General features: G+C 71.4%; 47 protein-coding genes and 1 tRNA gene (2 of these 48 cut by a window edge). 28 read left to right on the forward strand and 20 right to left on the reverse strand.

The window, feature by feature from the left end; translation table 11 throughout:
* The 5 genes from ROJ8625_RS08505 to glgB form a co-directional block, all read left to right on the forward strand.
* Positions 1–458, forward strand: partial view of a substrate-binding domain-containing protein gene (locus ROJ8625_RS08505; protein WP_085791466.1) — the 3' portion only. 574 nt of this gene lie to the left of the window's left edge; 458 of the gene's 1,032 nt are visible here — the last part of the coding sequence; its start codon lies beyond the left edge, outside the window; its stop codon occupies positions 456–458.
* A gap of 10 nt (positions 459–468) precedes the next feature.
* The gene (locus tag ROJ8625_RS08510; RefSeq protein ID WP_085791467.1) at positions 469–1,800 is read left to right on the forward strand and encodes a GH1 family beta-glucosidase; all 1,332 of its coding nucleotides are present in this window, start codon (positions 469–471) and stop codon (positions 1,798–1,800) included.
* The gene (locus tag ROJ8625_RS08515; protein WP_085791468.1) at positions 1,793–2,764 is read left to right on the forward strand and encodes a glucokinase; all 972 of its coding nucleotides are present in this window, start codon (positions 1,793–1,795) and stop codon (positions 2,762–2,764) included. The genes ROJ8625_RS08510 and ROJ8625_RS08515 overlap by 8 nt, the downstream gene beginning before the upstream one ends.
* Positions 2,765–3,080: 316 nt before the next feature.
* Entirely contained in the window at positions 3,081–5,474 is a 2,394-nt protein-coding gene (locus ROJ8625_RS08525) for a glycogen/starch/alpha-glucan phosphorylase (protein WP_085791470.1), read from the forward strand.
* A gap of 203 nt (positions 5,475–5,677) precedes the next feature.
* Positions 5,678–7,861 (forward strand): 1,4-alpha-glucan branching protein GlgB, encoded by a 2,184-nt coding sequence (glgB, locus tag ROJ8625_RS08530; RefSeq protein WP_085791471.1) that lies wholly within the window; start codon positions 5,678–5,680, stop codon positions 7,859–7,861.
* Between the two features lie 86 nt (positions 7,862–7,947).
* On the opposite strand, the gene ROJ8625_RS08535 is transcribed toward glgB, so the two are convergent.
* Positions 7,948–8,445, reverse strand: coding sequence for a serine acetyltransferase (locus tag ROJ8625_RS08535; protein ID WP_085791472.1), 498 nt, complete (start codon positions 8,443–8,445; stop codon positions 7,948–7,950).
* A gap of 154 nt (positions 8,446–8,599) precedes the next feature.
* Here ROJ8625_RS08535 and glgC point away from each other — a divergent pair, with 154 nt between their 5' ends.
* Genes glgC through ROJ8625_RS08560 form a run of 5 tightly spaced genes read left to right on the forward strand, consistent with a single transcriptional unit; the run spans position 8,600 to position 16,865 of the window.
* Positions 8,600–9,862, forward strand: coding sequence for a glucose-1-phosphate adenylyltransferase (glgC, locus tag ROJ8625_RS08540; protein WP_085791473.1), 1,263 nt, complete (start codon positions 8,600–8,602; stop codon positions 9,860–9,862).
* A complete protein-coding gene (gene glgA / locus ROJ8625_RS08545) occupies positions 9,859–11,265 on the forward strand; it encodes a glycogen synthase GlgA (RefSeq protein ID WP_085791892.1) in 1,407 nt (468 codons plus the stop codon). The genes glgC and glgA overlap by 4 nt, the downstream gene beginning before the upstream one ends.
* The gene (gene glgX / locus ROJ8625_RS08550; protein WP_085791474.1) at positions 11,262–13,352 is read left to right on the forward strand and encodes a glycogen debranching protein GlgX; all 2,091 of its coding nucleotides are present in this window, start codon (positions 11,262–11,264) and stop codon (positions 13,350–13,352) included. The genes glgA and glgX overlap by 4 nt, the downstream gene beginning before the upstream one ends.
* Entirely contained in the window at positions 13,345–15,225 is a 1,881-nt protein-coding gene (gene malQ / locus ROJ8625_RS08555) for a 4-alpha-glucanotransferase (RefSeq protein WP_085791475.1), read from the forward strand. The genes glgX and malQ overlap by 8 nt, the downstream gene beginning before the upstream one ends.
* Before the next feature lie 8 nt (positions 15,226–15,233).
* The gene (locus ROJ8625_RS08560; protein WP_085791476.1) at positions 15,234–16,865 is read left to right on the forward strand and encodes an alpha-D-glucose phosphate-specific phosphoglucomutase; all 1,632 of its coding nucleotides are present in this window, start codon (positions 15,234–15,236) and stop codon (positions 16,863–16,865) included.
* On the opposite strand, the gene ROJ8625_RS08565 is transcribed toward ROJ8625_RS08560, so the two are convergent.
* Complete coding sequence (locus tag ROJ8625_RS08565; protein WP_085791477.1) at positions 16,858–17,460, reverse strand: GNAT family N-acetyltransferase; 603 nt, start codon at positions 17,458–17,460, stop codon at positions 16,858–16,860. The two genes, ROJ8625_RS08560 and ROJ8625_RS08565, sit on opposite strands and share 8 nt — an antisense overlap.
* A 214-nt stretch (positions 17,461–17,674) precedes the next feature.
* Between ROJ8625_RS08565 and gghA the strand changes: the two genes are divergently transcribed.
* Positions 17,675–20,047 (forward strand): glucosylglycerol hydrolase, encoded by a 2,373-nt coding sequence (gene gghA / locus ROJ8625_RS08570; protein WP_085791478.1) that lies wholly within the window; start codon positions 17,675–17,677, stop codon positions 20,045–20,047.
* A 68-nt stretch (positions 20,048–20,115) separates the two neighbouring features.
* Here gghA and ROJ8625_RS08575 read toward each other — a convergent pair whose 3' ends face one another.
* The 6 genes from ROJ8625_RS08575 to ROJ8625_RS20990 form a co-directional block, all read right to left on the reverse strand.
* The gene (locus tag ROJ8625_RS08575) at positions 20,116–21,222 is read right to left on the reverse strand and encodes an NAD(P)/FAD-dependent oxidoreductase (RefSeq protein ID WP_085791479.1); all 1,107 of its coding nucleotides are present in this window, start codon (positions 21,220–21,222) and stop codon (positions 20,116–20,118) included.
* Positions 21,219–22,067, reverse strand: coding sequence for an SMP-30/gluconolactonase/LRE family protein (locus ROJ8625_RS08580; RefSeq protein ID WP_085791480.1), 849 nt, complete (start codon positions 22,065–22,067; stop codon positions 21,219–21,221). The genes ROJ8625_RS08575 and ROJ8625_RS08580 overlap by 4 nt, the downstream gene beginning before the upstream one ends.
* A 78-nt stretch (positions 22,068–22,145) precedes the next feature.
* Positions 22,146–23,027 carry a transglutaminase family protein gene (locus ROJ8625_RS08585; protein WP_085791481.1) on the reverse strand — a complete coding sequence of 294 codons (882 nt, stop codon included), beginning with the start codon at positions 23,025–23,027 and terminating at the stop codon, positions 22,146–22,148.
* A gap of 4 nt (positions 23,028–23,031) precedes the next feature.
* On the reverse strand, positions 23,032–25,428 hold the full coding sequence (locus ROJ8625_RS08590) for a circularly permuted type 2 ATP-grasp protein (RefSeq protein ID WP_085791482.1): 2,397 nt from the start codon (positions 25,426–25,428) through the stop codon (positions 23,032–23,034).
* Between the two features lie 60 nt (positions 25,429–25,488).
* Positions 25,489–28,830, reverse strand: a complete 3,342-nt coding sequence (locus ROJ8625_RS08595; RefSeq protein WP_085791483.1) for a transglutaminase family protein — start codon at positions 28,828–28,830, stop codon at positions 25,489–25,491.
* A gap of 166 nt (positions 28,831–28,996) precedes the next feature.
* Positions 28,997–29,167, reverse strand: a complete 171-nt coding sequence (locus ROJ8625_RS20990; protein WP_159456744.1) for a hypothetical protein — start codon at positions 29,165–29,167, stop codon at positions 28,997–28,999.
* Between the two features lie 160 nt (positions 29,168–29,327).
* Between ROJ8625_RS20990 and ROJ8625_RS08600 the strand changes: the two genes are divergently transcribed.
* A tRNA-Gly gene (locus ROJ8625_RS08600) sits at positions 29,328–29,401 on the forward strand.
* Positions 29,402–29,467: 66 nt separating this feature from the next.
* On the opposite strand, the gene ROJ8625_RS08605 is transcribed toward ROJ8625_RS08600, so the two are convergent.
* From ROJ8625_RS08605 to ROJ8625_RS08620, 4 genes are all read right to left on the reverse strand, one after another.
* Positions 29,468–30,583, reverse strand: a complete 1,116-nt coding sequence (locus ROJ8625_RS08605) for an acetoin utilization protein AcuC (protein ID WP_085791484.1) — start codon at positions 30,581–30,583, stop codon at positions 29,468–29,470.
* Positions 30,584–30,698: 115 nt separating this feature from the next.
* The gene (lipA, locus tag ROJ8625_RS08610) at positions 30,699–31,649 is read right to left on the reverse strand and encodes a lipoyl synthase (RefSeq protein ID WP_085791485.1); all 951 of its coding nucleotides are present in this window, start codon (positions 31,647–31,649) and stop codon (positions 30,699–30,701) included.
* Positions 31,650–32,007: 358 nt separating this feature from the next.
* Complete coding sequence (locus ROJ8625_RS08615; RefSeq protein ID WP_085791486.1) at positions 32,008–32,937, reverse strand: hydrogen peroxide-inducible genes activator; 930 nt, start codon at positions 32,935–32,937, stop codon at positions 32,008–32,010.
* A 58-nt stretch (positions 32,938–32,995) separates the two neighbouring features.
* Positions 32,996–34,096, reverse strand: a complete 1,101-nt coding sequence (locus tag ROJ8625_RS08620) for a DUF6456 domain-containing protein (protein WP_085791487.1) — start codon at positions 34,094–34,096, stop codon at positions 32,996–32,998.
* Positions 34,097–34,321: 225 nt separating this feature from the next.
* Between ROJ8625_RS08620 and ROJ8625_RS21185 the strand changes: the two genes are divergently transcribed.
* The gene (locus ROJ8625_RS21185) at positions 34,322–34,834 is read left to right on the forward strand and encodes a DUF6477 family protein (RefSeq protein WP_200813301.1); all 513 of its coding nucleotides are present in this window, start codon (positions 34,322–34,324) and stop codon (positions 34,832–34,834) included.
* Here ROJ8625_RS21185 and ROJ8625_RS08630 read toward each other — a convergent pair.
* Positions 34,741–36,285, reverse strand: a complete 1,545-nt coding sequence (locus ROJ8625_RS08630) for a trimethylamine methyltransferase family protein (protein WP_085791488.1) — start codon at positions 36,283–36,285, stop codon at positions 34,741–34,743. The genes ROJ8625_RS21185 and ROJ8625_RS08630 overlap by 94 nt on opposite strands.
* 284 nt (positions 36,286–36,569) lie before the next feature.
* Between ROJ8625_RS08630 and guaA the strand changes: the two genes are divergently transcribed.
* The 6 genes from guaA (at position 36,570) to ROJ8625_RS08660 (ending at position 43,316) form a co-directional block, all read left to right on the forward strand.
* Positions 36,570–38,138 (forward strand): glutamine-hydrolyzing GMP synthase, encoded by a 1,569-nt coding sequence (guaA, locus tag ROJ8625_RS08635; protein ID WP_085791489.1) that lies wholly within the window; start codon positions 36,570–36,572, stop codon positions 38,136–38,138.
* Between the two features lie 268 nt (positions 38,139–38,406).
* Positions 38,407–38,757 (forward strand): hypothetical protein, encoded by a 351-nt coding sequence (locus tag ROJ8625_RS08640; protein WP_143535083.1) that lies wholly within the window; start codon positions 38,407–38,409, stop codon positions 38,755–38,757.
* A gap of 86 nt (positions 38,758–38,843) precedes the next feature.
* On the forward strand, positions 38,844–39,758 hold the full coding sequence (locus tag ROJ8625_RS08645; RefSeq protein ID WP_085791491.1) for a DMT family transporter: 915 nt from the start codon (positions 38,844–38,846) through the stop codon (positions 39,756–39,758).
* Positions 39,759–39,868: 110 nt separating this feature from the next.
* Positions 39,869–41,173, forward strand: a complete 1,305-nt coding sequence (locus ROJ8625_RS08650) for an outer membrane protein transport protein (protein WP_159456745.1) — start codon at positions 39,869–39,871, stop codon at positions 41,171–41,173.
* 153 nt (positions 41,174–41,326) lie between these two features.
* Positions 41,327–42,244 (forward strand): DMT family transporter, encoded by a 918-nt coding sequence (locus ROJ8625_RS08655; RefSeq protein WP_085791893.1) that lies wholly within the window; start codon positions 41,327–41,329, stop codon positions 42,242–42,244.
* Between the two features lie 199 nt (positions 42,245–42,443).
* On the forward strand, positions 42,444–43,316 hold the full coding sequence (locus tag ROJ8625_RS08660; RefSeq protein WP_085791493.1) for an ATPase: 873 nt from the start codon (positions 42,444–42,446) through the stop codon (positions 43,314–43,316).
* On the opposite strand, the gene ROJ8625_RS08665 is transcribed toward ROJ8625_RS08660, so the two are convergent.
* Positions 43,288–43,863, reverse strand: coding sequence for a hypothetical protein (locus tag ROJ8625_RS08665; RefSeq protein ID WP_085791494.1), 576 nt, complete (start codon positions 43,861–43,863; stop codon positions 43,288–43,290). The genes ROJ8625_RS08660 and ROJ8625_RS08665 overlap by 29 nt on opposite strands.
* Before the next feature lie 233 nt (positions 43,864–44,096).
* On the opposite strand from ROJ8625_RS08665, the gene ROJ8625_RS08670 reads away from it, so the two are divergent.
* From ROJ8625_RS08670 to ROJ8625_RS08695, 6 genes are all read left to right on the forward strand, one after another.
* Complete coding sequence (locus ROJ8625_RS08670) at positions 44,097–45,050, forward strand: homoserine O-succinyltransferase (protein WP_085791495.1); 954 nt, start codon at positions 44,097–44,099, stop codon at positions 45,048–45,050.
* Positions 45,047–46,024, forward strand: a complete 978-nt coding sequence (locus tag ROJ8625_RS08675) for an alpha/beta fold hydrolase (RefSeq protein WP_085791496.1) — start codon at positions 45,047–45,049, stop codon at positions 46,022–46,024. The genes ROJ8625_RS08670 and ROJ8625_RS08675 overlap by 4 nt, the downstream gene beginning before the upstream one ends.
* Positions 46,025–46,099: 75 nt before the next feature.
* Positions 46,100–46,966 carry a polyphosphate kinase 2 gene (ppk2, locus tag ROJ8625_RS08680; protein WP_085791497.1) on the forward strand — a complete coding sequence of 289 codons (867 nt, stop codon included), beginning with the start codon at positions 46,100–46,102 and terminating at the stop codon, positions 46,964–46,966.
* A gap of 38 nt (positions 46,967–47,004) precedes the next feature.
* Positions 47,005–47,625 carry a TetR/AcrR family transcriptional regulator gene (locus tag ROJ8625_RS08685; RefSeq protein ID WP_085791498.1) on the forward strand — a complete coding sequence of 207 codons (621 nt, stop codon included), beginning with the start codon at positions 47,005–47,007 and terminating at the stop codon, positions 47,623–47,625.
* A 5-nt stretch (positions 47,626–47,630) separates the two neighbouring features.
* On the forward strand, positions 47,631–48,359 hold the full coding sequence (locus ROJ8625_RS08690) for a sulfotransferase family 2 domain-containing protein (protein ID WP_085791499.1): 729 nt from the start codon (positions 47,631–47,633) through the stop codon (positions 48,357–48,359).
* Positions 48,356–49,507, forward strand: a complete 1,152-nt coding sequence (locus ROJ8625_RS08695) for a glycosyltransferase family 4 protein (protein WP_085791500.1) — start codon at positions 48,356–48,358, stop codon at positions 49,505–49,507. Before ROJ8625_RS08690 ends, ROJ8625_RS08695 begins: the two co-directional genes overlap by 4 nt.
* Here the strand turns inward: ROJ8625_RS08695 and ROJ8625_RS08700 are convergent.
* The 5 genes from ROJ8625_RS08700 to ROJ8625_RS08720 all read right to left on the reverse strand — a co-directional run bounded on the left by ROJ8625_RS08700 (position 49,462) and on the right by ROJ8625_RS08720 (position 53,484).
* Positions 49,462–50,139 (reverse strand): sulfotransferase family 2 domain-containing protein, encoded by a 678-nt coding sequence (locus ROJ8625_RS08700; RefSeq protein ID WP_085791501.1) that lies wholly within the window; start codon positions 50,137–50,139, stop codon positions 49,462–49,464. The genes ROJ8625_RS08695 and ROJ8625_RS08700 overlap by 46 nt on opposite strands.
* Position 50,140: 1 nt before the next feature.
* The gene (locus ROJ8625_RS08705; RefSeq protein WP_085791502.1) at positions 50,141–50,839 is read right to left on the reverse strand and encodes a glycosyltransferase family protein; all 699 of its coding nucleotides are present in this window, start codon (positions 50,837–50,839) and stop codon (positions 50,141–50,143) included.
* Positions 50,840–50,915: 76 nt separating this feature from the next.
* A complete protein-coding gene (gene rpsI / locus ROJ8625_RS08710; RefSeq protein ID WP_085791503.1) occupies positions 50,916–51,404 on the reverse strand; it encodes a 30S ribosomal protein S9 in 489 nt (162 codons plus the stop codon).
* A 3-nt stretch (positions 51,405–51,407) separates the two neighbouring features.
* A complete protein-coding gene (gene rplM, locus ROJ8625_RS08715) occupies positions 51,408–51,872 on the reverse strand; it encodes a 50S ribosomal protein L13 (protein WP_085791504.1) in 465 nt (154 codons plus the stop codon).
* 202 nt (positions 51,873–52,074) lie between these two features.
* Complete coding sequence (locus tag ROJ8625_RS08720; RefSeq protein WP_085791505.1) at positions 52,075–53,484, reverse strand: aminotransferase-like domain-containing protein; 1,410 nt, start codon at positions 53,482–53,484, stop codon at positions 52,075–52,077.
* A 98-nt stretch (positions 53,485–53,582) separates the two neighbouring features.
* Between ROJ8625_RS08720 and ROJ8625_RS08725 the strand changes: the two genes are divergently transcribed.
* The 3 genes from ROJ8625_RS08725 to purL all read left to right on the forward strand — a co-directional run bounded on the left by ROJ8625_RS08725 (position 53,583) and on the right by purL (position 56,819).
* Complete coding sequence (locus ROJ8625_RS08725; protein ID WP_085791506.1) at positions 53,583–53,810, forward strand: YjiS-like domain-containing protein; 228 nt, start codon at positions 53,583–53,585, stop codon at positions 53,808–53,810.
* Between the two features lie 129 nt (positions 53,811–53,939).
* Positions 53,940–54,560 carry a YdeI/OmpD-associated family protein gene (locus tag ROJ8625_RS08730; protein WP_085791507.1) on the forward strand — a complete coding sequence of 207 codons (621 nt, stop codon included), beginning with the start codon at positions 53,940–53,942 and terminating at the stop codon, positions 54,558–54,560.
* A 96-nt stretch (positions 54,561–54,656) separates the two neighbouring features.
* Complete coding sequence (purL, locus tag ROJ8625_RS08735) at positions 54,657–56,819, forward strand: phosphoribosylformylglycinamidine synthase subunit PurL (RefSeq protein ID WP_085791508.1); 2,163 nt, start codon at positions 54,657–54,659, stop codon at positions 56,817–56,819.
* Positions 56,820–57,067: 248 nt separating this feature from the next.
* On the opposite strand, the gene ROJ8625_RS08740 is transcribed toward purL, so the two are convergent.
* On the reverse strand, positions 57,068–57,151 hold the 3' end of the coding sequence (locus ROJ8625_RS08740; protein ID WP_085791509.1) for an MFS transporter. 1,251 nt of this gene lie beyond the right edge of the window; the window shows 84 of its 1,335 coding nt (coding positions 1,252–1,335); its start codon lies beyond the right edge, outside the window — the gene reads right to left on this strand; its stop codon occupies positions 57,068–57,070.

A 57,151-nucleotide genomic window follows, 5' to 3' on the forward strand; every position in this document is an offset into this window, starting at 1 on the left:
TGGACTTCGCCCATCGCCGGCGCGACGGCTTTCTCGCCGCGCTCGAGCGCGGCGGCATCGACGCCGACCCCGCGCTCATGCGCGCGGGCGAAATGACCGAGGGGCTGGGCTTCCGCGCGGCCTCCGACATGCTCGCCCGACCCTATCCGCCGACGGCCTTCCTCGCCTCTTCGATGGTCACCGCGATGGGGATCTGGCGCGCGCTGGCCGCCCGCGGACTGACGATGGGGCGCGACGTGTCGGTCATCACCCACGACGACGATCTGGGCTATCTGCGCAACGGCGAGGACGTGCCGATCTTCACCGCGACGCGCTCGTCGGTCCGCGCCGCCGGCCGCACGGCGGCCGAGATGCTGCTGCGGATGATCGGCGATCCGGGTTGCGCGCCGCTGCAAACCCTGATGGAAGCTGAACTGATCCTCGGACAATCGACCGGCCCCGCGCCGCGCCCCCGGTAGAGGCCCGCCCATGCGCCATTCCAGACAGGACTTTCCCGCCGACTTCGTGTTCGGTACCGCCACCTCGGCCTACCAGATCGAAGGGCACGCCTTCGGCGGCGCCGGGCCGACGCACTGGGACACCTTCGCGGCCGCGCCCGGCAACGTCGTGCGCGCCGAGAACGGCGACCGCGCCTGCGATCACTATCACCGCTACGAGGAGGATCTCGACCTCGCCGCCGGCGCGGGGTTCGACGCCTACCGCTTCTCGACCTCCTGGGCGCGGGTCCTGCCCGAGGGCACCGGCGCCCCGAACCCCGAGGGGCTCGACTTCTACGACCGGCTCGTCGACGCGATGCTGGCGCGCGGGCTCAAACCCTGCGCGACGCTCTACCACTGGGAGCTGCCCTCGGCGCTCGCCGATCGCGGCGGCTGGACGAACCGCGACATCGCCGCCTGGTTCGCCGAGTTCACCGAGGTCGTCATGTCGCGCATCGGCGACCGCGTGTTCTCGGTCGCGCCGATCAACGAACCGTGGTGCGTCGGCTGGATGAGCCATTTCCTCGGCCTGCACGCGCCGGGCCTGCGCGACATCCGCGCCACCGCGCGGGCGATGCACCACGTCCTCTTGGCGCACGGACAGTCGATCCAGGCCATGCGGGCCATGGGCATCGGCAATCTCGGCGGCGTGTTCAACATGGAATGGCCCGAGCCCGCCGACGACAGCCCCGCCGCCGCCCGCGCGGCCGCCACCTACGACGGCTATTACAACCGCTTCTTCCTCGACGGGATCTTCAAGGGCGCCTACCCCGAAAGCGTGCTCGAAGGCTTCGCGCCGCACCTGCCCGACCGGTACGAGGACGACTTCGCGGTGATCGGCGCGCCGCTCGACTGGGTCGGGATCAACTACTACACGCGCAAGGTCATCGCCCCGAACGCCGGGCCCTGGCCGTCCCTCGACGAGGTCGAGGGCCCGCTGCCCAAGACCTTCATGGACTGGGAAATCTATCCCGAGGGGCTCTACCGCTTCCTGCGCCGCACCGCCGAGGAGTACACCGGCGCGCTGCCCATCTACGTGACCGAGAACGGCATGGCCGCGCCCGACGCCATCGCCGGCGGCGCGGTCGAGGACCCCGCCCGGATCGCGTTTCTCGAGGATCACTGGGACGCGGTGCTGCGCGCGGCCGCCGACGGCGTGCCGGTCGCGGGGTACTTCGTGTGGTCGCTGCTCGACAATTATGAATGGGCGCTCGGCTACGAAAAGCGCTTCGGCCTCGTCCATGTCGACTTCGACACGCTCGCGCGGACGCCCAAGGCGTCGTGGCACGCGCTCGCCGCCGCGCTCGGGGGCCGCGATGCCTGATCGCCCGGGCGACAGCGCCAAAGATCTTGCCGTCGTCGCCGATATCGGCGGCACCAACACCCGCGTCGCGCTGGCCCGCGGCCCGGTCGTCGACGCGGAGTCGATCGCGCGTTACCGCAACGCCGACCACGGCGGGCTGACCGGCGTGCTGTCGGACTACCTCGCGCAACACAACGCCGCGCCGGTGGCGGCCTGCGTGGCGATGGCGGGGCCCGTGCGCGACGGCGTCGGGCGGCTCACGAACCTCGACTGGACCGTCGACCGCGAGTCGGTGGCGCGCGCCACCGGCGCGGCCACGGTGGCGGTGCTGAACGACCTGCAGGCGCAGGGACACGCGGTCGATCACCTCTCGGCGGCGCACCTGACCCGGATCCTGCCGGGGCGCGCGGCCGCCGAGCACGCCGCCAAGCTGGTGATCGGCGTCGGCACCGGCCTCAACGCCGCGCCGGTGTTCCGGCTGGGCGGGCAGACGCTGGTGCCGCCGTCGGAATCGGGCCATGTCAGCCTGCCCGCGCAGGACGCGGACGACCTCGCGCTGCGCGACTGGCTGGTCGCCACGCACGGCTCCGCGGGCGCCGAGGAGGCGCTGTCGGGCCGCGGCTTCGAACGCATCCACGCCTTTCTCTGCGCGCGGGACGGCGGCACACCGCGCGACGCCGCCGGCATCATGGCGGCGCACGCCGCCGGCGACGCGCAGGCGACGCGCGCGATGGAGATCTTCGCGACGCTCCTCGGCCGCGTCGCCGGCAACCTCGCGCTGACGCTGCTGCCGTTCGGGGGGATCTACCTCTGCGGCGGCGTGGCGCGGCATTTCGGCCCGCACCTCGTGCCGCTGGGCTTCGCCGAGGGCTTCCGCGACAAGGGCCGCTTTGCCGGGTTCATGGACCAGTTCGGCGTCGAGCTCGTGACCGACGACTACGCCGCGCTGACCGGGTCGGCCGCGCACCTGGCCGAGCTCGCCTGACCCCGGCAGCGGGCACGGGCGCGCCGGTGCCCCCCGAGACCGGCGCGCCGGCCCCCGGAAGGCGGCATGCGAGGGGCCAGCCCCTCGCGCTCCCCGGAGTATTGCGGCCAAGAAGAAGGCGCGCGGATCGGTCGGCGGGTGCGGAGCCCGACCGCCTCGGGGCGCGCAGGGGGCGGGCCGGGACGGCGCGAGGGCGGGATTTTCTCGTCGCGAACCTTGCCAAGCGGGCAGGTCTGCGCTTGATGACGTGCACGGGAGGAGCCCGCCACCGTCCGTCCGCCGCGCTGCGGCGCGCCCTCTCCCGAAGGAGACCGACATGAACATCGCAACGCTGCCCGCCGTCTCGACCGACACGCTTCGCGACGCGATCCTGAGCCATCTCGCCTACAGCTTCGGCAAGACGCCCGAGGCCGCGCAGATCGAGGACTGGCGCATGGCGCTGTCCTTCGCCATCCGCGACCGGATGGTCGCGCGCTGGTTCGAGGCGACCCGGCGCACCTACGAGGCGGAGGCCAAGCGGGTCTACTACCTCTCGATGGAGTTCCTGATCGGGCGGCTCCTGGAGGACGGGATCGTCAACCTGCGCCTGCAGGAGCAGGCGCGCGCAGCGCTCTACGATCTCGGCCTCGACTACGACGCGGTGCTGGCAGACGAGCCCGACGCCGCGCTCGGCAACGGCGGGCTCGGGCGGCTGGCGGCGTGCTTTCTCGAATCGCTCTCCACGCTGTCCTGCCCGGCCATGGGCTACGGCATCCGCTACGAACACGGGCTGTTCCGGCAATCCTTCCACGACGGGCGGCAGGTGGAGGCGCCGGAAACCTGGCTGCTGCAGCGCCACGCCTGGGAGTTCGAACGGCCGGAGGCGCGCTACCGCATCGGCTTCGGCGGGCAGGTCCGGGAGAGCGGCGGCCGCGCCGTCTGGACCCCCGAGGAGGAGGTCGACGCCGAGGCCTTCGACACGCCCATCGCCGGCTGGCAGGGGCACTGGGTCAACACGCTGCGGCTGTGGTCGGCCAAGGCGGTGCATCCGTTCGACCTGACGAGCTTCAACCGCGGCGATTTCGCCGCCGCCGCCGCGCCCGAGGCGCTGGCGCGCACGATCAGCCGCGTGCTCTATCCCGACGACACCACCGAGCAAGGCAAGGAGCTGCGGCTGAAGCAGGAATTCTTCTTCACCGCCGCGGCCCTGCGCGACATCCTGCGCCGCTTCGACAGCGAGTACGACGACCTCGGGCGCCTGCCCGAGAAGGTCGCGATCCAGCTCAACGACACGCACCCGGCGATCGCCGGGCCCGAGCTGGTGCGGATCCTGCACGACGAGCGCGGGATCGACTTCGACACCGCGATGACGCTGGCGCAGGGCACGCTCAACTATACCAACCACACGCTCCTGCCCGAGGCGCTGGAGAGCTGGCACGAGGGGGTGTTCGGCAAGCTGCTGCCGCGGCACCTGCAGATCGTCGACCGGATCGACGACGCGCATGCGCGGGCGCATCCGTCGCGCGGCTTCTCGATGCGCGCCGACCACCAGGTGCGGATGGGCGAGCTGAGCTTCGTCATGGCGAACCGGGTGAACGGGGTATCGGCGCTGCATACCGGGCTGATGAAGGAGACCGTGTTCGCCGAGCTGAACGCGCTCCACCCCGAGAAGATCGTCAACCAGACCAACGGCGTGACGCCGCGCCGGTGGCTCTTGTCGTGCAATCCGGGGCTGTCGGAGCTGATCACCGACACGATCGGCGACGGCTGGGTGGCCGACCTCGAGCGGCTGCGCGAGATCGAGCCCGAGGTCGAAGACGCCGGCTGGCGCGACCGTTTCGCCGCGGCCAAGCGCGCCAACAAGGCGACCCTGTCCGACTGGCTCGGCGAGACGCAGGGCCTGCAGGTCGATCCCGAGGCGATGTTCGACATCCAGATCAAGCGGATGCACGAGTACAAGCGCCAGCATCTCAACATTCTCGAGGCGATCGCCCACTGGCAGGAGATCAAGGACGCGCCGGACGCCGGCTGGGTGCCGCGGATCAAGATCTTTGCCGGCAAGGCCGCGCCCGGCTACGCCTTCGCCAAGGACATCATCCGGCTGATCAACGACGTCAGCCGCGTGGTGAACGCCGACCAGGCCACGCGCGAGGCGCTGCAGGTGGCGTTCCTGCCCAACTACAACGTGACGCTGGCCGAGCGGCTGATCCCCGCCGCCGACCTGTCCGAGCAGATCTCGACCGCGGGCAAGGAGGCCTCGGGCACCGGCAACATGAAGTTTGCGCTGAACGGCGCGCCGACGATCGGCACGCTCGACGGCGCCAATGTCGAGATCCGCGAGCATGTCGGCGCGGAGAACTTCTTTCTCTTCGGGATGACCGCGCCCGAGGTCACCGCCCGGCGCGAGGTCGAGGCCCACGCGCGGCAGGCGATCGAGGCGGATCCGCGACTCGCCCGCGCGCTCGAGGCGGTCGGCTCGGGCGTGTTCTCGCCCGACGAGCCCGACCGCTACGCCCATATCGTCGAGAACCTGAGCGGGCACGACTACTTCCTCGTCGCATCGGACTTCACCGACTACTGGCGCGCGCAGCGCGAAGTCGATTCGGCCTATGCCGACCGCGACCGCTGGACGCGCATGGCCGCGCTCAACACCGCGCGGTCGGGCTGGTTCTCGTCGGATCGCACGATCCGGGGCTACATGGACGACATCTGGGGGGCCAAAAGCCTCTGACGGCCTGATGCCGGGCGTGATGCGCCTGACGACCGCTCACCTGCCGGGTGCCCTGCGCCCGGTGACCGCCCCCCGCGCTGCGGCGCCGGACCGGCGCCACGGGCGCCCCGTGCGCCCAATCGCGCGCCATCCGGCCCCGGATCCGGCGGCCGATCCCCGCCCGCACTATTGAACCGCACCCGCGGGTGCCTAAGCTTCGGGGCATGGCACAGCACCTCCTCTCCCCGCTCGACGACCTGCGCCGCGTGGCCGACGGCACCTGCGACGACCCCTTCTCGATCCTCGGCCCTCACGAGATCGGCGGCACGCGGCACGTCACCGCCTTCGATCCCAATGCCGACACGATGGCGGCGGTGATCGGGACCACCGAACACCCGCTCGAGCCGGTGCGCGACGTGCCCGGGATCTTCCGTGGCCCGGTGCCCGGGCACGATCCCTACGGCCTGCGCGCCACCGGCCCCGACGGCACGCGCTGGGACATGGAGGATCCCTACCGCTTCGGCCCGGTCCTCGGAGAGATCGACGAGTACCTCCTCGGCGAGGGCACCCATCGCCGGCTCTGGCAGGCGCTCGGGGCCCATGTCCGTCACCACCAGGACGTCTACGGCACGCAGTTCGCCGTATGGGCGCCGAACGCCCGGCGGGTGTCGGTCGTCGGCCCGTTCAACGCGTGGGACGGACGGCGCCACCCGATGCGCCGCCGCGGCGCCACCGGCGTGTGGGAGCTCTTCCTGCCCGGGATCGGCGAGGGCACGTCCTACAAGTACGAGATCGTCGGCCATCATGGCGAGGTGCTGCCCCTCAAGGCCGACCCCGTCGGCTTCGGGTCCGAGCATCCGCCGAAGAACGCGAGCGTCGTGCGCGACATCGCGGGCTATGGCTGGCACGACGGCGAATGGATGAAGACGCGCGCCGAGCGCAACGCCCGCAGCGCGCCGATCTCGATCTACGAGGTGCATCTGGGCTCGTGGACGCGCAAGGCCGAGAACCGCCGCATCTCCTATGTCGAGGCGGCCGAGGAACTCGTGGCCTACGTGCGCGACATGGGCTTCACCCATATCGAGCTGATGCCGATCAGCGAGTATCCGTTCGACGGCTCGTGGGGGTATCAGCCCGTGGGCCTCTTCGCGCCGACCGTTCGGCACGGCCCGCCGCACGAGTTCCGCGATCTCGTCGATGCCGCCCACCGCGCCGGGCTCGGCATGATCCTCGACTGGGTGCCGGGGCACTTTCCGGTGGACGCGCACGGGCTCGGCCAGTTCGACGGCACCGCGCTCTACGAACATGCCGACCCGCGCGAGGGGTTCCACCAGGACTGGAACACGCTGATCTACAATTTCGGGCGGCGCGAGGTGATGAACTTCCTGACCTCCAACGCGCTCTACTGGCTGGAGGAATACCACGCCGACGGCCTGCGCGTGGATGCCGTCGCCTCGATGCTCTACCGCGACTATTCCCGCAAGGACGGTGAATGGGTCCCGAACAAGGACGGCGGGCGCGAGAACTACGAATCCATCGCGCTCCTGCGCGAGATGAACACGCTCACCTACGGCGAATGCCCCGGCATCATGACGGTGGCCGAGGAATCCACGTCCTATCCCAAGGTGTCGCGGCCGGTGCACGAGGACGGGCTCGGCTTCGGCTACAAGTGGAACATGGGCTGGATGAACGACTCCCTCGAATACGTGAAGAAGGATCCGCTCTATCGCAAGCACCACCACAACCAGCTGACCTTCGGGATCTCCTACGCGTTTTCGGAGAACTTCATCCTGCCGATCAGCCACGACGAGGTGGTCCACGGCAAGGGCTCGATGCTCGCCCGGATGCCGGGCCAGGGCGCGGAGCGGTTCGCCAACCTGCGCGCCTTCTACGGCTTCATGTGGGGGCACCCGGGCAAGAAGCTGCTGTTCATGGGACAGGAATTCGCCCAGGCGCACGAATGGAATTTCGAGACGTCGCTCGACTGGGAGATGGCCAAACGGCCGGAACACGCGGGCATCCAGGCCCTCGTGCGCGATCTCAACCACCTCTACCGCGAGACGCCGGCGCTGCACGTGCGCGACTGCGACCCCGAGGGGTTCCAGTGGATCGAGGCGGACGACGCGGACCGGTCGGTCTTCGCGTGGCTGCGCCGCGGCAATGCCGGCGACAAGGAAGCGGTGATCCTCGTCAACTTCACGCCGGTCGAGCAAAGCGCCTACCGCATCGGCCTGCCCTACGCCGGCCGCTGGCGCGAGGCGCTGAACACCGACGCCGCGCGCTACGGCGGCCGGGACCGGGGCAACATGGGCGCCGTCGAGGCCCGCCCCGAACCCAGCCACGGCCAGGCCGCATCCGCCGACGTGGTCATCCCCCCGCTCTCGGCGGTGTTCCTCGTGCAGGAATGAGCCCGGCGCGGTCCGGATCGCCTCTCCGGGCCGCGTGGCGCGTCCCGTCGCGTCCCGACCCGCGCGGCCCGGACGCGTCCGTCCCGCTAGCCGATCTCGCGCGCCGGGACGCCTGACAACACGGCGAGGTCGCCGGCGTCGCGCGTCACCACCGCGTTCGCGCCGACCTGCACGTGATCGCCGAGGGTCAGCGGGCCGAGGACCTTCGCGCCCGCCCCGAAATCGCAATGCCCCCCGGCCACCACGCGACCGGCGAGCGTCACCTGCTGGAACACCATGCAGTTCGGTCCGATCTCGCTTTCGGCGTGGATCACGATGCCGGTCGGGTGCGGCAGGACCAGCCCGCCGCCGATCCGCACCGTCAGCGGAATGTCGCACTGCGTCAGCAGCGACCAGAACCAGTGGTTCGCCACCCAGTAGCGCCGCGTCACCGCGGCAAGCGCCCCGCCCCGCGCCTTCGCCGCCTGGTAGCGCCGGATCGCGCGCAGAAGCTTGCGCCCCGGATCCCAGGCGCCGCGCACGGCCTCGCGCGACCAGTCGGGCGTTGTGGCCGAGACGGCCGAGCTGAACGTGTCTGGCTGCATGGATCCACCGGGCCGGCAGGAAACGGAAACGCGGGCCGTACGCTCCGCCGCCGCGCCGCATCTGTCAAGCCGCCCTGCCCCTCTAGCCGACGCGCCGGCCACCTGCCACACTCCCCCCGAGCAGGCACCCCAGACCTGCAAGGGAGGAGCCACCATGTCGCCCACAACACGCCTCGCCTCGAGATCCATGGCCTTCGTGCTCGCCGGCGGGCGCGGCTCGCGCCTGCGCGAGCTGACCGACCGGCGCGTGAAGCCCGCGGTCTACTTCGGCGGCAAGACGCGGATCATCGATTTCGCGCTGTCCAACGCGCTCAACTCGGGCATCCGCAAGATCGCCATCGCGACGCAGTACAAGGCGCATTCGCTGATCCGCCATTGCCAGCGCGGCTGGACCTTCTTCCGGGCCGAGCGCAACGAGTTCCTCGACATCCTGCCCGCCTCGCAGCGCTACGACGAGGCGACGTGGTATCGCGGCACCGCCGACGCCGTCGCGCAGAACATCGACATCGTCGACAGCTACGGCGTCGACTACGTGCTGATCCTCGCCGGAGACCACATCTACAAGATGGACTACGAGCGGATGATCGAGCACCACGTGGAGTCGGGTGCCGACGTCACCATCGGCTGCCTGACGGTGCCGCGCAACGAGGCCTCCGCCTTCGGCGTCATGGCGATCGACGAGGCCGACCGGATCACCTCGTTCCTCGAAAAGCCGAAGGATCCCCCGGGCACGCCCGACGACCCCGACGTCACGCTGGCGTCGATGGGGATCTACGTCTTTCGCTGGGACTTCCTGCGCGACCTGCTGGTCCGCGACATGCAGGACGGCAATTCCAGCCACGACTTCGGCAACGACCTGATCCCCGACATCGTCAGGAACGGCACCGCGCAGGCCCATCGCTTCGAACGCTCCTGCGTGCGCGCCAGCGACGAGGCGCCGGCCTACTGGCGCGACGTCGGCACCGTCGATGCCTTCTGGAAGGCCAATCTCGACCTGACCAACTTCTCGCCGGAGCTCGACCTCTGGGACAAGGACTGGCCGATCTGGACCTACTCCGAGATCACGCCCCCGGCGAAGTTCATCCACGACGAGGAGAACCGCCGCGGACAGGCGGTGTCTTCGCTGGTGTCGGGCGGCTGCATCATCTCGGGCACCGAGATCCGCGAGTCGCTGCTTTTCACGATGGTGCACACCAATTCGTTCTCCAGCCTCGAAGGGGCGGTGGTGCTGCCGCGCGCCTACATCGCGCGGAACGCGCGGCTCAGGAACGTGGTCATCGATCGCGGCGTGCACATCCCCGAAGGTCTCGTCGTCGGAGAGGATCCCGAGGAGGACGCCAAGTGGTTCCGCGTGACCGAGGGCGGCGTCACGCTCATCACGCAGGCGATGCTCGACCGGCGGGCCGGAGACGCCTGATGCGGGTGCTGTCGGTCGCCTCGGAATGCGTCCCGCTGGTCAAGACCGGCGGACTGGCCGACGTGGCCGGCGCGCTGCCCGGCGCCCTCGCCCGCGAGGGGGTGGAGATGCGCACCCTCCTGCCCGGCTACCCGGCGGTGATGGCGGCGGCCGACGGGCCCGCGCACGATCTCGGCGATCTCTTCGGCGGGCCCGCGCGCCTCGTCGAGGGACGCCTCGGCGAGGCGACGCTCTACGCGCTCGACGCGCCGCATCTCTTCGACCGGCCGGGCGGCATCTACCTCGGCCCCGACGGTCAGGACTGGCCCGACAACCCGCAGCGCTTCGCCGCGCTGTCGCGCACCGCCGCCCGCGTCGCCGCGGAGGGCGTCGGCGGCTGGCAGCCGCAGGTCATGCACCTGCACGACTGGCAGGCCGGGCTCGCGCCGCTCTACCTCGGGACGCAGGCCGCCGGATCCGGCGTGGCGACACTCCTGACCATTCACAACATCGCCTTCCAGGGCCTCGCGCCGGCGGCGATGATCGACACGCTCGGCCTGCCCCCCGCGGGCTTCACGCCCGAGGGCTACGAATACTGGGGACAGGTCAGCGCGCTCAAGGCCGGGCTCGTCCATGCCGACGCGATCAGCACCGTCAGCCCGACCTACGCGAGCGAGCTTCTCACGCCCGAGTTCGGCCTCGGGCTCGACGGCGTGCTGCGCGCGCGCCGGGCGGACCTGTGCGGCATCCTCAACGGCATCGACGAGGACGCCTGGACGCCGCCCTACCGCACGCCGCGCGGCAAGGGCCGGCACACCAGGCGCCTGCGCGACGAGCTCGGCCTGCCCGAGCGAGAGGGTCCGCTGGCCGTCGTGATCTCGCGGCTGACCGGCCAGAAAGGGCTCGACCTCCTGATCGAGGCGCTGCCAGCGCTGATCGACGGCGGCGGCCAGCTCGCGCTCCTCGGCTCGGGCGAGCCGGTGCTCGAGGCCGCGTTCCGCGATGCCGCCGCCGCCAGCCCGCACGTCGCCGTCCGCATCGGCTACGACGAGGCGCTGTCGCGCCGCATGATCGCCGGCGGCGACGCGATCCTCGTACCGTCCCGGTTCGAACCCTGCGGCCTGACCCAGCTCTACGGCCTGCGCTTCGGCACGGTGCCCGTCGTGGCGCGGACCGGCGGGCTCGCCGACACCGTGATCGACGCCAATCCCGCGGCGATCTCGGCCGGGGTCGCCACCGGTCTGCACTTTCATCCGGTGACCGCGGACCGCCTCGCGCAAGCTCTGGTGAAGATGACGGCGCTCTGGCACGACCGCACGCTCTGGCAAAGGATGATGCGCAACGCTATGGCTCAGCCGGTGGGCTGGGATGTGTCGGCCCGCGCCTATGCCGATCTCTACCGGAGCCTCGCTACGCCCTCATGACGAATTCTCCGAGCCCCGGCCCCGGCCGCGCCCTTCCGCTGGGAGCGACCTTCGACGGCGCCGGCGTCAATTTCGCGGTCTTCTCGCAGAACGCCACGCGCATGACGCTGTGCCTGTTCTCCGACGACGGACGCACCGAAACCGCGCGGATCCCGCTGCCCGAGCGCGACGGCGACGTGTGGCACGGCTACCTCTCGGGGATCCGCCCCGGCCAGCTCTACGGCTACCGGGCCGAGGGGCCCTACGCCCCCGAGGAGGGCCACCGCTTCAACCCCAACAAGCTCCTGATCGACCCGTATGCCAAGCGGCTGACCGGCCACCCGGCGTGGCACGACGCGCTCTACGGCTACACCGTCGGACACAAGAACGCCGATCTCAGCTTCGACACCCGCGACAGCGCGCGCTTCATGCCCAAGTGCGTGGTCGAGGATCCGTGCTTTGACTGGGGGCGCTCGCGACGCCCCGAGACCGAGCTGCACGACAGCATCATCTACGAGGCCCACGTGACCGGCCTCACCCGGCGCTTTCCCGGCGCCGCGCCCGAGGGCGGGTTCCTCGCGCTCGCCTCGGACCGGATGCTCGATCACCTGACGGGGCTCGGCATCACCGCGGTCGAGCTTCTGCCGGTGCACGCCTTCATCAACGACCGCTTTCTCGTCGACAAAGGGCTGACCAACTACTGGGGCTACCAGTCGATCGGCTTCTTCGCGCCGGACCCGCGCTACCTGCACAAAGACCGGCTGTGGGAGTTCCAGTACATGGTCGCCCGGCTGCACGCCGCCGGCATCGAGGTCATCCTCGACGTGGTCTACAACCACTCCGGCGAAGGCGACGAGACCGGCCCGACGCTGTGCTTCCGCGGGCTCGACAACGCGGCCTACTACCGGCTGGCCGACAATCCGCGTCACTGCATCAACGACACCGGCACCGGCAACACGATGAACATGAGCCACCCGATGGTGCTGCGCATGGTCACCGACAGCCTGCGCTACTGGGTCGAGACGATGGGCGTCGACGGGTTCCGCTTCGATCTCTGCGCCACGCTCGGGCGCACCGATCGCGGCTTCGATCCCGGCGCGGCCTTCTTCGACGCGCTGCGGCAGGATCCCGTCCTCGCCGGCGTGAAGCTGATCGCCGAGCCGTGGGACATCGGGCCCGGCGGCTACCAGCTCGGCGCGTTTCCCCCGCCCTTCGCGGAGTGGAACGACCAGTTCCGCGACGACGTGCGCCGCTACTGGCGCGGCGAGGACGGCCTCGCCCCGTCCCTGGCCAGCCGGATCACCGGCTCGGCAATGCAGTTCGACCATTCCGGCCGGCCGGCGACGTCGTCGGTCAACCTTGTCACCGCGCATGACGGCTACACCCTCGCCGACGTGACGATGTACGAGGAGCGCCACAACGAGGCCAACGGCGAGGACAACCGCGACGGCCACGGCGCCAACCATTCCGACAATTTCGGCGTCGAGGGCCCGACCGACGACGCCGACATCGCCGCCGCCCGCGCGCAGCGCCGCCGCAACATGCTCGCGACGCTGCTGCTGAGTCAGGGCACGCCGATGCTGCTGGCCGGGGACGAGTTCGGCAACAGCCAGGGCGGCAACAACAACGCCTATTGCCAGGACAACGACATCGGCTGGCTCGACTGGGACAACGCCGACGACGCGCTCGCCGACTTCACCCGGCGCCTGATCGCGTTCCGTCGCGCCCACCCGATCCTGCGGCAGAAACGCTTCCTGCATTCGCGCGAACGCGTCGTCGACGGGATCGAGGATCTGTTCTGGTGGCGCGAGGACGGCGCCGAGATGGAGGACGGCGACTGGGAGGATCCCGGCCGCCGGCTCGTCTGCGCCGAGATGCGCATGGCGTCCGGAACGCCGCCCTACGCGCAGCGCGAAGAGGCGCTGCTCGTGGCGTTCAACGCCGGCGACGCGCTGACGCTGACCCTGCCCGATCCCCCCGACGGCTTCGCCTGGATCCGCCACATCGACACCGCGACACCCGGGGCCGGACCCGCCCCGGCCGGCGCGGCGATCGAGATGGCGGCGGCCAGCGTGCTCGTCTGCGTGCTCGAGCGTGCCGATGACTGAGGCGACGGCCCGCCTCGCCGAACGCGCCGGGATCCTGCCGGCCTATACCGACGTGACCGGCCGAACGCGCGACACCGCGCCCGAAACCGCCGCGGCGCTCCTCTCCGCGATGGGCCTGCCCGAGAACGAGGCCGGGGCCGCCGCGCATCTCGCTGCCCTCCGAGAGCGGCACCTGCCGGAGTGGCAGGTGACGGAGGCCGACCGGGTGCCGGACCTCCAGCCCCCCGGGCCGTGGTCCCTGACCTTCGAGGACGGCCGCACGACCGAGGGCACCGGCGCCCTGCCCGTTCTGCCGCTCGGGCGCCACCGGCTCGACGCCGGCGGCGAGACCTGCTGGCTCCTCGCCGCGCCGCGGACGCTGCCGCTGCCGGCCCGCGGCTGGGGCCTCATGGCGCCGCTTTACGGGCTGCGCCCGCCAGAGCGTGGCGGCCTCGGCGATTACGCGGACCTCGCCGACCTCGCCCGCGGGCTCGGCCCGCACGGGGCCGGTTTTCTGGGGCTGAACCCCGTTCACGCGGGCTTTCCGACGGATCCCGGCGCCGCGTCGCCCTACACCCCGTCGCACCGCCGCCGGCTCTCGACCCTGCACGTCGCCACCGGGCGCGCCAGCCCGCCGGCCGATACGCGCATCGACTACGCCAAGCTGATTCCCGCGCAGGAGGCCGCGCTCGACGACGCGTTCGAGGCGTTCCGCGCCGCCGGCGGCGACCCGGCCTTCGACGCCTGGCGCGCGGCAGAGGGGCACGCACTCGACCGCTTCGCGCTGCACCAGGCACTGTCGGAACGGCACGGTCCCACCTGGGACGACTGGCCGGCCGAGCTGCACGACCCCGACGGCGCCGCCGCCCGGGCGGCGCGGGCCGAACTGGCGCCCCGGATCGACCGGCACGCCTGGGCCCAGTGGCAGGCGGAAGTCCAGCTGACCGCCGCGCAGGACGCCGCGCGCGCGGCCGGCATGGCGCACGGGCTCTACCTCGACCTCGCCGTCGGCACCCATCCCCACGGCGCCGAGACGTGGGAGGATCCGTCGAGCTTCGCCACCGGCGCCGCGCTCGGCGCGCCGCCCGACGCTTTCGCCGCCGACGGCCAGAACTGGCACCTCGCGCCGTTCAACCCGCGCACGCTCGTCGCCACCGGCTTCGCCGCGCTGGCCGAAACGCTGGCCCGCCAGCTCCGGCTGTCGGGCCTTCTTCGGATCGACCACGTTCTCGGCTTCGACCGCGCGTTCTGGGTCCCCGAGGACGCACCGGGCGCCTATGTCCGCATGCCGCGCGACGCGATGCTCGCGGTCGCCCGGATCGAGGCCGCGCGCGCCGGCGCCACCATCGTCGGCGAGGATCTGGGCAACATTCCCGAGGGGCTCGGCCACGCGCTCGAGGACAGCGGGATCCTCGGCTGCCGCCTCGCCATGTTCGAGCGCGGGCCGGACGGCGAACCGCGCGCGCCCGGCGACTACCCCGAGGCCGTGGTCGCGAGCTTTTCCACCCACGACCTGCCGACCTGGCGCGGCTGGCGCGCGGGCCGCGACATCGACGCGCGCGCCGCGCTCGGCCACGTGGGCCCCGACGCGGCGGCGGACGCGCACCGCCAGCGGGCCGAGGACGTCGCCGCGCTTGACCGGGTGACGGCCCGGTGCTCCACTTTGCCGGGCGATGCGCCGGACCGTCTGCACGCCCATCTCGGCGCGAGCGCGGCACGCCTCGTCGCGGTGCAGGCCGAAACGGTGCTCGAGATGGACGACCAGCCCAACCTGCCCGGCACCGTCACCGAATATCCCAACTGGCGCCAGCGCCTCTCCGAAGGCCCGGCCGACCTCGCCGCCGAACGGCGGCTTGCCGCCGCGGCGCGCACGATGACCGACAGCGGACGATAGGACATCTCATGGACATCATCACCGTCGAAACGCAGCCCATCGCGGGGCAGAAACCCGGCACCTCGGGTCTGCGCAAGAAGACCCGCACCTTCATGGAGCCGCATTTCCTCGAAAATTTCGTCCAGTCGATCTGGACCGGGATCGGCGGCGTCGCGGGCAAGACGCTGGTGCTGGGCGGCGACGGGCGCTACTTTTCCGACCGCGCGGCACAGGTGATCCTGCGCATGGCCGCGGCCTCGGGCGCGGCGCGCATCATCGTCGGGCAGAACGCGCTTCTGTCCACGCCGGCGGCCTCCCATCTCATTCGCAAGCACGGCACCGACGGCGGCGTGATCCTGTCGGCCTCGCACAATCCCGGCGGCCCCGACGGCGATTTCGGCGTGAAGTTCAACACGCCGAACGGTGGCCCGGCGGCCGAGAACGTCACCTCGAAGATCCACGCCGCGAGCGAGAAGATCACCACCTACCGGATCATGGAGGCGCAGGACATCGACCTCGCCACGCTCGGGACGAAATCGCTCGGCCGCACCGAGATCGAGGTCGTCGACCCGGTCGCCGACTACGCCGAGCTGATGGAGGAGATCTTCGATTTCGACGCCATCGCCGCGCTCTTCGCCGGCGGTTTCCGGATGCGCTTCGACGCGATGCACGCCGTGACCGGCCCCTATGCCCACGCGATCCTCGAGACGCGCCTCGGCGCCGCGCCCGGCACCGTGGTCAACGGCACGCCCTCGCCGGATTTCGGCGGCGGCCATCCCGACCCGAACCCGATCTGGGCGAAGGACCTGATGGACGCCATGCACGGCGCCGACGCGCCGGATTTCGGCGCCGCCTCGGACGGCGACGGCGACCGCAACATGATCGTCGGGCGCAACTGCTACGTCACCCCGTCCGACAGCGTCGCGGTGCTCGCCGCGAACGCCACGCTGGCGCCGCGCTACGCTGGCGGGCTCAAGGGCGTCGCCCGCTCCATGCCGACATCGCGCGCGCTCGACCGGGTGGCGCTCCGGCTCGAGTGCAACGCCTACGAGACGCCGACCGGCTGGAAATTCTTCGGCAACCTCCTCGACGCGGGCCGCGCCACGCTCTGCGGCGAGGAAAGCGCCGGCACCGGGTCGGATCACGTGCGCGAAAAGGACGGTCTCTGGGCGGTGCTCTTCTGGCTCAACATCCTCGCCGCGCGGAAGATCCCGGTCGCCGAGCTGTTGGAGGATCACTGGCGCACCTACGGCCGCAACTACTACTCCCGCCACGACTACGAGGGCGTGGACGCCGAGACCGCGGCGGCGCTGATCGACGATCTGCGCGCGCGCCTTCCCGACCTGCCGGGCCAGACCGTCGCCGGGCAGGAGATCGAATGGGCCGACGAGTTCGCCTATGACGATCCGGTCGACGGCTCCCGGGCCGAGCAGCAGGGCCTGCGCCTCGCCACCCGCCCCGGCGGGCGCATCGTCTTCCGCCTGTCGGGCACCGGGACCGAGGGCGCAACGATCCGCGTCTATCTCGAAACCGAGGAAACCGATCCCGCCAAGCTCGACCGAGATCCGCAGGAGGCGCTGGCCGGGATCGTCGCCGTTGCCGACGCCGTGTCGGGCCTGTCCGAGCGCACCGGCCGGACGGCGCCCGACGTCATCACCTGACCGGCGCCGGGCCGGCCGGGCGCGCCGTCTCCGCGCCCGCCCCGGGTGTCGCGATCCGGTAGCGCAGCGCGGCGCCGCCGCCCAGCGTATCGGGCACCGTGAAGGTCTCTGCCAGGACGCCGCCCGCGCGCTCGATCACCCGGATCGACGCGGCGTTGACCGGATCGGTCACCACCTCGATCCGGCGCAGCCCGAGCGCCGCCGCCACCGGCAGGATCGCGCGCAGCGCCGTGGTCGCATGCCCCTGCCCGCGGCGCCACGGCACCACGGCATAGCCCACGTGGCCAAGGCATGTCGGCGGCAGCGCGTCCGTTCCCGGCTGCCAGCGCAGGGAGATCGCACCGCAAAACCCGTCGGCCCAGATCCAGCGGCGCAGGCTCGGCAATCGCGCGGCCTGCGATCCGTCCGGCAGGCGCACCGGGCCGCCGCGCGCCTCGGGGTCGTCCTGCCGTGCCACGAAGCCGCCGGCGTCCCGCGCGATCGCGTCCAGCTGTTCGCCCGCCACCTCGGGGCGCAGGGTGTCCGGCGTCCAGCCGCGCTCCAGCGCGTCGACATATCCCGGCAGACGGTCCAGCGTCGGAATGACAAGCTCCATCCCCCGGCCCTGCCGCGTCGCGCGGCGCGCCGCAAGCCGGCCGGGGCCGGCGCTGCCCGTCCGGCGGGCATCCGCCGCGACCTCGCGGCCAAAGCGGCCGGCGGCCCCTTGCAGCCCGCGCGCCCCCGGACCACCCTCCGCCCGAGCCGAACGACGCCGCCGTCCTACATGGTCGCGGCAGCCGACAGACCGAACCGACACGAGGACCAGCCCCATGTCCCTTGCCGAGCGCATCATCTCCGAGGAAGACGCGGCCCGCGCCCGCGCCGACGCCTGCGAACGCATCCTGACCACCGCGCCGTCGCGCTTCGAGGCCGAGCAGGAGATCGCCCGCGGCCTCGGCGGCCAGATCGACGCCGAGGGCATGGCGAGCTTCGGCTTCTGGGTGCCCGAGCTGCAGGATCTGCGCGTGCCCTCGGGCGATATCTTCCTCGAGGTGCTGTCGCCGGAAGAGCCGCTCGACCTCACCCGCGCGCACCAGGAGATCCGGTTCGAACGCGCCTACGTGCCCGTGGTCCGCCTCGAGAGCCACGCCTTTGCCTGCCTGCGCGGAATGAAGGCCGGCACGCGCGACGCGCTCGGCGACTTCTACGCGCTCGTCTGGCGCGACGCCGAGGACCGCTGGCACCGCATCCTCGATCCGCTCGCCATGTCGCTGCCGTTCGGCGCGATGGCCCCGGCCGAACTCTACGACACCGCCGCGATGTTCGCCGCGCGCGGCGACCGCGCCTACTGGGAGGCGCTGTCCGGCGGCCAGACGCCGCACAAGTTCGGGCCCGTCTCGAACATCCTGCAGATCCACGTGCCCACCGCCACGGCCGGCGGCACGCTCGCGTCCCTCACCCGACAGTTCGAGCGGCTGGCCGCGCGGGTCGAGGCCGGGCTGCCGATGGACCCCGCCGACCAGATCTACCTCGGCTACGAGGCGGTGCAGCTCCTGCCGGTGGAACCCACCACCGTCTACGAGGCCGGCCCCGCCTTCTGGCAGGAAAGCGACAGCTCCGACACCGGCGTGACGGTGTCGCTCCTGCGTCCCGACACCACGAACTGGGGCTACGACAACGTCATCGCCGGCATGGCGACGGTCAATCCGGTCCTGCTCGAAAGCGGGCGCCCGGACGAGCTGGTGGATCTCGCCGCCGCGCTCCACAACTTCCCCGGCACGCCGAAACGGCTGATCTTCGATGTGGTCTACGGCCATTCGGACAACCAGGGGCTCGATGCGCTCTCGAGCCACTTCTTCGCCGGGCCGAACATGTATGGCCAGAACCTCGCCTACCAGACGCCCGCGGTCCGGGCGATCCTGCTCGAGATGCAGCGTCGCAAGGTCGATTTCGGCGCCGACGGCGTGCGCGTCGACGGCGCGCAGGACTTCAAGTGGTGGGACCCCGGCGCGCAGGAGCTCAAGCACGACGACGACTACCTGCAATCGATGGCCGACGTGGTGCAGGAGGTCGCGGGCACGCGCTATCGGCCGTGGTTCATCTTCGAGGACGGGCGCCCCTGGCCCAACGAGGACTGGGAGCTGTCCTCGACCTATCGCTGGGTGATCGAGCACCAGCGCGATCCCGACGTGTTCCAGTGGGGGCCGCTGTCCTTCGCCCACAACACGCCGTTTCTCTACACGTTCTGGCTGGGCAAGTACTGGCGCATCCGTGAATGCCTCGACTCGGGCGCGAACTGGATCTCCGGCACCTCGAACCACGACACGCTGCGCCGCGGTACGCAGGTGTCGCCCAAGATGAACATCAACACCCGCCTCGGCACGACGCGGATGGAAATCCTCGACAAGGCCTACGACAACCCCGCCGCCCACACCCTGACCTACGTGGCGCTGCCGGGCGTGCCGATGGATTTCCTCAACGCGATGGCCCGCGCCTCGTGGGGCTTCGTGCGCAACCAGGACGACCGCTACGGCGTCAAGGTCGTGGCCGAGGAGGCGATCTCGCTGCGCTGGCAGGTGGACGAGTATTCCTACTCGATGCCGATGAACTTCACCCGGCTGAAGGCGCTGGGGTTCGAGACCCGCGCCGATCTGGCGCGGTTCTGCACCTTCCTGCCGGCGCTGGTCGAGGTCACCGACTACGATCTCGAGGATATCGCGCGGCTTCTGAACACCACCGAGCCCAAGCTCGCCGGCCCGTTCTACACCGTGGAGTCGCTCAAGGCGGTGGCGCGCGCGTGGATGGACGACATGCACGACTACTGCAACATCGGCCATTCGCTCGGCGCGCTCGACCCGGTGCAATCTTCCTTCGCCCTCGGCCTGCGCGACTTTCGCGCCGCGCGGCCTTGGCTGCGGGACAATTACGGACCCAAGGACCACTTCGGCTATGTCGAACCGATCGACGGGCGCACGCTCTTCACCTCGCTCCGGCACGGCCCGGACGGCGAACAGGTGTTCTCGATCATCCACATGGAGGGCAAGGCGACGTCGGATTTCGACCCCTTGCGGCTCAAGATCCCGGGGCTCGAGGGTTTCAACTGGGAATGCGTGCTGCGCTCCCCGGGGATTGGCGCGGATTACGTCTCGGGTCCGCTGGTGATGCGCGACTCGATGGCGCTGGTGTTCACGCGCCGAAGCTGAGGGCGCGCGCCCCCGGTGGCGGCCCCCCCCCGCCCGGTGCGCGACTACCCTGCCCGGCGACTCGGCCCTCAGGCCGCGCGCAGGCGCCCGGGGTCGAGCGCGGCGACCACCGCCTGCGGAAGCGCCGGCGTCCCGCCGGTCAGGAGCGCCCCGGCCAGCGCCGAAAGCGCCGGCGCCGTCTGGATGCCGTAGCCGCCCTGCCCGGCCAGCCAGACGAAGCCCTCCGCGGTCGGGTCGGCACCGACGACCGGCGTGCGGTCGGGGGCGAAGGTCCGCATCCCGGCCCAGCTCCGTTCCACCCGCGTCACGGGCTCGGTGACCGCGCGGGCGTAGCGATCGAGCCCTTCGGCCAGAACCATGTCGTCGGGCCACACGTCGTGCGGCGCTACCGGGTCCTCGTCGGCGGGCGACACCATCAGGCGGCCCGCATCGGGCTTGGCGTACCACGTCTCGGACACCGTTCCGAACAGCGGCCAGCCGGTCACGTCACGCCCGCCCGGCGCCGGCAGGATCGCCGCCGAGCGGCGGCACGGCACCAACCCGATCGGCGTGATCCCGGCCAGCTCGGCCAGCGCGTCGGCCCAGCCGCCGGCCGCGTTCACCACCACTGGCGCCTCGTAGACCGCCTTCTGCGTCTCCACGCGCCAGACGCCGCCGGTCCGCGCCAGCCCGGTCACCCGGGCGCCGGCGTCGATCCGCCCGCCGCGCGCCGTCAGCCGCCGCCGGTAGCCCTGAAGCAGGCGGTCCACGTCGATGTCGCGCGCGTCCGGCTCGTGCGCCGCCGCCGCGATCCGCTCGGGCCGCAGGATCGGCACCAGCCGCGCGGCCTCGTCCGGCCCGATCCGGGCCAGCCCCGTCGCGCCGGCCTCGAACGCCTCGAGCGCCTGGATCTCGTTCGGTCCGGCCAGCATCAGGACACCGCGCGGGCTCAGCACCGGGCCGTCGCAGAACGTCTCCGCCGCCTCGAAAACCGGCGTCGACGCGGCCGTCAGCGCCCGCAGGGTCGCGTTGCCGTAATTGCCGAAGAGCAGCGCCGCCGACCGCCCGGTGGCGTGCAGCCCCGGCCGCGCCTCGGATTCCAGGACGACCACGTTCGCCGTCTCGGCCGCCTCGGCCGCCGCGCCGATCCCGGCCATGCCCGCGCCGATGACCAGTATGTCGGTGCGCTCGGTCACAGCTGGACCCGATGCTCGCGCTGCCCCGAAAAGCCCATCGGCACCGAAAACGTCACCCCCGCCAGCGGATCGTTCGCCGGCGCGTTGTCCGACGCCGAGGTGACGAACAGCGTGGCGTGATCCGGTCCGCCGAAGGCCGGACAGGTGATCTGCCCGGCGGCGAAGCCCGCAGCGGTCATGAACCGCCCCTCGGGGCTGTAGCAGGCGACCCGCCCCGATCCGAACTGCGCGTTCCACAGGTTGCCCTGCGTATCCACCACCGCGCCGTCCGGCCGCAGCCCCTCCTGCGACAGGTCGACGAAGAGTTTCGGACCCGCGGCCGGCCAGCCCTCGTCATCGAGTGCCACGCGCTCGATCCGCTGGCGGTCGGTGTCGCAGAAATAGGCATAGGCGCCACCTGGGGCGAAGCAGATCGCGTTGGGCGTGGTGAGGCCGTCGAACAGCCTCCGCAGCTCGCCGTTGTAGTACCGGTAGATCGCCCCGGCACCGTGCGCCTTGGTCTTGCTCATCGTGCCGATCCAGAATCCGCCCGACGGATCGGCCCGCCCGTCGTTCGACCGGGTCCCCGCGTCGTCGGCCTCGAGCGCGATCACGCGCTCCTCGGTCTCGCGTTCGGTGTCGAACCGCACGAGGTCGGTCTCCGTCGCCACCAGAAGCTGGCCGGTGTCCACCCAGCCGAGCGCCGAGATGTGGCGGTCGAACTGCCAGTGCCGTTCGCCCTGCGCGTCCCGGCGATACAGCCGGCTGCGCAGGATATCGACCCAGTAGAGCGCCTCCTCCCACGGGTGCCAGAGCGGGCCCTCGCCAAGGGAACAGACGGTGTCGCTGTAGATCAGGTGGGACATGCCCGGGCCTCCCGTTTTGACCCGACTGTGTCGCATGGCGCCGGGCTTGGCCAGTGCGCGCCCGGCCCGCGCCGCGCCTCAGGCGTCGAGCGGCACGAGATCGACGCTGTGCCGCGAGGCCTGCCCGCCCGAAAGGCGGACCGCGCCCCGCACCGGCGCCACGTCGGAATAGTCGCGGCCGACCGCGACGACGATATGGTCGGTCCCGACCATCAGGTCGTTGGTCGGGTCGTATTCGATCCAGCCGAGCTCAGCGCCGCACCACGCCCGCACCCAGGCGTGCATCGCGTCGGCCCCCTGCAGGCGCTTCTGCCCCGGCGGCGGCGTCGTGCGCAGGAACCCCGAGACGTATCCTGCCGGCACGCCGACCGCGCGCAGCCCGGCGATCATCACGTGGGTGAAATCCTGGCAGACGCCGTGCCCGGCGGCGAAGGCCTCGGGCGGTGGCGTGTTCACGTCCGTCGCGCCCGCGTCGAAGCGCATGTGCGCGTTGAGCGCGTGCCCCACCGCCCGGACCGCGCCGAGCGCGGTCATCCCCGGATCGAGACTGTCGCGGGTGAAGCGCTCGATCGCGTCGTCGGAAGGAACCCGCGGCGAGTCGGCCAGGAAATGATGCGGCGCGTCGGCGGTCAGCCCGCGATGCCCCGCGACCTCGGCGGCCAGCCCCGACAGGCCCGGCGACAGATCCAGCTGCAGCGGCCGCGACAGCCGCTCGACCCGCGCGGTGATCCGCGCCGACAGCGCCGTGACCGGGACCTGAAATCCCATGTCCGTCACCGGGTTGCCGAAGAAATCCGCGCGGTGCGCGATCTCCTCGGGCTCGGGCGTCACCTGCAGATGCGCCGCCTCCACGTTCTGCTCGCCAGCCAGCTGGCGCGGCATCACCCGCAGCACGGTGCGCAGCGCCGGCGCCGGCGCGCCGTAGTCGTATCCGATCTCCAGCGTCAGGTCGTAGCGCATCGCGTCACACCAGCCACGTGGCGGTGATCTTCTCGGACAGGTCGGTCAGGTCGCGCGCCAGCGCATCGAGCGCGCGCCCGTCCATCTCTGCCGGCTCCGCGGTGGCGAGCCGCGTGTCGATGCGCATCGCCGCGCGCATCACCGGCGACAGCGCGCCGTTTTCCTCCGCGCCGGGCAGTTCCGCCGCCATCGCGTGGATCTGCGCCACCTGGAACCGCACCGACCGCGGGTTGCGGTTGTCGAGCGCGAGAAGGTCGATCACCGTGTTGCGGTTGGTCTCGATCTGGTAGCGGCGGCGGTGCGTCATCACGCTGTCGCCCATCTCGATGGCGATGTCGTAGCAGCCCTCCGGCGCGTCGGGCGCGGCGAAGTCGCGCAGCGTTCGCACCATCGACAGCGCCCGCTCCAGCGCGCGGCCGATCGACAGAAAGCGCCAGCCGACGAAACGGTACATGTTGTCGTGCACGAGGCCGGCAAAGCCGGCGGAGCCGCGCAGGAACTGGCTCAGCGCGCGCGCCGCCTCGTCGCCGGCCTGCACCGCCTCGACCTCCTCGACGATGTCGTGGCGCAGCGTCTCGAGCGCGACCCACCCGTCGATCGAGAAGCGGTCGCGCACCTTCGACGCCGCCCGGATCGCCGCGTCGAGCGCCGTGGTCACCGCGCCCGGGGTCGACACGTCGCGCGGCACCCCCAGCCGGCGCAGATGCGCGTCGATCCGCGCCACCCGAAGGTCGTCCGTGCGCCCGGTCTCGGCCAGCCGCAGGTGATAGGCCCGCAACAGCCGCACCATCGTCTCGGCCCGTTCCACGTAACGGCCGAGCCACAACAGGTTGTCGGCCGCGCGCGCCGGCAGCAGGCTGTCCTTGGCGCGGCGGAACGGCCCCGAGGAATCGGTCAGCGTCTCCCGCTCGAGTTCGCGGTCCGACACGATCCACACATCGGCCACGCGCCCGCCCCGGCGCAGCGCCAGCGCGGTCGCGTCGGCGCTCCCGCCGATCCGGGCATAGCCCCCGGGCATGACCTTCCAGCCGGCATTGGTGCGGGCGGCGAAGACGCGCAGCATGACCGGCCGCGCGTGCAACGCGCCGTCGGCATAGACCGGCGTGGTCGACAGCGTGACCGCCTCCTGCCCGACCACGGCGCCCTTCTGCGCCTGCACCCACGCCGCCGGGTCCACGGTCCGCCCGTCGCGGAAGCGCCCGGCGATCAGCTGCGCGCCGTCGGCCTCAAAGGGCAGATCTTGGCTCATCGCGTCGCCGACCATCATCCGTTCCAGATTCGCGGCCACGTAGTCGCGCTCGCGCGCCTGTCCGCACCACCACGTCGCGAGGTTCGGCAGCTTCAGCGACTCGCCGGTCAGGTAGCGCGCGATCCGCGGCAGGAAGGCGAGGAACGCGCGGCTCTGCACCAGCCCCGCACCCAGCGCATTGGCCATGCACACGTTGCCGTCGCGCAGCGCCCGCACCAGCCCCGGCGTGCCAAGCGCCGAGCGCTCGTCGAGCTCCAGCGGATCGGCGAAGGCCGAATCGAGCCGCCGCCACAGCACCGACACCGGCTTCAGCCCGGCCACCGTGCGCACCATCACCCGCCCGTCCACCACCGTCAGGTCCTCGCCCTCGAGCAGCATCAGCCCCAAATAGCGGGCGATGTAGGCGTGCTCGAAATAGGTCTCGGTGCCGAGGCCCGGCGTCAGGATCCCCATCCGCCCGTCGAGCGACGTCGCCGAGCGCTCGAGCGCCGAGCGGAACGCGCGGAAGAACCCGGCGAGGCGGTGGATCGACTGGTGCCCGAACGGCTCCGAGAACACCCGCATCGTCGCCACCCGGTTCTCGAGCGCGAAGCCCGCGCCCGACGGCGCCTCGGTCCGGTCGCCGAGGACGAACCACGACCCGTCCGGCGCGCGGCCGAGCTCGAACGCGACGAAGTGCAGGAACCGCCCCGAGGGCGGACGCTCGCCCACCAGCGGGCGCAGCCAGCCGGGATTTCCTGCCACCAGCTCGGGCGGCAGCATCCCCTCGCGCACCAGCCAGCCCGGCCCGTAGAGATCCGCCAGCACCTGCTCGAGCACCTCGCAGCGCTGGACGAGCCCGTCCGCGATGCCCAGCCACTCGGTCTCGTCGAGGATCACCGGCAGGTGGCTCAGCGGCCAGTCGCGATCCGCCGGGCCATCACCGGTCGACTGGCGAAAGAACACCCCGGCATCGCGCAGGTAGCGGTCGCCGCGGGCGAAGCGCCGCGCGATGTCGTCCGGCGCAAGCTGCGCGAACCGCTCGATAAACGGCTGCCAGACCGGGCGCACGCGCCCGTCCGGTCCGATCATCTCGTCCGCGACGCCATCGGGCACGGTGTAGTTGCCGATCAGCCCGGCGACGGCGTCCCGCGCGTCGGCGGTCTGGTCCATCCTGTCGTCCTCTGCCGGGCGCGCCGCGCGCATGCGGCGCTCCCGTTCGCCTTCGTCTTATCACAGCCCGGGCGGGCGGCGCAGGTCCAGCGTGAAGGGAAACTCCGGATGCGGCATCTCGGTTTCGGGCACGTAGTCGCCGGGGCTGTGACCCATCGGCTCGAACCGCGCGAGCCGCCGCGCCTCCGCCTCGTTGCCGTTGACGGGGAACGTGTCGTAGTTGCGCCCGCCCGGATGCGCCACGTGATAGGTGCACCCGCCGAGCGCGCGGCCCGTCCACGTGTCGTAGACGTCGAAGGTCAGCGGCGCGTGGACCGGCACCGTGGGGTGCAGCGCCTCCGCCGGCTGCCACGCCTTGAACCGCACGCCCGCCACCGACACCCCCGAGGTCACGGTCCGGGTCAGCGGCACGCGCCGGCCGTTGCAGCAGACGGCGTAGCGCTCCGCGTTGGCTGTGGTCAGCTGCACCTGCAGACGCTCGACCGAGCTGTCGGTGTAGCGCACCGTCCCGCCGATGGCACCGCGCTCGCCCAGCACGTGCCACGGCTCCAGCGCCTGCCGCAGCTCGAGGTGCACGCCCTCGTAGTCGACCTGCCCGCAGAACGGGAAGCGGAACTCGGCCTGCGCCTCGAACCACACCGGATCGAGCGCGAAGCCGTGCGCCTTGAGATCCGCCAGAAGGTCGAGGAAATCCTGCCAGAGGAAATACGGCAGCATGTAGCGATCGTGCAGTTCCGTGCCCCAGCGCACCGGCCGCCCGCTCACCGGCGCCTGCCAGCACCGCGCCACGATCGCCCTGAGCAGCACCTGCTGGGCGAGGCTCATCTTCGGATCGGGCGGCATCTCGAAGCCGCGGAACTCCACCAGCCCCAGCCGACCGGTCGGCCCGTCGGGCGAATAGAGCTTGTCGATGCAGATCTCCGCGCGGTGGGTGTTGCCGGTCACGTCGATCAGGATGTTGCGCAGCAGCCGGTCCACGAGCCACGGCGGCGGCAAGGAGCCCTCGCCCGGATCGGGGATGTTGGCCAGCGCGATCTCGAGCTCGAACAGGCTGTCGTGGCGGGCCTCGTCGATCCGCGGCGCCTGGCTCGTCGGGCCGATGAACATCCCCGAGAACAGGTAGCTGAGCGAGGGATGCCGCTGCCATGTCAGGATCAGCGACCTGAGCAGGTCCGGTCGCCGCAGGAACGGCGAATCGTTCGGCGTCGCGCCGCCCACCACCACGTGGTTGCCGCCGCCGGTCCCGGTGTGCCGCCCGTCGATCATGAACTTGTCGGCCCCGAGCCGCGACTGCCGCGCCTCCTCGTAGATCGCCTCGGTCGTGGCCACGCACTCCGCCCAGTCATGCGCGGGATGGATGTTGACCTCGATCACGCCCGGGTCCGGCGCCACGCGGATCACGTTCATCCGCGGATCGTGCGGCGGCGCGTAGCCCTCGATATGCACCGGCATGTCCAGCCGCTTGGCGGTCCGCTCTGCCGCCGCCACGAGGTCGAGGTAATCCTCGAGGCTCTCCACCGGCGGCATGAACACGCAAAGCGCACCGCCGCGCGGCTCCACCGACACCGCCGTCCGCACGGCGCCGCCGACGGCCGAGAGCTCCTGCGGAATCACGTCCTGGACCGGTCCGGTCGGCTGCGGCGCGCTCACCGGCTGCGCCCGGTCGCCCACCGGATCGGGGCCGTGGTCGTAGTCCGGCAGCGGACCGCGCGGCACCGTGGGATCGGTAACGTAGGTGTAGGGATACTGCGACGGCGGCACGTGCGGCAGCGACCCGAGCGGGATGCGGTAGCCGACCGGGCTGTCGCCCGGCACCAGGAACACCCTCCCCCGGCGCAGCCGCCACGTCTCGGACCGCCAGCGCCGCCCCGCCGCCTTCGAGTGCCACGCCTGGATCGGCAGCACGTGGCCCGTCGGTTCGGTCAGGCCCCGCTCGAAGACCTGCGCCATCCGGTGCCGCTCCTCGGCGTCCTTGAGCCGGTTGTTCTCCGGCGTCACGTTCTCGGGCAGGTTCGCCTCGCGCAGGAGCCACTCCGCCGGGTCCTCGTAGGCCGGCACCACGTAATCCGGCGCAACGCCCAGCTCCTCGGCCATCGTGGCGAGAAACGTTCCGGCCTCCGCGGCGCCCGCCGCGCCGCCCGATCCGCCTTCGCGCGCCACGAGATCGGGATCCGACCAGATCGGCGCACCGTCCCGCCGCCAGTAGAGCGAGAAGGTCCAGCGCGGCAGCGTCTCGCCCGGGTACCACTTGCCCTGGCCGTAATGCAGGAAACCCCCGGGCGCGAAGCGCCGGCGCAACCGGCGGATCAGCTCGTCCGCCCGCGCCCGTTTCGTCGGGCCGACCGCGGCGGTGTTCCACTCGTCGCTTTCGTAATCGTCGATCGACACGAAGGTCGGCTCGCCGCCCATCGTCAGCCGCACGTCGCCGGCCTCCAGCGCCGCGTCCACCTTGTGGCCGAGCGCGTTCAAGGCCTCCCACGCGTCGTCCGAGAACGGCTTGGTGATCCGGGGGTGCTCGGCGACCCGCGCCACGTCCATCTCGAAATGAAACGCGCTCTGCACCTCGCCCACGGCGGTGAACCCGCCGGCGATCGGCGCCGCCGTCCGGTAATGCGGCGTCGCGGCCAGCGGGATGTGGCTTTCCCCGGCCAGCAGCCCCGATGTCGGGTCGAGCCCGATCCATCCCGCCCCGGGCAGGTAGACCTCGACCCAGGCGTGCAGGTCGGTGAAGTCGTGGTCGGTGCCCGACGGACCGTCCAGCGCCTCGAGATCGGGTTTCAGCTGGATCAGGTAGCCCGACACGAACCGCGCCGCGAAACCCAGGTGACGCAACAGGGTCACCAGCAGCCACGAGCTGTCGCGGCACGACCCCGACCCCCGCGCCAGCGTCTCCTCCGGCGTCTGCACGCCCGGCTCCATCCGGATCAGGTACTCGACGTCGCCCGACACCTTGGCGTTCAGGCCGACCAGCATGTCGACGGTGCGCGCCGCGTCGCGCGGGATGCCGGCGAGGTACTCGGCAAAGCGCGGGCCGGTCTCGGCCGGCGCGCGGTAGATCGACAGGTCCTCGGTCAGCTCGGCCGGATAGGCGAACGGCCAGGTCTCGGCGCTCTCCTCGACGAAGAAGTCGAACGGGTTGTAGACCGACATGTCGGCCACGAGGTCGACCTCGATCCGGAACTCCCGCACCGGCTCGGGAAAGACGAAGCGCGCCAGCCAGTTGCCGTAGGGGTCCTGCTGATGGTTCACGAAATGCGGCTCGGGCCCCACCTTCAGCGAATGCGAGATCACCCGCGTGCGCGAATGCGGCGCCGGGCGCAGCCGCACGATCTGCGGCCCCATCGTGACGTTTCGGTCGTAGGTGTAGTGGGTGAGGTGGTGAATGCTCGCGTGGATCGCCATGAATGCCCGGGCTCGTCTGGTCCTGTCGCCCGCAGAAGATCAGGGCCGCGCGGCATTGGCGAGATCAAACCGCGCAGAACGTCGGCATCGCCCGCGCAAGCCGCCCAAGTCTTGGGCATCCGCCCTGCCGTGCGCCTGTCCCCGCGGAGGCCGGGCGCCCCGGCCCTCAGACCGCCCGGGCGGCGTCGCAGCCGAACAGCGACGAGATCGAGAAACCCTCGCTCTCGTCGGTGCCGGCCCGCGCATCGAGCGCCAGCGTCAGGTGCCCGACGCCGATCAGCGCCGCCAGCAGCAGCGCCTTGCACATGGTGAAGTCCCGCATCGTGTGTGCTCGCATGGCGCGTCCCTCCGCCTGAAGTGAACCGAACGGTTTAATCATGCCGCAGCGTCACGTTTCAGTCCACTCACATCGCGGTCACCGTCGGTGCATGCGCGCAGGTCCGCTGCGCTTTGCGCTTGAAGCGCGCGCGGCGGCGGTGCTAGATGCCGCAACGCGCGCGGGTGTAGCTCAATGGTAGAGCAGCAGCTTCCCAAGCTGACGACGAGGGTTCGATTCCCTTCACCCGCTCCAGCCGTTTCCCCAGCGTCTCGACCGCACCCCGTGCGCTCGGGTCCCCCCCACGGCCCGGACCCAGCGTCAGGCGGCCGCCATGGCGCGCCGTCCGCGCATGCCCCGGCCGAGCGCGCGCACCTCGTCGCGCACCGGCCCCTCGCGCGGCGCGTCGGCCAGCGTCGCGAGCAGGTCCGGCGCCGGCACGCCCTTGCGCCGCCAGCTCAGCCCGCGCAGCACCGCCGCGCCGGCCTCCGGCAGCCGGTCTGGCACCTCGTAGCCGGCCAGCGTCGCCCAGACGCCGGCCCAGAGACGCGCCACCGTCCACGGGTTGTAACCCCCGCCGCCCGACACGATCAGCCGCGGCGCCAGCGCGCGCAGCGCCGTCACCGTCCGCCAGTGACAGAGGTTCGACAGCGCCAGCCGCGCCAGCGGATCCTCCAGCACCGCGTCGGCCCCGCATTGCAGGAAGATCGCGTCCGGCCGAAACGCCGCGACCGCCGGCAGGATCACCTCCTCCAGCAGCAGCGCGAACTCGCTGTCGTTGAAGCCGCGCGGCACCGGCAGGTTCACCGCCGCGCCCCCGGCATCGTCCTCGGCGTCGCCGGTGAACGGCCAGCGTCCGGCCTCGTGGACCGAGATCATCCGCACCCGCTCCGATCCCGCGAACGCCGCCGCGACCCCGTCGCAATGATGCGCGTCGATATCGACGTAGACCACCCGCTCCAGCCCGAGATCGAGCAACCGCGTGATCGTCAGAACCGGTTCGTTGAGATAGCAGAACCCCGCGGCATGGTCGGGAAAGCCGTGATGCGTGCCGCCGCCCGGGTTGTGCACGACGCCGCCCCGGGCCACGAGGTCCGCCGCCAGGAGCCCGCCGCCCACCGCGGTGGCGGGCCGGCGATACATCTCCGGAAAGACCGGGTTCGACAGCGTGCCGAGCCCGTGGCGCCGGCGCACCTGCTCGCTCACCGCCTGCGTCGCCTCCGCGGTGCGCAGCGCCGCCACGTAGTCGGGGGTGTGAAACGCCTCGAGCACGCGCGGCTTGGCCATGGGCGAGGTCCGGTAGCGTGCGGCGGGCAGCCAGTCCATCGCCCGGGCGAGGTCGATGACCGCCGGCACCCGCTCGATCGACAGCGGGTGAAGCCGACCGTAGACCGATCCGCGGTAGACGTTCGATCCGATGAAGAGCGCGCGATCCATGACCGCTCAAGCTAGGCGCGGCGAGGGGCGCGAACAGGGACGCGCCGCCGCATCCCGCCGGTCACCCCGCGCCCGGCGCCGCCGCAGCGAATCCGGCGGCGGCGCGGGCCGGCGCTCAGGCCGTCTCCAGACGCGCCTCGCGCGCGGCGCGCAGGCGCGCGAAATCGTCGCCGGCATGATAGGACGACCGCGTGAGCGGCGTCGCCGACACCATGAGAAAGCCCTTGCCGTAGGCGGATTTCTCGTATCCCGCGAACTCCTCGGGGGTGATGAACCGCGCGACCGCATGGTGCTTCGGCGTCGGCTGCAGGTACTGGCCGATGGTCATGAAATCGACGTCCGCCGCCCGCAGGTCGTCCATCACCTGCAGCACCTGCGGCCGCTCCTCGCCCAGCCCGACCATGATCCCGGACTTGGTGAAGACCGACGGGTCGATCTCCTTCACGCGCTGCAGGAGCCGCAGGGAGTGGAAGTAGCGCGCGCCGGGGCGGACCTCGGTGTAGAGCCCCGGCACCGTCTCGAGGTTGTGGTTGAACACGTCGGGCTTCGCCGCCACCACGGTCTCGAGGACCTCGGGCGCGCATTTCAGGAAATCCGGCGTCAGGATCTCGATGGTGGTGCCCGGCGCGCGGTGCCGGATCGCCCGGATCGTCTGCGCGAAATGCTCCGCCCCGCCATCCTCGAGGTCGTCGCGGTCGACCGAGGTGATCACCACGTGGTTGAGACCGAGCTTCTGCACGGCGTCGGCGACGCGCCCGGGCTCGAACACGTCGAGCGTGTCTGGCCGCCCCGTCGCGACGTTGCAGAAGGTGCAGCCGCGGGTGCAGATCTCGCCCATGATCATCATCGTGGCGTGGCCGGCGCTCCAGCACTCGCCCACGTTCGGACACCCCGCCTCCTCGCACACGGTGGTCAGGTTGTGCTCCCGCATGATCTTGCGCGTGTCGGCATAGCCCTGACCGCCCGGCGCCCGGACGCGGATCCAGTCGGGCTTCTTCAGACGGTCGGTGTCGGGGCGATGCGCCTTCTCGGGATGGCGCTGGCCGGGAATCTTCAGATCGCGCATGAACTCCTGCCCTGCTCAATTCGGGTTGCGGATGAGTGTATGTCCTTGCCGGACGCCTTTCCAGCCCCGCCCGCCGCCGCATGGCGGACATGTCGCGCCCGCCACCCCGCACATCCGCGCCGCGCGCCCGCCGCCACCAGCCGACGCCACCATCGCACACGCGCCACTCCCCCACCTTCTTCTTGGTCCCAAGTACTCCGGGGAGCGCGAGGGGCAGCGCCCCTCGCCGGCCCCCACCGACACCCGGCGCCGCCCAAGCGCGCGCCACGCCCCCACCTTCTTCTTGGTCCAAATACTCCGGGGAGCGCGAGGGGCAGCGCCCCTCGCCCGTCGCTGCCGCGCGCCCCCACGCCGGGCTTCAGCGACATACCGCCCGCGCATCCTCCAGCAGCGGCGCCGCCGCCGCGCGGAAGAGCTCGGCCAGTTCCTCCACCCATTCCCCGTCCCCGGCCGTGGCCCGGCGCACGAGGGCGAGATGACGCGCGGGTTCGGGCGCCGAGAAGCGGCGCAGCGTGAGCCGGTCGGACGATGCGGTCTCCACCAGGACGGCGATCTCGGGCAGCAGCGTCAGCCCGAAGCCCTCGCTCACGAGCCCGCACAGCGTGGAGAGCGAGGAGGCGCCGAGGTCGACGCCGCCGCGGCGCGACAGGCCGCACACCTCGAGCGCCTGGTCGGCGAGGCAGTGCCCCTCGTCGAGCAGGAGCAGCTGGTCCGGCGACAGCTCGGTCGGCCGAAGGCGGTCCACGGTCTCGGCCCAGGCGGCGATGCGGCGTTCCGATCCGGCGAGCACGAAGCGATCCTCGAAGAGCGGGTGCGCCGCCAGGCCTGCGTCCGGCACCGGCAGCGCCACCAGCGCGGCGTCGAGCCGGCCGGCGCGCAGCTCGGCGACGAGGGTCCCGGTCTGCGCCTCGCGCACGCGCAGTTCCAGCGTCAGGTCGCGCGCCCGCAGCCGGGTCAGCGCCGCCGGCAGCAGGTAGGGCGCGACGGTGGGGATCACGCCCAGGTGCAGTTGGCCGGAGAGCCCGGCGCGCCGGCGCACCGCGCCGCGCAGGTCCTGCACCTCCGACAGGATCCGGTGCGCCCGGCTCAGCACCTCGTGGCCGGCGCGGGTCAGCCGCACCTCGCGCGGCAGGCGCTCGACCAGCGGCACGCCGAGCTGGGTCTCCAGCTCCTTGATCTGCAGCGACAGCGCCGGCTGCGAGATGTTGGCCCGGGCCGCGGCGCGGCCGAAATGCCGCGCCTCGGCGAGCGCGGCGAAATAGGACAACTGGCGCAGGGTCACATCCATAAGCCGATCCTATTGCCAGCGCCTCGCAGCGCCCGCAACCCTTATGGCGACACGGCATTCAGCCGATCAGGCCCTGCCCGTTCCGGCCGCGTGCCGCGTAGTGCTCGGACAGCCGCTGCAAGGCGATCCGCAGCACGATCTTGCCCGAACGCGCGGACCATCCGAGGGCCTGTTCCGCGGTTTCGAGCCCCTCGAGCCGGCAGCAGCAGCGGAACGCCATGTCGGCAAGGCCGGGGCCGAGATCCGCGAGCGCGTCGGCCAGCCGCCGGCGCGCGGCGGCCGGCTTGTCGCCGGGGGCCGGTGCGGCGGGCGCCACGTCGAGCAGGTCCGGCAGGTCCGGCGCCGGCCCGTGGGCGAGACGGGCGAGCTCGTAATCCTCGTAGAGTCGCTCGGCGGCGGACAGCGCAATGCGATCGAGGAACGGGCGCCCGGTGCGGTCGCGCCGCCGGGCCAGCCCCGCCACCGGCGTTTCGGCGTGGGCCGCGCGCAACGGCGCCGGCGCCGCGCGCGGCCGGTCGGGCCGCGCCCCGTCGAACGGGACGGCCGCCTCGGCCAGCCCCGCCTGCGCCGCGCGGTCGGTCTCGACGATCATCCGGGCATAGGCGGCGCGGCCCTCCGCCGTGATCCGGTAGCGCGACACTCGGCCGGGCGCGTCGCAGGCGATCCAGCCCTTGAGCGCCATCGCCTGCGCGATCGTGCTGTCCACCGCGAGGTGCCGGTCCGCCGTCCCGCCGTCCCCGACCACCACCGCCTTGTCCATGTCCTGCGCCACTGCCAGCAGCATGCCCGGCCGCCCCAGATGCTTCAGCACGCGCCGCGCCTCGGCGCTCAGGGTGACGGCATCGACCGGATCGGCGGCATTCGTGTCGGTGCGGGTCTCGATGTCTGGGATCATGGCGGCGTCCTTCGATGACTGGGCTGCGGTGGCCGCGGCGATCCGCGCGCCGAGGCGCTTCAGCGCGGCGTCGACGAGCGGGTCCTCCCGGCGTCCCTCGATCTTGCGCACCTGGCGCATCACCGTTGAGGCGTGGCAGCCCGCCGCCCGCGCGAGCGCCCGCAGGGACCGGCCGGCCTCGGTATGCGCGATGTAGTTCCGCGCCTCGTCCGGCACCCAATCCGGAAAGGTGCAGAACGTCGTGTATCCTTCTGAAGTCAGCATGTTTTTCCCAAGCTCTCCGCAACTTGTCCCCAGGTTTCTCCACAGACACGGCGCGCAGCTTTGGGGTGGCATCGTTACCCAAAAGTTAACAAACCGGTCCGCCTGGCCAGTTTGCTTTCAATTTGCAAACAATTGGAAATTGTGCGTGCGCCGCGAACCTCGCGTCCGCAACACACGCCAGAGCTGTGTGATTATGGGTGCCGGAACCACGATCACGGGAACATCATGCACGAGTCCTCGCACATTCTCCGCCAGATGCGCCGCCCGCGCCTCCTGGTGCGCGCCGCCCGGATCGGCGCGGCCGACTACAGCCGCGACCGCCACCTGCGCCGCCTCGTCGGGCCCGCGCCGGTTGCCGGCACGCGCGCTGCGCTCGATCGTCTCGTGGCGGTGGAGGCGCCGCTCGACGCCGCCCGCCGCTCGGGCGACGCCGCCTATTCGCCGGCGCGGCACGTGGCGGTCCTGTCGGCGATCATCGCCGAGCTTGCCCCGACCGGCGCCGCCAGCACCGGGCCGGCCGCCGCGATGGACGCGGCGCACCCCACAGCCGCGCCGGACGCGGCGCTCACCACCGCCGCGCCGGACGCGACACCGCCAACCGCACTGGCCGCGGCGCCCGCAGGCGCCGGCCCGCAGGCTCGGGCTCAGGCAAAGGCGTCGGGCATCGACTCGCGCTTTTGCGCGACATACGCGTCGAGCGCCTCGCCCACCGCCGGGTCGAGCGTCGGCGGGGTGTAGGAGTCGAGCAGCCGCCGTGCCCGCGCCGCGGCCAGCGTCGCGGTGTCGCGGCCGCCCTCCTCGGCCCAGGTCTCGAACGGCTTGTAGTCGAGGACGTCGGAGCGCCAGAACGCCGACTTGAAATGCGCCTGCGTGTGCGCGCAGCCGAGGTAGTGCCCGCCCGGGCCGACCTCGCGGATCGCGTCCATCGCCTGCGCCGCCTCGTCCACCGACACGCCCGCGGCCATCCGGTGCAGAAAGCCCAGCTGGTCGGCGTCCATCACGAACTTCTCGTAGGATGCGACGAGCCCGCCCTCCAGCCAGCCGCAGGCGTGCAGCATGAAGTTGACGCCCGCCAGCAGGCCGGTGTTGAGCGTGTTCGCCGTCTCGTAGGCCGCCTGCGCGTCCGGCAGCTTCGAGCCGCAGAACGACCCGGCCGAGCGATACGGCAGGCCGAGCCGCCGCGCGAGCTGGCCCGCGCCGTAGGTGATCTGCGACGCCTCCGGCGTGCCGAAGGTCGGCGCGCCCGAGTTCATGTCGATCGAGGTGACGAAGGCGCCCATGATGACCGGCGCGCCGGGCCGGATCAGCTGGGAATAGGCCACGCCCGCCATCGTCTCGGCCAGGACCTGCGTCAGCGTGCCGGCCACCGACACCGGCGCCATCGCGCCGCCGACGATGAACGGCGAGATGATGCAGGCCTGCCCGGCCGCCGCATAGACCTCGAGCGCGCCCATCATCGTGTCGTCGAACGTCAGCGGCGAGTTGATGTTGATCAGCGATGTCAGAACGCAGTTCTCGGACACGAAGTCGCGGCCGAAGATGACCTCGCACATCTCCACGCTGTCCTGCGCGCGCGACGGCTCGGTCACCGCGCCCATGAACGGCTTGTCGGTCAGCGTGGCATGCGCGCGGATCATCTCGAGGTGACGCTTGTTCACCGGCACGTCGGTCGGCTCGCAGACCGTGCCGCCCGAATGCTGCAGCCATGGCGACATGTGGCCGAGCTTCACGAAGTTGCGGAAATCGTCGAGCGTCGCGTAGCGCCGCCCGCCCTCGAGATCGCGCACGAAGGGCGGCCCGTAGACCGGCGCGAGCACGAGGTCGCGCCCGCCGATCGACACCGATTTCTCCGGGTTGCGGGCGTGCTGCACGAATTGGCCCGGCGCGGTCGAGATGAGCTTGCGCGCCAGCCCGCGCGGCAGCCGCACGCGCTCGCCCGTCACGTCCGCACCGGCATCGCGCCAGCGCTGCAACGCGCCAGGATTGTTGACGAAATTGACGCCGACTTCCTCGAGCACCGTCTCGGCGTTCCACTCGATGATCTCGAGCGCCTCCTCGGTCAGCACCTCGAAATCCGGGATGGCGCGGGTGATCGTCCGGGCGGTCTCGACCGTGGTGGCGCCCTGCGCGGCCCGGCGCGCAGCGCCGCCGCCGCGGCCGCGCCGCCGTCCGGCGGTGATGTCCTGCATGGATCGGCTCCGATTGTCCTGTCGTCCGGCCGGTCTAGCCGTCCGCGGCGCGGCGCCGCCGTCCGTTTGCGCCGCCTGCGTCCCGAATGCGACATCCAGGCCACCGCACGCGACGTCGCGGCGAACCTCACCGCACGCGACGTCGCCGCGCACGATACCGCAGGCGTCGCCGCCGCGCCCGGCACCATCGGCACCGCACGCGCCACCCCGCCCCGGCGCACGGGCCCACGGCCGCGCCCGCCGAGGCTTGCGCGGCCGCAAGCGGGCCGCTATCGGCTCGGGACATGGACCAGACCCAGCACGACCGCCTTCTCATCGTCGATTTCGGCTCGCAGGTAACGCAGCTGATCGCGCGGCGCCTGCGCGAGCTCAGCGTCTATTGCGAGATCCATCCCTTCCAGCAGGTCACCGACGGGTTTCTCGACGAGTTCGCCCCGAAGGCGGTGATCCTGTCGGGCGGTCCCGCCTCGGTGATCGATGCCGACAGCCCGCGACCGCCGCAGAAGGTGTTCGAGCTCGGCGTTCCGGTGCTGGGCATCTGCTACGGCCAGCAGGTGATGACCCAGATGCTCGGCGGCGAGGTGGAGCGCGGCGACGGCACCGCCGAGTTCGGCCGCGCCTGGGTCGTGCCCACCGAGGAGCGGATCGATCTGCTCACCGGCTGGTTCATGGACGGCACCGGCCGCGAACAGGTCTGGATGAGCCACGGCGACCACGTCGCCCGCCTCGCGCCCGGCTTCGCGGTCTACGGCACCTCGCCCGGCGCGCCCTTCGCGATCACCGCGGACCTCGAGCGGCGCTTCTACGCGGTGCAGTTCCACCCCGAGGTGCACCACACGCCGAACGGCCGGACGCTCTACGAGAACTTCGTGAAGGATGCCGGCTTCACCGGCGACTGGACCATGGGCGCCTACCGCGAGGAGGCGATCCGCCGCATCCGCGAGGAGGTCGGCGACGCCAAGGTGATCTGCGGCCTCTCCGGCGGGGTCGACAGCTCGGTCGCGGCGGTGCTGATCCACGAGGCGATCGGCGATCAGCTGACCTGCGTCTTCGTCGATCACGGCCTTCTGCGGCAGGGCGAGGCCGACGAGGTCGTCACCATGTTCCGCGACCATTACAACATCCCGCTCGTCCACGCCGACGAACGCGAGCTGTTCCTCGGCGAGCTGACCGGCGTCAGCGACCCCGAGCAGAAGCGCAAGACCATCGGCCGCCTCTTCATCGACGTCTTCCAGAAACACGCCGACCGGATCGAGGGCGCGGCCTTCCTCGCGCAGGGCACGCTCTATCCCGACGTGATCGAAAGCGTCAGCTTCTCCGGCGGCCCGTCGGTGACGATCAAGTCGCACCACAACGTCGGCGGCCTGCCCGAGAAGATGGGCCTGAAGCTCGTCGAGCCGCTGCGCGAGCTCTTCAAGGACGAGGTCCGCGCGCTCGGCCGCGAACTGGGCCTGCCCGAGAGCTTCATCGGCCGACATCCCTTCCCCGGGCCCGGCCTCGCCATCCGCTGCCCCGGCGAGATCACGCCCGAAAAGCTCGAGATCCTGCGCCGCGCCGACGCCGTCTTCATCGACCAGATCCGCAAGCACGGCCTCTACGACGAGATCTGGCAGGCGTTCGTGGCGCTCCTGCCGGTGCGCACGGTCGGCGTGATGGGCGACGGGCGCACCTACGACTACGCCTGCGCCATGCGCGCCGTCACCAGCGTCGACGGGATGACCGCCGACTACTACCCGTTCAGCCACGATTTCCTCGGCGAGACCGCGACCCGCATCATCAACGAGGTGCGCGGCATCAACCGGGTGACCTACGACGTCACCTCGAAACCGCCGGGCACGATCGAGTGGGAGTGATCCCGCGGCCGGATTTCCCGACCGCCTGACGTCGTGCACGCGGCACTAGGCGCGCGGTCCGGTCCACGCCCTTGCCGAATCTCCCGCCCGATCGCGGCCGCCGCCCCGGCGGCGGCGCGCCGCGCGCCGGCGCCAATCGGCCTGAACGCGCCGGACTGTCGCCGCGGCGGGCGCGATTGCGTGGCCGACACGACACCGTGACCGTCCGAACCGCCGCCACGTGCGATTGTAACGGAAATGTAAACGCAAGATGTGGTACGGCTTGACGATGCGTAACCTCGTCCTGTCCACCGCTCTTGCCCTCGCCGCCGCGCCCGCCGCGGCCGAGACGCTCTTGTGCCTCGGCATGCAGCCGGGCTTCATGCTGACGATCGAGGGCGACACCGTCGCCTTCGACTATGCCGGCGACGGGCAGTTCGAACTGGATCCGCCGCTGCCCGCCCGCGGCCTGTCCTATTCGCGCCATACCCTCGTGACCGCGCGGCAGCGCTGGCCGCTCTATCTCGAGGGCCGCGACTGCGCCGCGCTCGGCGCCACCTTCCCCGTCTCGGTCGAGATCGGCGTGCCGGTGCGCAGCCGGGTCGAGCCGTTCTCGGGCTGCTGCACCTGGCGCGACTGATCCGGGCCGGCTGATCCCGGTCGGGTGCCGCGCGCGGCACCCGCCTGCCCCTTGCCTTCGGCCCGCGCTTGCCGGCAGATGCCGCCATGCGCTTCTCCGCCCCGCCCTCCGCCGGACCGGCCGCGACATCGGCCGCCGACACGCTTCGCGCGTGCCTCTGGATGACGGGCGCGATCGTGTCGTTCAGCTCCATGGCCGTCGCGGGGCGCGAGCTGTCGGTCGATCTCGACACCTTCGAGATCATGCTCTGGCGCAGCCTCATCGGCATCGCCATCGTGCTCGTGGTCTGCCGCGCCACCGGCCGTCACCGCGACATCCGCGCCCGCCGGATGCGCCTGCACCTCGTGCGCAATGTCAGCCACTTCGCCGGGCAGAACTGCTGGTTCTACGCGGTCGCCACACTGCCGCTCGCGCAGGTCTTCGCGGTCGAGTTCACCTCGCCGCTCTGGGTGATGCTGCTGGCGACGTTCGTGCTGGGCGAGCGGCTCACCCGCTTCCGCATCGGGGCCGGCATCGCCGGGTTCATCGGCATCCTCATCGTCGCCCGCCCCGCCACCGGCGGGATCGATCCGAACCTCCTCGCCGCGGCCGGCGCGGCGCTCGGCTTCGCCGGCTCGGCGGTGTTCACACGCCGCCTCACGTCGACCGAAAGCGTCGCCTCGATCCTGTTCTGGCTCACCGTGACACAGGCGATCTTCGGCCTGGTCTGCGCCGGCCTCGACGGCGACATCGCCGCGCCGAGCGCGTCAGGCTGGCCGCTCGTCATGCTGGTGGGCGCGGCCGGGCTGTTCGCGCATTTCTGCCTCACCTCGGCGCTCGCCCTCGCCCCGGCGAGCGTGGTGATGCCGCTCGACTTCGCGCGGCTGCCCCTGATCGCCATCGTCGGCGCCGCGCTCTACGCCGAGCCGCTCGACCCCTACGTCTTTCTGGGCGCGGCGCTCATCTTCTGCGCGAATTACGCCAATATCCGGCACGAGACGCAGGTTGTGACAAATCGGTGACGTTGCGTCGCACTCCCGCAACCGTGACGCCGGGTCAAAATTGACCAAATTGCATGCATCTTCCTAACGTCCGGCGACGCGGAGACATCTTCGGGATGAGGGAGACAACCATGAAATTTCTGCTGACCGGCGCCTCGACGCTGGCACTCGCCCTTGCAGCGCAGGGCGCGAGCGCAGCCGGACTCGACCGCTCGGGCCAGAGCGTGCTGCCGATCTTCGCCGACGACAACACCGCCGGCCTGTCCTTCGGCTTCGTCAACCCGACGCTCGAAGGTGAGGATATCGGCGGCGCCGGCGGCGATTACAGCGCGGGCGAGAGCTACACCCAGACCGGGCTGTTCTACACCAACCGGATCAACCCGCAGCTCAACTACTCGCTGATCTTCGACGAGCCCTACGGCGTCGACATCGACTACGACACCGATCCGCTGACCTCGAACCTCGGCGGCACCTTCGCCGATCTCGACAGCCAGGCGCTGACCTTCGTCATGCGCTACCAGATCAACGACCGCTTCAGCGTCTACGGCGGCGTGAAGGCCGAGCGTGTGAACGCCGATGTCGGCCTCAACGGTGTCGCCTACCGCGACGCGATCTCCGGCGCAGCGACCGTCTCCGGCTTCAACGAGCAGGTCCAGGCCGTCGCCCCCGGCGCACCGCTCCTGACCACCGACCAGCTCGGTGCGGCGCTCGGCGGCGATCCGGCCACGCAGGCCCAGCTCGAACAGACCTTCGGCGCCGGCACCGTCGCCGGCCTCGGCCAGAGCCTGCAGGGCCTGCAGGGCGCATTCGAGGCGACCGGCGGCTACGATTTCGAGATGGAGCAGGACACCAAGGCCGGCTACGTCCTCGGCTTCGCCTACGAGATCCCGGACATCGCGCTGCGCTTCGCGGCGACCTACTCGCCCGAGATCGAGCACGAGGGCGAGACCACCGAAGAGCTGTTCGGCATGACCGAGACCAGCACCACCGACTACGTCACGCCGCAGTCGCTGAACCTCGACTTCCAGACCGGCATCGCGCCGGGCACGCTGCTGACGGCGAGCTACCGCTGGACCGAGTTCTCCGAGGTGGACGTGATCCCCGAGCTGCTGGGCTCCGACCTCGTCAACCTCGAGGACGGCCACCGCTACACGGTCGGCCTCGGCCGCGCCTTCACCAAGGAATTCGCAGGCTCCGCGACCTTCATCTACGAGCCCGAGAACGACAGCGAAACCGTCTCGCCGCTCGGCCCGACGGACGGCCTCTACGGCATCACGCTCGGCGGCCGCTACACCTCCGGCGCGCTGAACATCTCGGGTGGCGTGAACTATTCGTGGCTCGGCGATGCCGACGCGGGCGTGGCCGACCAGGCCGTCGCCAGCTTCGAGGACAACCACGCCGTGGGCATCGGCCTGCGCGCGGAATTCACGTTCTGATCGGCGCACCGACGCACTGACACGACCCGATCGAAGGGCGCCCCGCGGGGCGCCCTTCGTCATTCCTGCGCCCCCGCGCCGCCTGGCCCGCACCGCGACCGCTTGCGCAACTTCCGGGTCGCGCGCGCGGTCGCTTCGGCGCATGGTCCGCGCATGACCGCCGCTCCCGCCCTCACCCCGCGCGCCTGGACGCTGCTCGCGCTGCTCGCGCTCATCTGGGGTGCATCGTTCCTCGCGATCCGCACCGCGCTCGACGAGATCCCGCCGCTGGCCTCCGTCGTCTACCGCACGACGCCCGCGGCGCTGGCGCTGTGGCTCTGGGTGGCGCTGCGGCGTCTGCCGGTGCCGCGCGATCCGCGGCTCTGGGCGGCATTCCTCGTCATGGGCGTCCTCAACAACGCCGTGCCTTTCTCGCTCATGGCATGGGGCCAGCTGCACATCGCGACCGGCCTGACCTCGATCCTCAATGCCACGACGGCGGTCTGGGGCGTGCTCGTCGCCGCGCTCGTCTTCTCCGACGAACGGCTCACCCCGCGCCGGGCGCTCGGCGTGACGCTGGGCTTCGCCGGGGTCGCGACGGCCATCGGCTGGCGCGCGCTCGCCGCGTTCGACATCACCAGCCTCGCGCAGCTCGCCGTCATCGGCGGCACGCTGTCCTACGCACTCGCCGGCGCGTGGGGCCGCGCGGTCCTGCGCGGTGCCTCGCCCGAGGTCGCGGCGGCGGGCATGCTGACGGGCGCGAGCCTCGTGATGGTGCCGCTCACCCTCGCGGTCGAGGGGCCGCCGCCGGTCGATCTCGCCCCGCGCACGCTCATCGCCATCGGCTACTACGCACTGATCGCGACCGCCTGCGCCTACCTGCTCTACTACCGCATCCTCGCGGTCGCCGGCTCGGGCAACCTCATGCTGGTGACACTGATGATCCCGCCGGTGGCGATCACGCTCGGCGCTCTCGTCCGCGACGAGGTCATCGCCGCCAGCGCCTACGCGGGCTTCGCGCTCATCGCCTGCGGGCTCGTGGCCATGGACGGCCGCCTGCTGCGCCGCCCGCGCCAGCCGCGCCGCGGCTGATCCCCGCGCCAGCCGCGCCGCGCCCGAGCCCCGCGCCAGCCGCGCCGGGCCTGATCCCCGCGCCTGACCCCCACGCCCGGTCGGCGCGCGCGCCACGCTCGGTCGCCCTCGGGACCACGCCACCGGCACGGGCGTTTGACGCGGACGCGCGGCCTCGCTACGCCAGCGGGCGGAGCCGCGCAGACGCACGAGGGCCGGGATGATCTACGACACCGCAGAGGCCTGGCGCCGCGCCCCGAAAAAGCGCGTGCTTCTCTTCGCCATGTCGGGCCTCGGCAAGACCCATGTCTCCGCGCTCCTGCGCGAGAGCCGCAACTGGTTCCACTACTCGATCGATTACCGGATCGGCACCCACTACATGGGTGAATACATCACCGACAACGCCAAGGCCGAGGCGATGCAGGTGCCGTTCCTGCGCGAGCTGCTGCTCAGCGACTCGATCTACATCGGCTCGAACGTGACCTTCCACAATCTCGGCGCGGTCTCGGCCTACCTGGGCAAGCCGGGCGATCCCGCGAAGGGCGGGCTCGACATCGACACCTACCGCCAGCGCCAGTCGCGCTTCGCCCGGGCCGAGACGCAGGCACTGCTCGACACGCCCTATTTCATCGAACGGGCCGAGGCGCTCTACGGCTACCCGCATTTCGTCTGCGACACCGGCGGATCGTTCTGCGAATGGGTCGACCCCGAAGATCCCGAGGATCCGATCCTGTCGGTGCTCGACCGCAATTGCCTGATGATCTGGATCGAAGGCTCCGACGCCCATACCGAGGAACTGGTGCGCCGCTTCGATCGCGACCCCAAGCCGATGGCCTACAGCCCCGACTTCCTCGACCGCGAGTGGAACGACTACCTCGTGCAGATGCAGGTGGCGCCGGACAAGGTCGATCCGGACGCCTTCATCCGCTGGACCTACGCGCAGGCGCTGTCGCACCGCCAGCCGCTCTACGCGGCGATCGCGCGCAACTGGGGCGTGACCGTCGCGGCCGAGGACATGGCCCGCGTCCGCGACGCGGCCGATTTCGACGACGTGGTCGCCGCCGCTATCGACAGCGCGCCATCGCGGCGCTGAGCGCGCGGCCCGACCCCGATAGGCCCATCACCGTCCGCCCCGGCGTGCCTTCGACCGACACCTCGTCGAACCGCCGCAGCACCCCGAACACGGCGTTGTCCGGCGGCACCGGGGCATAGAGCCCGTTCGGCCCGGGGCTGAAGCGGAACGTGTGCGTCTCCGCGTTCACCACCAGCGCCCAGACATCGGTGCCCGAGAAGCCCGCCAGCATCAGGTCGCTCCGCCCCGATCGGTCGCAGAAATAGTAGAGTCCGCGCGCCCCGTCGGCGGTGTCGACCCCGGCATAGGCGGTGCGTCCGCCGTCGATCGTTCCGGTCGTCCAGGTCGTGCTCGGCCCGCGCGCCGGCGCCGGATCGGGCGCGGCGCTCTCCGCGCAGTGATCCGCGACGCATTGCTGGTACTCCGGGCTGTCCGCCGGGCCGAAGGCCGACAGGCACGACCAGATGCAGCGCTGCACCGCCATCGCGTCGTCGTCGGCCTGCGCCCCCGCCGACGCGGCGACCAGACATGCGAGGACCGCTCCGCACCCCGTTGAAATCAATCTCATTTCCAGAAATCCCCTGAAATAATTCGCAGCTCCGGCCATGCCGGCGCGCAGCCCGGAGTGTTGCCGCGCCGCCCCGTTCCGTCAATGCGCGCTGCGGCCCGGCCGCCGCACGCGACGGGGCGCGGCGCGACGCCGGGTTGAGGCTCGGGCCCCCGTGGCCTATCTCTGCCGCTTCGAGGGCGCCCGCGTGCGTCCCGTCTCCTCGAAGCGTCGCCCCGAAAGCCCGCGTCTCCATGCCGATCCGCCTGCCCGCCGACCTGCCCGCCTACGACGTCCTCCGCCGCGAGGGCGTCATGGTCATGTCCGAGGAGCTCGCCGAGAGCCAGGACATCCGCCCGCTCCGGATCGGCCTGCTCAACCTCATGCCCAAGAAGATCGCGACCGAGAACCAGTTCGCGCGGCTGATCGGCGCGACACCCTTGCAGATCGAGTTCTCGCTGATCCGCATGACGAGCCACGAGACCCGCAACACCGCCGCCGAACACATGGAGAGCTTCTACCGCCCCTTCGAGGAGGTGGAGGCGAGCGGCGAGAAGTTCGACGGTCTCATCATCACCGGCGCCCCGATCGAGCATCTGCCCTACCACGACGTCACCTATTGGGACGAGCTGACGCGCGTCTTCGACTGGACGCAGGACAACGTGCACTCCACCTTCGGCGTCTGCTGGGGCGGCATGGCGATGATCCACCACTTCCACGGCATCGAGAAGCACCCGCTCGACGCCAAGGCCTTCGGCTGCGTGCGCCATCACAACTGCGATCCCGCCTCGCCCTACCTGCGCGGCTTCTCCGACGACATGGTGATCCCGGTGTCCCGCTGGACCGAGCTGCGCCGCGCCGAGATCGAGGCCGCCGGCCTGCCGATCCTGATCGACAGCGACGAGACCGGACCCTGCCTCGTCGAGGATACCGACCACCGCGCGCTCTACATCTTCAACCACCTCGAATACGATTCCGGCACGCTGAAGGAAGAGTACGACCGCGACGTCGCCGCCGGAAAGCCGATCAACGTGCCCGCCAACTACTATCCCGGCGACGATCCCGGGTGCCCGCCGCAGAACCGCTGGCGCAGCCACGCGCACCTGCTCTATGGCAACTGGCTCAGCCAGGTCTACCTGACGACCCCGTACGACATCGGCCGCGTCGGGATCGACCTCGTGGCCCCGCAGGGATTGTCCATGAGATGACGCTCAAGGCCGCGCTCACGCCCATCGTTCTCGCCCTCGTGCTGGCCGGATGCGCCGCCGCGGTCGATCAGCGCGCCGACAGCCGTGTCGCCCGCGCCGAGGACCGCTGGCCGCCGATCGGCCGCTTCGTCGAGATCGACGGCACCCGTGTCCACGCCACCGTGCAGGGCTCCGGCCCCGACCTCGTGCTGGTCCACGGCGCCAGCGGCAACCTGCGCGACTGGACCTTCGCCTTCGCCGATCGCATGTCCGACCGCTTCCGCGTCATCGCGCTCGACCGCCCCGGCCTCGGCTACACCGACCGCCTGCCCGGCTACGGCGGCGCGTTCCAGCGCGATGCCGAAAGCCCGGCCGAACAGGCGCGGCTGCTCTCGGCGGCGGCCGCGGAACTGGGCGCCGAGGCACCGATCGTCGTCGGCCACAGCTACGGCGGCGCCGTCGCGATGGCCTGGGGCCTCGATCACCCGGCCGCGGGTCTCGTCGTGGTGTCGGGCGCCACGATGCCCTGGCCCGGCGGCCTCGGGCCGCAATACGCCGTGCTCGGCTCCTCGATCGGCGGCGCCGTGCTCGCCCCGATCGTCGCCGCCACCGCCGGCGAAGGCCGCGTCGACGGCGCCGTCCGCTCGATCTTCGAGCCGCAGGACGCGCCCTCGGGCTATCTCGACTATGTCGGCCCCGGCCTCACGCTGCGGCCGGGCTCGCTGCGCGCCAATTTCCGGCAGGTCAACACGCTGCGCCCGCACGTCGTCGAGATGGAGCCGCGCTATTCCGGCCTCGATCTCCCGGTGGAACTCGTGCACGGCGACGTGGACGAGATCGTGCCGCTCGACATCCACTCGCGGCCGCTGTCACAGCAGCTTCCCGACGCGAACCTGACCGTGCTCGATGGCATCGGCCACATGCCGCACCACGCCGCGCCCGCGGCCGTCGCCGACGCGATCGACCGCGTCGCGCGCCGCGCCGGGCTGCGCTGATCTCCGTTTGCGTTAATCGCCTTTACATCCTAGACCGGGCGGACGTCGCGATCCCGGGGCCCGGCCACAGTGAGCATGCTTCCCTTCGACGGCGCGATCAGCGCCTACCACGAGACACAGGCCCCCGAGGCCGTGCGCGCCGCCATCGCCGGCGCCGACAAGGACGCCATTCTCGCGCCCGACTTTCCCTATGACGAGGAACTCGGCCGCAAGACCTACGAGCGCGATCTCGAGGCGCTGCAGATCGAACTGGTCAAGATGCAGGCCTGGGCCAAGCGCTCCGGCGCCCGTGTCGCGGTCGTGTTCGAGGGCCGCGACGCCGCCGGAAAAGGCGGCACGATCAAGCGCTTCCGCGAATATCTCAATCCACGCGGCGCGCGCATCGTGGCGCTGCCCAAGCCGACCGAGACCGAGGCCGGCCAGTGGTATTTCCAGCGCTACGTCGCGCATCTGCCCGGCCCGGGCGAAATCGCCTTCTTCGACCGCTCCTGGTACAACCGCGCGGTGGTGGAGCATGTCTTCGGCTTCTGCACGCGGGCGCAACGCGCGCACTTCTTCGCCCAGGCCCCCGATTTCGAGAAGATGCTGGTCGAGGACGGCATCCACCTCGTGAAGATCTGGCTGGCCGTCGGGCGCGCCGAACAGTTGCGCCGCTTCCTCAAGCGCGAACGCGACCCCCTCAAGCAGTGGAAGCTCTCGCGCATCGACGTCGAGGGCCTCGCGCTCTGGGACGAATATACCGAGGCCATCGCCGAGACCTTCGCGCTGACCCACACCGCGCATGCCCCGTGGACGGTGATCCGCTCGGACGACAAGCGCCGCTGCCGGATCGAGGCGATCCGCGCCGTGCTGTCGGGGCTGTCCTACGACGCGCGGTCCGAAGAGGCCCTCGGCACCCGCGATCCCGCCATATGCGGCGGGCCGGAGTTCTGGCATGGCTGACCGCGCCGCGCGTCCCGCCGCCGCACCGGACCACGCCCATGCCTAAACGCGGCTACCATCACGGAAACCTGCGGCAGGCGCTCGTCGAGGCCGCGCTCGAGCTGATCGAGGCAAAGGGCCCGGCCGGCTTCACCCTGTCGGAAACCGCCAAGGCCGCAGGCGTCACCCCCGCCGCGGTCTACCGCCATTTCGACGGTCGCGAGGCGCTGATCGCCGAGGCCGCGCGTCAGGGCTACGAGATGTTCTGCGACGTGATGGAAACCGCCTACGCGTCGGGCCAGCCCTCGGCGCTCGCGGCGTTCGAGGCGACGGGCCGCGCCTATCTGGCCTTCGCGCGCGAGCATCCCGGCCATTACATCGCGATGTTCGAATCCGGCGTGTCGGTGAACCGCTCGGCCGATCTCGCCGCCGTGGCGGGCCGCGCGTGGTCGGTCCTCGAGCGCGCCGCCGCGGACCTGTCCGAGCATATCCCGGCCGACCGCCGCCCGCCGGCCGCGATGTTCTCGGCGCATATCTGGGCGATGAGCCACGGCGTGGTCGAGCTCTTCGCGCGGAACTCGCCGGGCAACAAGTCGCCCTTCCCGCCCGAGGACCTGCTCGAGACCGGGATCGGCGTCTACCTCCGCGGTCTCGGCCTCATCCCGCCGGACAGGACCTGACGCCGATGCGCCGGATCCAGCGGTGGATGCTCTCCGGGCGCGGCTACGCGCCGGACATGCTCGCGAGCCACTCCGCGGTGGCGGTGTTCCCGCGCCTCGGCATCGTCTTCAACCGCATCAAGAAGTCCGGCAACACCTCGATCGCCGCCTTCCTGCACGAGGTGGAGGGCCACGCCGTCCCGCCGACGCCGCAAGCGCTCAAGGCCGAGCTGCGCTCGATCCGGACGCTGTCGCTGGCCGAGACATGGGCCTTTCCGCGGCTGCGCAGCCTCGCCGTGGTGCGCGAGCCCGGCGCCCGCGCGCTGTCGGGCTTCCTGCACCACGTCGCACCCGGCACCAACGAACGCCATGCCGCCGCGCCCGGCTACGGCGACCGCTCGCCCGAAGGCTTCGCCGCCTTCCTCGCGTGGCTGGAGGCGGGCAATCTCGACTACAACGCGCACTTCCGGCCGCAGACCGCGCTGATGTTCCAGCCGCCCGGCCGCTTCACCTGGATCCTCCGGCTGGAACGGCTCTCCGAGGGGATGCGCGGCGTGCTGCGCGACATCGGCGAAGATCCCGCCGCGGCCGACTGTCTCGCCGCCCCGCACGAGATGGAACGCGCCCAGCCCGGCAAGCTGACCGGATCGCGCGCCGCGGGCGCGGACTTCCTGTCGCCCTCGTCACGCGCCGCCGTGGCCCGCCTCTACGCGGCCGACTACGCCGCCTTCGATTACCCGAGGCCGGACCCGTGACCCGGCCGCTGCGCATTCTCTTTCCCTACCCGGGCGATACCGTCGGCGGCTCGCACGTCTCCTCGCTGATGCTGGCGCGGATGCTCGATCCCGCGCGGCACCAGCCCGTCGTCGCTGTTCACGGACCGGGCCTGCTGACCGACTACCTCGCGCGGCTCGGCATCGAACCGATGCCCGCCCCGCGCGTGGTGCCGCCCAGGATGCGGCCGCGCTGGCGCCAGCCCCTGCGCGTGCGCGCCGCCGCCGCGGCGCTCGCGCCCTACCTGCGCGCACAGGACATCGACATCGTGCACACCCACGACATGCGCATGCACCTGGCCTGGGGCGGCGCGGCGGCGGCCGCCGGCCGACCCCACATCTGGCATCAGCGGACCCCCGCGCCGGGGCGGCACCTGCCCGCCTTCGCCGGCCGCGCCGACCGGCTCATCGCGGTGTCCGACTTCGTGCGCGACAGCTTCGCGCCGCCCCTGCGCGACCGGGCCGAGGTCATCTACAATCCCTTCGACACGCCCCGGCCGCACGACCGCGCCGCCGCCCGCGCGCGCATCCTGTCGGACCTGGGCCGGCCCGACGCCGGCCCGATCGTCGCCTATGTCTCGAACTTCTCGGACCGCAAGCGCCCCGAGATCTTCGTCGAGATCGCGCGCCGCCTCGCCGCCCGGCCCGAGGGCGCGGACGCGGTCTTCCCGATGTTCGGCACACCCCACGCGCCGTGGGACGACGCGGTGCGCCGCGCCGCCGCGGCGGCGGGCCTGGGCGAGCGGCTGCAGATCATGGGCACGCGGTTTCCCTTCGACCCCTGGCTCGCGGGGGTCGACCTGCTGATCGCGCCCGCGCGGGACGAGGCGCTCGGCCGCACGCTGATCGAGGCGGCGATGGCGGGCATCCCGCTTGTCGCCACGGACGAGGGCGGCAACCGCGAGATCGTGCTCGATCGCGAAACCGGCCGCCTCGTCCCGCCCGAGGATCCCGAAGGCTACGCCGCCGCCGCGGCGGACCTCCTCGCCCGGCCGGAGGCCACCCGCGCGATGACCGACGCGGCGCGCGCCCGCGCGGCGCGCCTGTTCTCCGCCGACGCCCACCTCGCCGCGATGACCGAGATCTACGACTCGCTGCCGCCGCGACCCAGCCGCGCCCAAAGCTCGTAGTCGGCGGCGTAGAACGCGCGCACGCGGGCGCGGGTCGTCTCGGACGGCGTGATCTCCAGCCGCCCTTCGGTCTTCTTGAACCAGAACGTGCCCTCGGCCGGGTCCGTCGCGGTCGCCCCGTCGATCCAGCGATAGACCGGCTCCAGCCCGTCCTCGAACCGGAAGAGCGTGTCGCCCTCGGCGACGAACTCCGTCTGCGGCCGGATGTGGTTGTCGTAGATCCACGGGTCGCGCCCGTACCCGTCGAGCGTCAGGGCCACCCACTCGTCGAAGACCAGCCGCTTGCGGCCCAGCCGCTTCGACACCTTGCGCAGCATCTTCGTCACCCGCGGAGGATCGCGCTGGATCACGTAGCCCCGCCGCGACGCGCGCCAGCGGTACTCGCTCATGAGCCGTGCCATCGGGTCGCGCAGGATCGCGAAGGACGCGTCGAAGAACCCCTCGGGCACCATCGCGTCGATCACCGCGCGGTGGAGGTGCTGCGGCGTCGCGCGCAGGCCCTCGGCGGCCCGGTTCTCGGTGTAGAGCGCCACCGGCCCCTTCGCCCGCATGTAGGCCTCGACGCTGGTGCCGCCGGTCTTGGGCACGTGCGAGAAGAAGACGACCCGCCCGTTGGCGCGCAGCACAGGCATCTCAGCGCCCGAAGAGTCGCCCGAGGACGCCCTGCTTCTTCTTGGCCTTCCGCTTCTGCGCGCTCATCTGGTTGTACTCGGCGAAGTGCTTGATCTTCGGCTGCGCCTCCTCGGGATCCCAGACATCGAGGTATTTGGCATACCGGATGTTGTATTCCGGCGGCAGCACGAACCAGCGCAGGTCGGTGTGCCAGAACAGCTCGCGCAGCGTCACCTGGTCCTTGCCGAAGCCCGCCTCCGCAAAGGTGCTGGCCCAGTCCTGCAGGAAGGCATCCACCTCCGGCGACCGGCGATAGAGCAGAACGCCGCCGTTCAGCTGCGGAAAGGCCGAGGGGATGTCGGTCTTCCAGATCGCGTTGGTCTTCTTCCGCTCGCGCGCGTGGGCGTGGCAGACCGCGAGGTCGAACCGCTCCAGCACGCGGAAGAGATCGCTCAGATCCGTCACCACGCGCGTGTCGCTGTCGAGATAGAGCGTGCGGTCGAACCGCGACAGGTGCAGGCAGTCGACCTTGGACCGGCGATGCGGGGTCTCGATCCGGTGCACCTTGTCGAACAGCCCCTCGGGCACGATCGACGGGTCGTCGCAGAACAGGTCGATCCCGAGCCCGGGATTCGCCGCCCGCGCGCTTTCGGCGGCGTGGCAGGCATCCTCGGTATAGGTCTTGCCCGCGGTGATGTAGATGATGCCCGATGTGGTCATGGCGTGCCCCGCGGGTCGGTGACGCAAACGGAAAAAGAGCGGCCCGGGGGCCGCTCTCCACATTCGTCCGGTCGTCTCAGCGCTTCGAGAACTGGAAGGACCGGCGCGCCTTCGCGCGGCCGTACTTCTTGCGCTCGACGGTCCGGCTGTCCCGGGTCAGGAAGCCCGCGGCCTTCAGCGCCGGGCGCAGGCTCGGATCGTAAAGCTGCAGCGCCTGGCTGATGCCGTGCTTCACGGCGCCCGCCTGGCCCGACAGGCCGCCGCCCTTGACGGTCGCCATCACGTCGAACTGGTCCTCGACACCGGCCACGGTGAAGGCCTGGTTGAGGATCATCTGCAGCACGGGGCGCGCGAAGTATTCGTTCAGCGGCTTGCCGTTGACGGTCACCTTGCCCGAGCCCGGCTTGATCCAGACGCGCGCGGTGGCGTCCTTGCGGCGGCCGGTCGCGTAGGAGCGGCCGAACTCGTCGCGCTTCGGCTCGCGGGTGATCTGGGGCGCCTCGGCGACGGTCTCGACGCCTGCGGCTTCGCCCAGCTCTTCGAGGGAGTTGATCTGGTCTGCCATGGTTTACTTCGCCACCCGGGTGTTCTTGGAGTTCATCGCCTTGACGTTCAGCACTTCCGGCGCCTGCGCCTCGTGCGGGTGATCGCCGCCGGCGTAGATGCGCAGGTTGGTCAGCTGCTGCTTGGCGAGCTTGTTGCCCGGCAGCATCCGCTTGACCGCCTGGAACACGACGCGCTCGGGGTGCGCGCCCTCGAGGATCTGCTCGTTGGTGCGCGACTTGATGCCGCCCGGATAGCCGGTGTGCCAGTAGAAGTGCTCCTGGCGCTTCTTGCCGGTCAGCTGCACCTTGTCGGCGTTGATGACGATGACGTTGTCACCGATATCCATGTGCGGGGTGAATTGCGGCTTGTGCTTGCCGCGCAGCCGCGTGGCGACGATCGAGGCAAGACGGCCGAGAACGATGCCTTCGGCATCGATCACGATCCACTTCTTGTCGATGTCCGCGGGCGTCGCAGAGTAGGTTTTCATGACGGGGGATCCCCTGGGGTTGCTGGTGTTGCCTGCCGCGGTCACCCGGCGCTGCCGGGGCCCGCGAAATCCGATGCGCGGGTTATAAGCATCCCGCGTGCACGGTCAAGCGGCCATGCGCGGGATTAACACAGTGAAAACAGAGGCTTGAAAATTAGGTATCCAGATACCCCACAATCCGGGGCCGTCCGGCGCTCCCGCGTCAGACCGCGATCCGCTCCGGCGGCTCGTCCAGCAGCCGCCGCAGCCGGCCCATCGCCGCCTCGAAGCTCGCCAGCGTCACCTGCGCGTTGATCGCGATGCGGATCGCGTGCGGCGGAGCACCGTCGCGCAGCACGAACTCGTCCGCCGACCGCACCTGCACGCCCTCGGCCTCCGCCGCCTGGCAGAACGCGCCCGCCCGCCAGCCCGACGGCAGGGTGAGCCACAGGTAGGGCCGGTCCTCCGCCCAGGTCATCTCGAACCCGCCCAGAGCGTTGACCGCCGCGCGGACGTAGCGCGAGAACTCCGCGCGCACCGCCGCCGCGATCTCGCGCGTCTCGGGCCGGCCCAGCACGTCGGCGGCCAGGTCGGCGAGCGGTGTGGCGAGGCCGAAGAATCCGTGCTCGGCCACCCGCCGCAGGTCGGCCACCCGCCCCTGCGGCGCCACCGCGAACCCGATCCGCAGCGCCGGCGTCAGGGATTTCGAGATCGACGACACGTACCAGCCGTGCTCGGGCAGCAGCGCGCGATAGCTCTGCTCCTGCGCCGCCCCGACGCGGTAGCAATCGTCCTCGAGGATCTGCAGCCCGGTGCGCCGCGCCACCTCCGCGATCTCCTGCCGGCGGGCCAGCGGCGTGAAGAGCCCGGTCGGATTGTGCACCTCGGGCGACGTGCACAGAAGCTGCGCCCCGTGCTGGCGCGTCAGCCGCTCCAGCGCCTCGGGCACGATGCCGTCGCCGTCCATCGGCACCGCGACCACCTCCGCGCGGAGCAGCTCCGCCATGCGCCGGAACCCGGGATAGGTCAGCTCCTCCAGGAGCACCACCGGCCGCGTCCCGCGCAGCACCGCCTGCATCACCAGCCCGATGCCGTTCTGCCCGCCGTGGCTCAGCACCATGTCGTCGGCATCGAGCGGCCCCAGCGCCGTGTCCGACAGCCACGCCACCACCGCCTCGCGGGCCGGGCGGAACGCCGCGCGCGAGGGATAGTTCAGGAGCCGCGCCGGCGCCCCCTCGCCCAGCCGCGCCAGCGCGTCGTGGATCAGCGCCACCTGTCCGCAATCGGGCACCTTCGGCGAAAACAGGCTGACCGTCTCGGTCTCTTCCGGCGCCGTGTGCTGCTGCCAGCGGATCTCGCGCGGGGCCTCGGCCACCGGCGCGGCGCGGTCGCGCACGAAGGTGCCGCGCCCGACCTCGCCAGATGCCGTGCCGTCCTCGGTCAGCAGCGCGTAGGCGCGCGCCACCGTGCCCGGCGTGATCCCCAGCGCCCAGGCCAGGTCGCGCACCGGCGGCAGCCGGTCGCCCGGCCCCAGCGCGCCGGTGTCCACCGCCTCGCGGATCGCGCCCGCGACCGCCCGGTATTTCGGCCCCGGGACGCCGCCGCGCTCATAAGCGGAGAGAATTGTATCCATCACAATAAATCCGTCGCCCCGGGTACGATTCGATTGTATTTATATATTGTGGCAAACACGCTGCATTGTGTCAATACAATTTGGGAAAGGATAATCCGATGTCCGCAGCACCCCATCGCCTGAAGGCCGCATTCATCGGCCGCCAGACGCATCTCGCGCCCCCCGCCGCGCTTGCGCTGACGGTGGCGGTGACGCTGGTGAAATGGTCCGAACGCCGCCGCACCCGCCGTGCGCTCGCGGATCTCGACGACCATCTGCTCGACGATATCGGTCTGGATCGGTGGACCGCCCACGCGGAGGCCCGCCGTGCGTTCTGGCAGGACTGATCCCTGATCTGCCGGAACCTCTTCTCCTGAGCCGCCTGCGGGCGGCTCCTTTTTTTGTCGCGCGCCCGCACGACACCCCGTCGCGCCCCGTGCTAGGCTTCGCGGGCGAACCACCCGGACGGCCCGGCGATGATCACCGACATCGAGGATTATGTCCGCGACGGATGCGGACGCTGCGCGCGCTTCGCCACGCCGGACTGTTCCGTGCGCCATTGGCAGGAGGCCGTGCTCGCGCTCCGGGCGCTCTGCCGCGACGCCGGCCTCGGCGAGACCGTGAAATGGGGCCATCCCTGCTATGTCCATGCCGGCCGCAACATCGCGATCATCGGCGCGGTGCGCGGCGGGGCGCGCCTGGGGTTCTTCAACGCCGCGCTCCTGTCCGATCCCGCCGGCCTGCTCGAACGGCAGGGGCCGAACACCCGGCATCCCGACACCGTGCGCGTCACCTCCGCCGCGCGCGTCCACGCCATCGCGCCCGACCTGCGCGCCTGCCTCGACGAGGCGATGCGCCACGCCGAAGCCGGGACCAGGCCGCCGCCCGCCACCGCCGAGCCCGACCTGCCCGACGATCTCGTCGAAGCCCTCGCCGCCGATTCGGATCTCGCGGCCGCCTTCGACGCGCTCACCCCCGGGCGCCGCCGCAGCTACGCGATCGCGCTGGCCTCCGCCAAGCGGGCGGAGACGCGCCAGCGCCGGATCGCGGCCTTCCGCGACCGCATTCTCGCCGGCAAGGGCGCCACCGAACGCTGAGGCCGGCCCGCGCCGTCGGCCACCCCTTCCCCCTTGCCCGCCTTGCTCGTAAAGAGCCCCGGACCACAGCGAGCAGCCACTAGACGGAGACCCGGGATGCAGGAGCCCGCCATCACGCCGGAACTGATCGAGGCGCACGGCCTGAAGCCGGACGAGTACGACCGCATCCTCGAGATCTGCGGCCGCGATCCGACCTTCACCGAACTCGGCATCTTCTCGGCGATGTGGAACGAGCACTGCTCCTACAAGTCCTCCAAGAAATGGCTCCGGATGCTGCCCACCTCCGGCCCGCAGGTGATCTGCGGGCCCGGCGAGAACGCGGGCGTGGTCGACATCGGCGACGGACAGGCCGTGGTCTTCAAGATGGAGAGCCACAACCACCCCTCCTACATCGAACCCAAGCAGGGCGCGGCGACGGGCGTGGGCGGCATCCTGCGCGACGTGTTCACGATGGGCGCGCGCCCGGTGGCGGCGATGAACGCGCTCTCCTTCGGCCGGCCCGACCATCCCAAGACGCGCCAGCTCGTGCACGGCGTGGTCGAGGGCATCGGTGGCTACGGCAACGCCTTCGGCGTGCCCACCGTGGGCGGCGAGGTCCGCTTCGATCCCGCCTATGACGGCAACTGCCTCGTCAACGCCTTCGCCGCCGGCATCGCCGAGACGGACTCGATCTTCTATTCCGCCGCCTCGGGCGTCGGCCGCCCGGTCGTCTACCTCGGGGCCAAGACGGGCCGCGACGGCGTCGGCGGCGCCACCATGGCATCGGCCGAGTTCGACGAGTCGATCGAGGAAAAGCGCCCGACGGTGCAGGTCGGCGACCCGTTCACCGAAAAGCGATTGATGGAGGCCTGCCTCGAACTTATGGCCACCGGCGCGGTCGTCTCGATCCAGGACATGGGCGCCGCCGGCCTGACCTGCTCGGCGGTCGAGATGGGCGACAAGGGCGGCCTCGGAATCCGGCTCGATCTCGACCGTGTGCCGGTCCGCGAACCCGGCATGACCGCCTACGAGATGATGCTGTCCGAAAGCCAGGAGCGGATGCTCATGGTCCTCGACCCCGCGAAGGAGGCCGAGGCCCGCGCCGTGTTCGACAAGTGGGACCTCGATTTCGCCATCGTCGGCGAGACCATCGCCGAGGACCGATTCGTCATCGTCCACGGCGGCACGGAAAAGGCCAACCTGCCGCTCTCTGCGCTGTCGGGCAACGCGCCCGAATACGACCGCCCCTTCGAGGACACGCCGGTCGACGACGGCGAACTCTGGGACGTGCCGCAGATCGATCCGGTCGACGGGCTGCGCCACATCCTCGCCAGCGCCAACTACTGCTCGCGCGCCTGGGTGTGGGAGCAGTACGACAGCATGGTCATGGCCGACACGGTGGAGGGTCCGGGCTGGGGCGCCGGCGTCATCCGCGTGCACGGCACCGCCAAGAAGCTCGCCTTCACCGCGGACGTGACCCCGCGCTACGTCTTCGCCGATCCGGAAAAGGGCGGGATGCAGGCGGTTGCCGAAGCCTATCGCAACCTCTGCGCCGTGGGCGCGACGCCGCTCGCGACGACCGACAACCTCAATTTCGGCAACCCCGAGAAGCCCGCGATCATGGGACAGTTCGTCGGCGCCATCCGCGGCATCGGCGCGGCCTGCAGCGCGCTCGACATGCCCATCGTGTCGGGCAACGTGTCGCTCTACAACGAAACCGACGGCACCGCGATCCTGCCCACGCCGACCATCGGCGCGGTCGGGCTCATCGCCGCGGACGAGGAGCCCATCCTCGACCGGGCGCGCGACGGTCACGTCGCGCTCCTGCTGGGCCGCTCCGGGTCGCATCTTGGCCGCTCCGCGCTCCTGCAGGAGGTGTTCCTGCGGCAGGACGGCCCCGCCCCGCGTGTCGATCTGGACGAAGAGCGCCGCAACGGCGAATTCGTCCGCGCCAACCGCGACCTGATCCGCGCCTGCACCGATCTCTCCGACGGCGGCCTCGCGCTCGCCGCGTTCGAGATGGCGGCCGGCTCGGGCGTCGGCGTGCAGCTCGACAGCGAGGACACGCCGTTTCTCTTCGGCGAGGATCAGGGCCGCTACCTCATCGCCTGCAACTTCGACTGCGCCGAAGAGCTGATGACCCGTGCCGTCGCCGCGGGCGTGAAGATCGACAGCGTCGGCCGCTTCACGGGCAGCACGGTCAGCTTCGGCAGCGCCTCCGCCCCGCTCGACGAGCTCGTCGCGGTCCACCGCGGTACCTTCGCCGCGCTCTTCGACTGATCCTCACCGGGGCGCCCGGCCCGACCGCCTGCGCCGGGCCCCGGACGGCCCGCGCGCCTGCCGCGCCTGCCGCACCTTGCGCTCTCGTATGACGTCGAAGCGGGATGCGCCCGGCGATCTCACCGGGGTCGCCCTCCATCACCCGACCTCCGGGCCTTCGGCCGGCTGCGCCGGGCCCCGGACGGCCCGCACACGGCCCCGGTCGCGATGACGCCCGCGGGCGCGCCGCGCCGGCACCGGACCGCCGCTCAGGTCGCGCGCTCCGACTCCCCGGCCGCCCCGGTGTCGTCGTCCGCCGCCGCCGCCGCCTCCTCGGCCTCCTCGGCCGCGCG

It is taken from the genome of Roseivivax jejudonensis, from assembly GCF_900172265.1.
GTDB lineage: Bacteria > Pseudomonadota > Alphaproteobacteria > Rhodobacterales > Rhodobacteraceae > Roseivivax > Roseivivax jejudonensis.

What these genes read in the sequence shown, in the direction of transcription:
- ROJ8625_RS08510 (WP_085791467.1), top strand. Translation starts at nt 469, where the DNA reads ATGCGCCATTCCAGACAGGACTTTCCCGCCGACTTCGTGTTCGGTACC.
- ROJ8625_RS08515 (WP_085791468.1), top strand. Translation starts at nt 1,793, where the DNA reads ATGCCTGATCGCCCGGGCGACAGCGCCAAAGATCTTGCCGTCGTCGCC.
- ROJ8625_RS08525 (WP_085791470.1), top strand. Translation starts at nt 3,081, where the DNA reads ATGAACATCGCAACGCTGCCCGCCGTCTCGACCGACACGCTTCGCGAC.
- glgB (WP_085791471.1), top strand. Translation starts at nt 5,678, where the DNA reads ATGGCACAGCACCTCCTCTCCCCGCTCGACGACCTGCGCCGCGTGGCC.
- ROJ8625_RS08535 (WP_085791472.1), bottom strand. Translation starts at nt 8,445, where the DNA reads ATGCAGCCAGACACGTTCAGCTCGGCCGTCTCGGCCACAACGCCCGAC.
- glgC (WP_085791473.1), top strand. Translation starts at nt 8,600, where the DNA reads ATGTCGCCCACAACACGCCTCGCCTCGAGATCCATGGCCTTCGTGCTC.
- glgX (WP_085791474.1), top strand. Translation starts at nt 11,262, where the DNA reads ATGACGAATTCTCCGAGCCCCGGCCCCGGCCGCGCCCTTCCGCTGGGA.
- malQ (WP_085791475.1), top strand. Translation starts at nt 13,345, where the DNA reads ATGACTGAGGCGACGGCCCGCCTCGCCGAACGCGCCGGGATCCTGCCG.
- ROJ8625_RS08560 (WP_085791476.1), top strand. Translation starts at nt 15,234, where the DNA reads ATGGACATCATCACCGTCGAAACGCAGCCCATCGCGGGGCAGAAACCC.
- ROJ8625_RS08565 (WP_085791477.1), bottom strand. Translation starts at nt 17,460, where the DNA reads ATGGAGCTTGTCATTCCGACGCTGGACCGTCTGCCGGGATATGTCGAC.
- gghA (WP_085791478.1), top strand. Translation starts at nt 17,675, where the DNA reads ATGTCCCTTGCCGAGCGCATCATCTCCGAGGAAGACGCGGCCCGCGCC.
- ROJ8625_RS08580 (WP_085791480.1), bottom strand. Translation starts at nt 22,067, where the DNA reads ATGTCCCACCTGATCTACAGCGACACCGTCTGTTCCCTTGGCGAGGGC.
- ROJ8625_RS08585 (WP_085791481.1), bottom strand. Translation starts at nt 23,027, where the DNA reads ATGCGCTACGACCTGACGCTGGAGATCGGATACGACTACGGCGCGCCG.
- ROJ8625_RS08590 (WP_085791482.1), bottom strand. Translation starts at nt 25,428, where the DNA reads ATGGACCAGACCGCCGACGCGCGGGACGCCGTCGCCGGGCTGATCGGC.
- ROJ8625_RS08595 (WP_085791483.1), bottom strand. Translation starts at nt 28,830, where the DNA reads ATGGCGATCCACGCGAGCATTCACCACCTCACCCACTACACCTACGAC.
- ROJ8625_RS20990 (WP_159456744.1), bottom strand. Translation starts at nt 29,167, where the DNA reads ATGCGAGCACACACGATGCGGGACTTCACCATGTGCAAGGCGCTGCTG.
- ROJ8625_RS08605 (WP_085791484.1), bottom strand. Translation starts at nt 30,583, where the DNA reads ATGGATCGCGCGCTCTTCATCGGATCGAACGTCTACCGCGGATCGGTC.
- lipA (WP_085791485.1), bottom strand. Translation starts at nt 31,649, where the DNA reads ATGCGCGATCTGAAGATTCCCGGCCAGCGCCATCCCGAGAAGGCGCAT.
- ROJ8625_RS08615 (WP_085791486.1), bottom strand. Translation starts at nt 32,937, where the DNA reads ATGGATGTGACCCTGCGCCAGTTGTCCTATTTCGCCGCGCTCGCCGAG.
- ROJ8625_RS08620 (WP_085791487.1), bottom strand. Translation starts at nt 34,096, where the DNA reads ATGCTGACTTCAGAAGGATACACGACGTTCTGCACCTTTCCGGATTGG.
- ROJ8625_RS21185 (WP_200813301.1), top strand. Translation starts at nt 34,322, where the DNA reads ATGCACGAGTCCTCGCACATTCTCCGCCAGATGCGCCGCCCGCGCCTC.
- ROJ8625_RS08630 (WP_085791488.1), bottom strand. Translation starts at nt 36,285, where the DNA reads ATGCAGGACATCACCGCCGGACGGCGGCGCGGCCGCGGCGGCGGCGCT.
- guaA (WP_085791489.1), top strand. Translation starts at nt 36,570, where the DNA reads ATGGACCAGACCCAGCACGACCGCCTTCTCATCGTCGATTTCGGCTCG.
- ROJ8625_RS08640 (WP_143535083.1), top strand. Translation starts at nt 38,407, where the DNA reads ATGCGTAACCTCGTCCTGTCCACCGCTCTTGCCCTCGCCGCCGCGCCC.
- ROJ8625_RS08645 (WP_085791491.1), top strand. Translation starts at nt 38,844, where the DNA reads ATGCGCTTCTCCGCCCCGCCCTCCGCCGGACCGGCCGCGACATCGGCC.
- ROJ8625_RS08650 (WP_159456745.1), top strand. Translation starts at nt 39,869, where the DNA reads ATGAAATTTCTGCTGACCGGCGCCTCGACGCTGGCACTCGCCCTTGCA.
- ROJ8625_RS08655 (WP_085791893.1), top strand. Translation starts at nt 41,327, where the DNA reads ATGACCGCCGCTCCCGCCCTCACCCCGCGCGCCTGGACGCTGCTCGCG.
- ROJ8625_RS08660 (WP_085791493.1), top strand. Translation starts at nt 42,444, where the DNA reads ATGATCTACGACACCGCAGAGGCCTGGCGCCGCGCCCCGAAAAAGCGC.
- ROJ8625_RS08665 (WP_085791494.1), bottom strand. Translation starts at nt 43,863, where the DNA reads ATGAGATTGATTTCAACGGGGTGCGGAGCGGTCCTCGCATGTCTGGTC.
- ROJ8625_RS08670 (WP_085791495.1), top strand. Translation starts at nt 44,097, where the DNA reads ATGCCGATCCGCCTGCCCGCCGACCTGCCCGCCTACGACGTCCTCCGC.
- ROJ8625_RS08675 (WP_085791496.1), top strand. Translation starts at nt 45,047, where the DNA reads ATGACGCTCAAGGCCGCGCTCACGCCCATCGTTCTCGCCCTCGTGCTG.
- ppk2 (WP_085791497.1), top strand. Translation starts at nt 46,100, where the DNA reads ATGCTTCCCTTCGACGGCGCGATCAGCGCCTACCACGAGACACAGGCC.
- ROJ8625_RS08685 (WP_085791498.1), top strand. Translation starts at nt 47,005, where the DNA reads ATGCCTAAACGCGGCTACCATCACGGAAACCTGCGGCAGGCGCTCGTC.
- ROJ8625_RS08690 (WP_085791499.1), top strand. Translation starts at nt 47,631, where the DNA reads ATGCGCCGGATCCAGCGGTGGATGCTCTCCGGGCGCGGCTACGCGCCG.
- ROJ8625_RS08700 (WP_085791501.1), bottom strand. Translation starts at nt 50,139, where the DNA reads ATGCCTGTGCTGCGCGCCAACGGGCGGGTCGTCTTCTTCTCGCACGTG.
- ROJ8625_RS08705 (WP_085791502.1), bottom strand. Translation starts at nt 50,839, where the DNA reads ATGACCACATCGGGCATCATCTACATCACCGCGGGCAAGACCTATACC.
- rpsI (WP_085791503.1), bottom strand. Translation starts at nt 51,404, where the DNA reads ATGGCAGACCAGATCAACTCCCTCGAAGAGCTGGGCGAAGCCGCAGGC.
- rplM (WP_085791504.1), bottom strand. Translation starts at nt 51,872, where the DNA reads ATGAAAACCTACTCTGCGACGCCCGCGGACATCGACAAGAAGTGGATC.
- ROJ8625_RS08720 (WP_085791505.1), bottom strand. Translation starts at nt 53,484, where the DNA reads ATGGATACAATTCTCTCCGCTTATGAGCGCGGCGGCGTCCCGGGGCCG.
- ROJ8625_RS08725 (WP_085791506.1), top strand. Translation starts at nt 53,583, where the DNA reads ATGTCCGCAGCACCCCATCGCCTGAAGGCCGCATTCATCGGCCGCCAG.
- ROJ8625_RS08730 (WP_085791507.1), top strand. Translation starts at nt 53,940, where the DNA reads ATGATCACCGACATCGAGGATTATGTCCGCGACGGATGCGGACGCTGC.
- purL (WP_085791508.1), top strand. Translation starts at nt 54,657, where the DNA reads ATGCAGGAGCCCGCCATCACGCCGGAACTGATCGAGGCGCACGGCCTG.